General features: G+C 70.9%; 56 protein-coding genes and 3 tRNA genes. 5 read left to right on the top strand and 54 right to left on the bottom strand.

Going from position 1 to position 44,772, the window contains the following annotated elements:
• Window positions 1-141: 141 nt before the first annotated feature.
• Window positions 142-504 (bottom strand): nuclear transport factor 2 family protein, encoded by a 363-nt coding sequence (locus tag HK417_RS21410; RefSeq protein WP_222271447.1) that lies wholly within the window; start codon window positions 502-504, stop codon window positions 142-144.
• Between the two features lie 20 nt (window positions 505-524).
• Window positions 525-1,355, bottom strand: a complete 831-nt coding sequence (gene fdhD, locus HK417_RS21405; protein WP_222271437.1) for a formate dehydrogenase accessory sulfurtransferase FdhD — start codon at window positions 1,353-1,355, stop codon at window positions 525-527.
• 44 nt (window positions 1,356-1,399) lie between these two features.
• Here fdhD and mobA point away from each other — a divergent pair, with 44 nt between their 5' ends.
• Together mobA and HK417_RS21395 are read left to right on the top strand one after the other, a co-directional pair.
• Window positions 1,400-1,984, top strand: coding sequence for a molybdenum cofactor guanylyltransferase (mobA, locus tag HK417_RS21400; protein ID WP_222271435.1), 585 nt, complete (start codon window positions 1,400-1,402; stop codon window positions 1,982-1,984).
• A gap of 32 nt (window positions 1,985-2,016) precedes the next feature.
• Window positions 2,017-2,679 (top strand): NAD(P)-binding oxidoreductase, encoded by a 663-nt coding sequence (locus HK417_RS21395; protein ID WP_222271433.1) that lies wholly within the window; start codon window positions 2,017-2,019, stop codon window positions 2,677-2,679.
• Here the strand turns inward: HK417_RS21395 and truA are convergent.
• The 36 genes from truA to rpsL all read right to left on the bottom strand — a co-directional run bounded on the left by truA (window position 2,676) and on the right by rpsL (window position 25,370).
• The gene (gene truA / locus HK417_RS21390; RefSeq protein ID WP_222271431.1) at window positions 2,676-3,524 is read right to left on the bottom strand and encodes a tRNA pseudouridine(38-40) synthase TruA; all 849 of its coding nucleotides are present in this window, start codon (window positions 3,522-3,524) and stop codon (window positions 2,676-2,678) included. The two genes, HK417_RS21395 and truA, sit on opposite strands and share 4 nt — an antisense overlap.
• A 31-nt stretch (window positions 3,525-3,555) precedes the next feature.
• Complete coding sequence (rplQ, locus tag HK417_RS27315; RefSeq protein ID WP_222271420.1) at window positions 3,556-4,314, bottom strand: 50S ribosomal protein L17; 759 nt, start codon at window positions 4,312-4,314, stop codon at window positions 3,556-3,558.
• A gap of 141 nt (window positions 4,315-4,455) precedes the next feature.
• Window positions 4,456-5,523, bottom strand: coding sequence for a DNA-directed RNA polymerase subunit alpha (locus HK417_RS21380; RefSeq protein WP_222271411.1), 1,068 nt, complete (start codon window positions 5,521-5,523; stop codon window positions 4,456-4,458).
• A gap of 160 nt (window positions 5,524-5,683) precedes the next feature.
• Window positions 5,684-6,310 (bottom strand): 30S ribosomal protein S4, encoded by a 627-nt coding sequence (rpsD, locus tag HK417_RS21375; protein WP_222271409.1) that lies wholly within the window; start codon window positions 6,308-6,310, stop codon window positions 5,684-5,686.
• A gap of 35 nt (window positions 6,311-6,345) precedes the next feature.
• Window positions 6,346-6,753 (bottom strand): 30S ribosomal protein S11, encoded by a 408-nt coding sequence (gene rpsK, locus HK417_RS21370; RefSeq protein WP_026844840.1) that lies wholly within the window; start codon window positions 6,751-6,753, stop codon window positions 6,346-6,348.
• A 93-nt stretch (window positions 6,754-6,846) separates the two neighbouring features.
• On the bottom strand, window positions 6,847-7,227 hold the full coding sequence (gene rpsM, locus HK417_RS21365; RefSeq protein ID WP_222271400.1) for a 30S ribosomal protein S13: 381 nt from the start codon (window positions 7,225-7,227) through the stop codon (window positions 6,847-6,849).
• Window positions 7,228-7,241: 14 nt separating this feature from the next.
• Entirely contained in the window at window positions 7,242-7,355 is a 114-nt protein-coding gene (gene rpmJ / locus HK417_RS21360) for a 50S ribosomal protein L36 (RefSeq protein WP_012950458.1), read from the bottom strand.
• Window positions 7,356-7,419: 64 nt separating this feature from the next.
• Window positions 7,420-7,641, bottom strand: coding sequence for a translation initiation factor IF-1 (gene infA / locus HK417_RS21355; RefSeq protein WP_012950459.1), 222 nt, complete (start codon window positions 7,639-7,641; stop codon window positions 7,420-7,422).
• 210 nt (window positions 7,642-7,851) lie between these two features.
• Entirely contained in the window at window positions 7,852-8,721 is an 870-nt protein-coding gene (gene map, locus HK417_RS21350) for a type I methionyl aminopeptidase (protein ID WP_308123751.1), read from the bottom strand.
• 16 nt (window positions 8,722-8,737) lie between these two features.
• Window positions 8,738-9,337 carry an adenylate kinase gene (locus HK417_RS21345; protein ID WP_222271389.1) on the bottom strand — a complete coding sequence of 200 codons (600 nt, stop codon included), beginning with the start codon at window positions 9,335-9,337 and terminating at the stop codon, window positions 8,738-8,740.
• Window positions 9,337-10,647, bottom strand: coding sequence for a preprotein translocase subunit SecY (secY, locus tag HK417_RS21340; RefSeq protein WP_222271387.1), 1,311 nt, complete (start codon window positions 10,645-10,647; stop codon window positions 9,337-9,339). The genes HK417_RS21345 and secY overlap by 1 nt, the downstream gene beginning before the upstream one ends.
• Window positions 10,648-10,752: 105 nt before the next feature.
• A complete protein-coding gene (rplO, locus tag HK417_RS21335; protein WP_222271385.1) occupies window positions 10,753-11,196 on the bottom strand; it encodes a 50S ribosomal protein L15 in 444 nt (147 codons plus the stop codon).
• Window positions 11,197-11,209: 13 nt separating this feature from the next.
• Window positions 11,210-11,392 (bottom strand): 50S ribosomal protein L30, encoded by a 183-nt coding sequence (gene rpmD / locus HK417_RS21330; protein ID WP_222271382.1) that lies wholly within the window; start codon window positions 11,390-11,392, stop codon window positions 11,210-11,212.
• A gap of 1 nt (window position 11,393) precedes the next feature.
• On the bottom strand, window positions 11,394-12,008 hold the full coding sequence (gene rpsE, locus HK417_RS21325) for a 30S ribosomal protein S5 (RefSeq protein WP_222271380.1): 615 nt from the start codon (window positions 12,006-12,008) through the stop codon (window positions 11,394-11,396).
• Between the two features lie 37 nt (window positions 12,009-12,045).
• Window positions 12,046-12,453 carry a 50S ribosomal protein L18 gene (gene rplR, locus HK417_RS21320; protein WP_261327526.1) on the bottom strand — a complete coding sequence of 136 codons (408 nt, stop codon included), beginning with the start codon at window positions 12,451-12,453 and terminating at the stop codon, window positions 12,046-12,048.
• Complete coding sequence (gene rplF, locus HK417_RS21315) at window positions 12,453-12,992, bottom strand: 50S ribosomal protein L6 (protein ID WP_222271378.1); 540 nt, start codon at window positions 12,990-12,992, stop codon at window positions 12,453-12,455. Before rplF ends, rplR begins: the two co-directional genes overlap by 1 nt.
• Window positions 12,993-13,007: 15 nt before the next feature.
• Window positions 13,008-13,412: a 30S ribosomal protein S8 gene (gene rpsH / locus HK417_RS21310; protein WP_439957939.1), complete on the bottom strand. Its 405-nt coding sequence runs from the start codon at window positions 13,410-13,412 to the stop codon at window positions 13,008-13,010.
• A gap of 175 nt (window positions 13,413-13,587) precedes the next feature.
• Window positions 13,588-13,773 (bottom strand): type Z 30S ribosomal protein S14, encoded by a 186-nt coding sequence (locus HK417_RS21305; protein ID WP_113838243.1) that lies wholly within the window; start codon window positions 13,771-13,773, stop codon window positions 13,588-13,590.
• Between the two features lie 22 nt (window positions 13,774-13,795).
• Window positions 13,796-14,380, bottom strand: a complete 585-nt coding sequence (gene rplE / locus HK417_RS21300; RefSeq protein WP_222271352.1) for a 50S ribosomal protein L5 — start codon at window positions 14,378-14,380, stop codon at window positions 13,796-13,798.
• A 4-nt stretch (window positions 14,381-14,384) separates the two neighbouring features.
• The gene (gene rplX / locus HK417_RS21295) at window positions 14,385-14,732 is read right to left on the bottom strand and encodes a 50S ribosomal protein L24 (RefSeq protein ID WP_439957938.1); all 348 of its coding nucleotides are present in this window, start codon (window positions 14,730-14,732) and stop codon (window positions 14,385-14,387) included.
• Between the two features lie 2 nt (window positions 14,733-14,734).
• Entirely contained in the window at window positions 14,735-15,103 is a 369-nt protein-coding gene (gene rplN / locus HK417_RS21290; RefSeq protein WP_026844850.1) for a 50S ribosomal protein L14, read from the bottom strand.
• 191 nt (window positions 15,104-15,294) lie between these two features.
• Window positions 15,295-15,594: a 30S ribosomal protein S17 gene (gene rpsQ, locus HK417_RS21285; protein WP_222271349.1), complete on the bottom strand. Its 300-nt coding sequence runs from the start codon at window positions 15,592-15,594 to the stop codon at window positions 15,295-15,297.
• A complete protein-coding gene (rpmC, locus tag HK417_RS21280) occupies window positions 15,591-15,824 on the bottom strand; it encodes a 50S ribosomal protein L29 (RefSeq protein WP_014742850.1) in 234 nt (77 codons plus the stop codon). The genes rpsQ and rpmC overlap by 4 nt, the downstream gene beginning before the upstream one ends.
• Entirely contained in the window at window positions 15,824-16,240 is a 417-nt protein-coding gene (gene rplP / locus HK417_RS21275) for a 50S ribosomal protein L16 (RefSeq protein ID WP_222271338.1), read from the bottom strand. Before rplP ends, rpmC begins: the two co-directional genes overlap by 1 nt.
• Window positions 16,241-16,243: 3 nt before the next feature.
• Window positions 16,244-17,197: a 30S ribosomal protein S3 gene (gene rpsC, locus HK417_RS26240; protein WP_222271328.1), complete on the bottom strand. Its 954-nt coding sequence runs from the start codon at window positions 17,195-17,197 to the stop codon at window positions 16,244-16,246.
• Entirely contained in the window at window positions 17,197-17,661 is a 465-nt protein-coding gene (rplV, locus tag HK417_RS21265; protein WP_222271325.1) for a 50S ribosomal protein L22, read from the bottom strand. The genes rpsC and rplV overlap by 1 nt, the downstream gene beginning before the upstream one ends.
• Window positions 17,662-17,686: 25 nt before the next feature.
• A complete protein-coding gene (rpsS, locus tag HK417_RS21260) occupies window positions 17,687-17,968 on the bottom strand; it encodes a 30S ribosomal protein S19 (RefSeq protein ID WP_153359827.1) in 282 nt (93 codons plus the stop codon).
• 22 nt (window positions 17,969-17,990) lie between these two features.
• The gene (gene rplB, locus HK417_RS21255; protein WP_222271323.1) at window positions 17,991-18,824 is read right to left on the bottom strand and encodes a 50S ribosomal protein L2; all 834 of its coding nucleotides are present in this window, start codon (window positions 18,822-18,824) and stop codon (window positions 17,991-17,993) included.
• Between the two features lie 41 nt (window positions 18,825-18,865).
• Window positions 18,866-19,168, bottom strand: coding sequence for a 50S ribosomal protein L23 (gene rplW / locus HK417_RS21250; RefSeq protein WP_091061394.1), 303 nt, complete (start codon window positions 19,166-19,168; stop codon window positions 18,866-18,868).
• Entirely contained in the window at window positions 19,165-19,950 is a 786-nt protein-coding gene (rplD, locus tag HK417_RS21245; protein WP_222271321.1) for a 50S ribosomal protein L4, read from the bottom strand. The genes rplW and rplD overlap by 4 nt, the downstream gene beginning before the upstream one ends.
• A complete protein-coding gene (rplC, locus tag HK417_RS21240) occupies window positions 19,947-20,612 on the bottom strand; it encodes a 50S ribosomal protein L3 (protein ID WP_222271319.1) in 666 nt (221 codons plus the stop codon). Before rplC ends, rplD begins: the two co-directional genes overlap by 4 nt.
• A gap of 14 nt (window positions 20,613-20,626) precedes the next feature.
• Window positions 20,627-20,932: a 30S ribosomal protein S10 gene (gene rpsJ, locus HK417_RS21235; protein WP_014742859.1), complete on the bottom strand. Its 306-nt coding sequence runs from the start codon at window positions 20,930-20,932 to the stop codon at window positions 20,627-20,629.
• Between the two features lie 120 nt (window positions 20,933-21,052).
• Entirely contained in the window at window positions 21,053-22,246 is a 1,194-nt protein-coding gene (tuf, locus tag HK417_RS21230; RefSeq protein WP_222271310.1) for an elongation factor Tu, read from the bottom strand.
• A gap of 90 nt (window positions 22,247-22,336) precedes the next feature.
• Entirely contained in the window at window positions 22,337-24,436 is a 2,100-nt protein-coding gene (fusA, locus tag HK417_RS21225; protein ID WP_222271307.1) for an elongation factor G, read from the bottom strand.
• A gap of 87 nt (window positions 24,437-24,523) precedes the next feature.
• Entirely contained in the window at window positions 24,524-24,994 is a 471-nt protein-coding gene (gene rpsG / locus HK417_RS21220) for a 30S ribosomal protein S7 (RefSeq protein ID WP_222271295.1), read from the bottom strand.
• Window position 24,995: 1 nt separating this feature from the next.
• Window positions 24,996-25,370 carry a 30S ribosomal protein S12 gene (gene rpsL / locus HK417_RS21215; protein WP_012950487.1) on the bottom strand — a complete coding sequence of 125 codons (375 nt, stop codon included), beginning with the start codon at window positions 25,368-25,370 and terminating at the stop codon, window positions 24,996-24,998.
• Between the two features lie 683 nt (window positions 25,371-26,053).
• Between rpsL and HK417_RS21210 the strand changes: the two genes are divergently transcribed.
• The 3 genes from HK417_RS21210 (at window position 26,054) to HK417_RS21200 (ending at window position 28,534) form a co-directional block, all read left to right on the top strand.
• Entirely contained in the window at window positions 26,054-27,070 is a 1,017-nt protein-coding gene (locus tag HK417_RS21210; protein WP_222271284.1) for a S1 family peptidase, read from the top strand.
• 97 nt (window positions 27,071-27,167) lie between these two features.
• Window positions 27,168-27,383, top strand: a complete 216-nt coding sequence (locus HK417_RS21205) for a hypothetical protein (protein ID WP_222271280.1) — start codon at window positions 27,168-27,170, stop codon at window positions 27,381-27,383.
• 101 nt (window positions 27,384-27,484) lie between these two features.
• Complete coding sequence (locus HK417_RS21200; protein ID WP_222271278.1) at window positions 27,485-28,534, top strand: LLM class F420-dependent oxidoreductase; 1,050 nt, start codon at window positions 27,485-27,487, stop codon at window positions 28,532-28,534.
• A 90-nt stretch (window positions 28,535-28,624) separates the two neighbouring features.
• Here HK417_RS21200 and HK417_RS21195 read toward each other — a convergent pair whose 3' ends face one another.
• The 16 genes from HK417_RS21195 to HK417_RS21120 form a co-directional block, all read right to left on the bottom strand.
• Window positions 28,625-32,524 (bottom strand): DNA-directed RNA polymerase subunit beta', encoded by a 3,900-nt coding sequence (locus HK417_RS21195; protein WP_222271276.1) that lies wholly within the window; start codon window positions 32,522-32,524, stop codon window positions 28,625-28,627.
• Window positions 32,525-32,616: 92 nt separating this feature from the next.
• A complete protein-coding gene (gene rpoB / locus HK417_RS21190; RefSeq protein WP_222271266.1) occupies window positions 32,617-36,126 on the bottom strand; it encodes a DNA-directed RNA polymerase subunit beta in 3,510 nt (1,169 codons plus the stop codon).
• A 642-nt stretch (window positions 36,127-36,768) separates the two neighbouring features.
• Window positions 36,769-37,158, bottom strand: a complete 390-nt coding sequence (gene rplL, locus HK417_RS21185; RefSeq protein ID WP_222271263.1) for a 50S ribosomal protein L7/L12 — start codon at window positions 37,156-37,158, stop codon at window positions 36,769-36,771.
• 17 nt (window positions 37,159-37,175) lie between these two features.
• Window positions 37,176-37,772, bottom strand: coding sequence for a 50S ribosomal protein L10 (gene rplJ, locus HK417_RS21180; RefSeq protein WP_222271261.1), 597 nt, complete (start codon window positions 37,770-37,772; stop codon window positions 37,176-37,178).
• A 360-nt stretch (window positions 37,773-38,132) separates the two neighbouring features.
• Window positions 38,133-38,852 carry a 50S ribosomal protein L1 gene (rplA, locus tag HK417_RS21175; RefSeq protein WP_222271259.1) on the bottom strand — a complete coding sequence of 240 codons (720 nt, stop codon included), beginning with the start codon at window positions 38,850-38,852 and terminating at the stop codon, window positions 38,133-38,135.
• Window positions 38,853-38,994: 142 nt separating this feature from the next.
• Window positions 38,995-39,423, bottom strand: a complete 429-nt coding sequence (gene rplK / locus HK417_RS21170) for a 50S ribosomal protein L11 (protein ID WP_222271248.1) — start codon at window positions 39,421-39,423, stop codon at window positions 38,995-38,997.
• 96 nt (window positions 39,424-39,519) lie between these two features.
• Window positions 39,520-40,431, bottom strand: a complete 912-nt coding sequence (gene nusG, locus HK417_RS21165) for a transcription termination/antitermination protein NusG (RefSeq protein ID WP_261327521.1) — start codon at window positions 40,429-40,431, stop codon at window positions 39,520-39,522.
• Between the two features lie 32 nt (window positions 40,432-40,463).
• Window positions 40,464-40,910: a preprotein translocase subunit SecE gene (gene secE / locus HK417_RS26625; RefSeq protein WP_222271246.1), complete on the bottom strand. Its 447-nt coding sequence runs from the start codon at window positions 40,908-40,910 to the stop codon at window positions 40,464-40,466.
• Window positions 40,911-40,950: 40 nt separating this feature from the next.
• Window positions 40,951-41,026 (bottom strand) — tRNA-Trp (locus tag HK417_RS21155).
• 206 nt (window positions 41,027-41,232) lie between these two features.
• A complete protein-coding gene (locus tag HK417_RS21150; RefSeq protein WP_222271244.1) occupies window positions 41,233-42,639 on the bottom strand; it encodes a M1 family aminopeptidase in 1,407 nt (468 codons plus the stop codon).
• Window positions 42,640-42,653: 14 nt separating this feature from the next.
• The gene (locus HK417_RS21145; protein ID WP_222271234.1) at window positions 42,654-43,079 is read right to left on the bottom strand and encodes a MaoC/PaaZ C-terminal domain-containing protein; all 426 of its coding nucleotides are present in this window, start codon (window positions 43,077-43,079) and stop codon (window positions 42,654-42,656) included.
• Window positions 43,076-43,522 (bottom strand): MaoC family dehydratase N-terminal domain-containing protein, encoded by a 447-nt coding sequence (locus tag HK417_RS21140; protein ID WP_222271232.1) that lies wholly within the window; start codon window positions 43,520-43,522, stop codon window positions 43,076-43,078. The genes HK417_RS21145 and HK417_RS21140 overlap by 4 nt, the downstream gene beginning before the upstream one ends.
• Before the next feature lie 40 nt (window positions 43,523-43,562).
• Complete coding sequence (gene rpmG / locus HK417_RS21135) at window positions 43,563-43,727, bottom strand: 50S ribosomal protein L33 (RefSeq protein WP_222271228.1); 165 nt, start codon at window positions 43,725-43,727, stop codon at window positions 43,563-43,565.
• A gap of 109 nt (window positions 43,728-43,836) precedes the next feature.
• Window positions 43,837-43,910 (bottom strand) — tRNA-Met (locus HK417_RS21130).
• A gap of 43 nt (window positions 43,911-43,953) precedes the next feature.
• Window positions 43,954-44,026: transfer RNA gene (locus HK417_RS21125), tRNA-Thr, on the bottom strand.
• Between the two features lie 101 nt (window positions 44,027-44,127).
• Window positions 44,128-44,751, bottom strand: coding sequence for an EAL domain-containing protein (locus HK417_RS21120; protein ID WP_261327520.1), 624 nt, complete (start codon window positions 44,749-44,751; stop codon window positions 44,128-44,130).
• Window positions 44,752-44,772: the final 21 nt, after the last annotated feature.

Below are 44,772 nucleotides of genomic sequence, written 5' to 3'. Positions count from 1 at the left end.
CGCCACCTGACCCCAACCTGATCGCGGTGCCGGACGGGCGGCGGACTTCGTCCGCCCGCGCTGACGCGCGCCTGCAACACACCTATTCACGGGTCTGTGGGCTCCCATCCGGCGGGATGACGCAGCCCGAGGCCGGCGGCCTCAGTCGAGCGCCGGCAGGTACAGCTCGACGGCGTAGGACGTGATCGCGGTGACCATCCCGTCTCGGAACTCGTAGACGTCGCAGGAGCACCCCACGCTGGTCGCGCCGTCGGCGTCGACGTAGCGGCCGACGACGTCCACGGCTGCGGCGTTCTCGTCGGCGACCACGAGGAAGCGGGAGAACTCCACCGTCGTCGTCACCAGCTCAGCGAGCGTGGCCTCGCAGGCGTCGACCACCGCCTGCCGGCCGGTGAGCACCTCCTGGCCGACCTGCGTCCAGCGGACGTCGGGGTGCAGGGAGCCGTAGGCGTCGGGAAAGCGGTGACCGGAGAACGCCTCCGCGACGGCGCGTGGGGTGGGCACGACGGGGTCCTCTCCCGTTGTCACTCGGGCAAGACGATCCGGTCCGGGTGGGTGTAGACGTTGCAGCCGTCGCCGCGGAGGAAGCCGACCAGCGTGATGCCGGCGTCCGCGGCGAGCTCGACCGCCAGCGAGCTGGGCGCGGAGACCGCGGCCAGCACCGGCACCCCGGCCATCGCGGCCTTCTGGGTCAGCTCGAAGGAGGAGCGGCCGCTGACCATCAGGACGTGCCGGGTCAACGGCACCCGACCCTCCCGCACCGCGTCGCCGACGACCTTGTCCACGGCGTTGTGCCGGCCAACGTCCTCGCGCAGGGCGACCAGCTCACCTCCTGCGGTGAACAGCCCCGCGGCGTGCAGGCCACCGGTCCGGTCGAACACCTCCTGCGCGGCGCGCAGCCGGTCCGGCAGGGCGAGCAGCGTCTCCAGCGTCACCCGGACGTCGTCCGCCGCGACGTCGTAGGGCGTCCTGGTCCGGATGGCGTCGATGCTCGCCTTGCCGCAGACGCCGCAGGAGCTGGAGGTGTAGAAGTTCCGGTCCAGCGCGGTGTCGGGCGCCTCGATGCCCGGGGCCAGATCGACGTCGACCACGTTGTAGGTGTTGCGCCCCTCGTCGTCGACCGAGTTGCAGTACCGCAGCCCGGACAGGTCCGCCGACGTGCGGATCACGCCCTCGGTGGCCAGGAAGCCGTGCACCAGGTCGAAGTCGTCCCCGGGCGTGCGCATGGTGACCGCGAGCGGCCGCCCGGCCAGCCGGATCTCCAGCGGCTCCTCGGCCGCCACGGTGTCCGGACGCCGGGTGTGCACCGGCCCGCGGATGCGCAGCACGGGCATCCGGCTGGTGACTCGTCCCACGAGGACTGACGGTACCCACCCGTCGCCCCCTACCGTTCCTCCCCATGACCGCTCTGCCGCCGTTCGGCGCCGTCGTCCTCGCCGGCGGGCGGGCCAAGCGCCTCGGCGGGCAGGCCAAGCCCCAGCTCCAGGTGGGCGGCCGGAGCATGCTCGCCACCGTGCTCGCGGCGGTCGAGGGGGCCAGCCCGCGGGTGGTCGTCGGCCCGCCGCAACCGGTCCCGGACGGAGTGCTCGTCGTGCGGGAGGACCCGCCGGGCGGAGGGCCGGTGCCCGCGCTGGCGGCGGGCCTGGGAGCCGTGGACACCGAGGTGGTCGCCGTCCTGGCCGGTGACCTGCCGTTCGTGACCCCGGCCGTGGTCGCCGAGCTGCGCTCCCGGCTCACCGGGGACGGCGTGCTGGTCGTCGACGACACCGGCACCGACCAGCTGCTCCTCGGCGTGTGGCGCACCGCCGTCCTGCGGAGCGCGCTGGTCGGCGTCCGGCCGCACGCCCCGCTGCGCGCCGTGCTATCCCCGCTCGCCGTCCGCCGGTACCACCCGCCGGTGCCGCCGGGCGCGCCCCCGCCGTGGACCGACTGCGACACCCCCGCCGAGCTGGCCCGCGCCCGCGCCGCCCCCCGCCGCCGCTGACTGCCGGGCGACCCAGCGGGTAGCCCCCGGGCATGCGCGTCGTCATCGCAGGAGCCCACGGTCAGGTCGCCCGTCGTCTCGGCAGGCTGCTCACCGGCGACGGCCACTCGGTCGCCGGCATCATCCGCAACCCCGACCACCGGGCGGACCTGGAGTCCGACGGGGTCGAGCCGGTGGTGGTGGACCTCGAGCAGGCGACGGTCGACGACGTCGCCACCGTCCTGAAGGGCGCCGACGCCGTCGTCTTCGCCGCCGGCGCGGGCCCGGGGAGCGGCGCCGAGCGGAAGTCCACGGTCGACAAGGGCGCCGCCCTCCTGCTCGCCGACGCGGCCGAGCGCGCGGGGGTGCGGCCCTACCTGCTGGTCTCCTCCATGGGCGTGGAGCAGGCCCGGCAGGGCACGCCACGGGGCATGGACCCGGTCTTCGCCGCGTACCTGCAGGCCAAGCTGGCAGCCGAGGACCGGATCCTGCCCCGGCGGGCCCTCGACACCACGATCGTGCGGCCCGGTGGCCTCACCGACGAGCCGGGCACCGGGCGGGTCACCCTCACCCACGGTGTCGCACCCGGGACCGTCCCCCGGGACGACGTCGCGGCCGTGCTCGCCGAGATCCTCGTCGCCGGCAAGTGGAACGAGGTCGTGGAGCTGGTCGGTGGAGACACCCCCATCCCCGAGGCGGTCGCCGCCCTTCCCTAGTCCCGCCGGGCCCGGGTGACGCGGGCCCGCACGGCCAGCTGGTCGTCGTCGGGGTAGTCGACCCGCACGAGGGTGAGCCCGCCCGCCGGGGCCACCGGGACGTCGTTGGCCCGCTCCCGCCGGGACAGTAGGGACCCGGGCCACTCCGGGGGACGGCGGCCCTCGCCGACCGCGGTCAGCCCGCCGACCAGGCTGCGCACCATGGAGTGGCAGAAGGCGTCCGCCGAGGCCGCCACCTCGATCAGGTCGCCGTCGCGGCGCACCCGCAGGTCCAGCAGGGTCCGGACGGTCGTCGCCCCCTCACGCCGCCGGCAGAAGGCGGCGAAGTCGTGCTCACCGAGCAGCAGCCCGGCCGCCAGCCGCATCGCGTCGGCGTCCAGCGTCCGCGGCCAGGCCACCGTGTCCGCGCGGCGCAGCGGCGGGGCGCCCGCGTCGGCGTCGGTGAGCCGGTAGACGTAGTGCCGGGCCAGCGCGGCGAACCGGGCGTCGAAGTCGGGGCTGACCGTCCGGACGGCGGTGACCGCGATGTCCGGCGCCAGCACGCCCCGCAGCCGGCGCAGCAGCCGCGGCTGGTGCTGCGCGAACAGCTCGGCGGGCAGATCGGTGTGCGCGACCTGGCCGGTGGCGTGCACCCCGGCGTCGGTGCGGCCGGCCACGGTCAGGTCGACGTCGTGCCGCAGCACGGTGGCCAGGGCCAGCTCCAGCTCGCCCTGCACGGTGCGCTGGGCGGGCTGGCGAGCCCAGCCGTGCAGCGCCGTCCCGTCGTAGGAGACGTCCAGCCGGACGCGGACGAGCCCGCCACCGGGTGCGGTGGCGGGCTCGTCCGTTGCGTGCAGGTGGTCCATCGATCCCGGCCTCAGCGTGAGGCCGGCCGGATCACTTGGGGTCGACCTCGGGCTCGCCACCCGGGGCGTGGGTGCCGGCGGTGGCGGCGTCGCCGAGCTCAGCGGCCTCCACCTCGGCGGCCGCGGCCTTGGCCACGTCCGGGGACAGCGCCGGGTCGTCGACCACGGCGAGGTTCTCGGCCGTGGGCTGCGGGGTGACGTCGCCGTCGTCCTGGCGCTCGCCGTCCGGGTTGAACACGTCGGCGACGACCTCCTGGGCGTCCTCGACGCCCTCGGCACCGGCGGTGACCGCGGGGCTGGTGTCCCCGCCGGGGCCGGTGGTCTCGACCTCGTCGGCGGTGACCTCACCGGCCGCCGAGGCGGCGCCGGCGCCGGCGGCGAAACGGGTGCCGCGGGCGCGCTCGGCCTCGCCGACCGCCTCCTGGGCGACCGTCAGGCCCTCGACCAGCTCGATGATGGCCATGGGGGCGTTGTCGCCCTTGCGCGGACCGACCTTGACGATGCGGGTGTAGCCACCGGGGCGGTTCGCGTAGCGCGGCCCGATCTCGGCGAACAGGTGGTGGACGACGTCCTTGTCCCGGATCTGCGTCATCACCTGGCGACGGGCGTGCAGGTCACCACGCTTGGCGAAGGTGACCAGCTTCTCGGCGTACGGACGGAGCCGCTTGGCCTTGGTCTCGGTGGTGGTGATCCGCCCGTGCTCGAACAGCGAAGTGGCCAGGTTGGCCAGCATCAGCCGCTCGTGCGACGGCGAACCGCCGAGACGGGGGCCCTTGGTGGGGGTGGGCATGTCGGTCCTTCCTCAGGCTGCCGGGCGGGGGGCTGCCGGCTGCGTCTCCGTACTGCGTTGTGCTGGCCACCCGTGCGGCTGGCCGGGTCGGCCCCGCTGCCCCCGCCGCGAGCGTGCGAGCGGGGGCAGCGGGGTCCTTCTTCAGAGCTGCTCGGTCTCCTGGTAGTTGCCCTCGTCGTACTGGGCCGGGTCGCCGTAGGTGGCGTCGCCCTGGTACGCGTCGGTCTCGTACCCCTCGTCGTAGCTCTCCACCGAGGTGGGGATGAACCCGGGCGGGCTGTCCTTCAGGGCCAGGCCCATGGCGGCGAGCTTCATCTTGACCTCGTCGATCGACTTCGCACCGAAGTTGCGGATGTCGAGCAGGTCGGCCTCGGACCGGGTGACGAGCTCCCCGACCGTGTGGACGCCCTCGCGCTTGAGGCAGTTGTAGGACCGGACGGTGAGGTCCATGTCCTCTATCGGCATCGAGAAGTTCGCGATGTCGGCCGCCTCGGCCGGGCTCGGCCCGACCTCGATGCCCTCGGCGTCGATGTTCAGCTCGCGCAGCAGGCCGAACAGCTCGACCAGGGTGGAGCCCGCGCTGGCGATCGCGTCGCGGGGCTCGAGCGACGGCTTCGTCTCGACGTCGACGACCAGGCGGTCGAAGTCGGTCCGCTGCTCGACGCGCGTGGCCTCGACGGCGTAGGTCACCTTCAGCACCGGCGAGTAGATCGAGTCGACCGGGATGCGGCCGATCTCCTGACCGGGCTGCTTGTTCTGCGTGGCCGGCACGTAGCCGCGGCCGCGCTCGACGACCAGCTCGATCTCCAGCCGGCCCTTGGCGTTGAGCGTCGCGATGTGCAGCTCGGGGTTGTGCACCTCGACCCCGGCCGGCGGCGCGATGTCGGCCGCGGTCACCTCACCGGGACCCTGCTTGCGCAGGTACATGGTCACCGGCTCGTCGGAGTCGGAGCTGACGACCAGGCCCTTGAGGTTCAGGATGATCTCGGTGACGTCCTCCTTGACGCCCGGCACGGTGGTGAACTCGTGCAGGGTGCCCTCGATGCGGATGCTGGTGACAGCAGCGCCGGGGATCGAGGACAGCAGGGTGCGACGCAGGGAGTTGCCGAGGGTGTAGCCGAAGCCCGGCTCCAGCGGCTCGATGACGAACCGCGAACGCTGGGCGTCGATCGTCTCCTCGGTGAGGGTCGGACGCTGTGCGATGAGCATGGTGATCTCCTTCAGGTCCTCCGGCACCCGCCATATGACGCCGAGAGGGATGGTGCCGGCGGGACGGACATCGGTCCGCCCGTCCCGCCGTCGTGCGGCCCCCGTGCAGAGCCCCCGCCGCGCGAAGCGTGGCGTGGGGCGGTGCACGGGGGTCCTTCGACTACTTGGAGTAGAGCTCCACGATCAGCTGCTCCTGCACCGGGGTGTCGATTACCTGGCGCGCCGGGATGCTGTGAACCAGCACCTTCAGCTGCGTGCTGATGACCTCCAGCCACGGCGGGACCGGACGCTGGCCGGCCTTGGCCTGGGCGATCTGGAACGGCACCATCTCGGTGGACTTCGCGGTCACCTCGACGATGTCCTGGGCGCTCACCCGGAAGGACGGGATGTCCACCTTGCGGCCGTTGACCTTGATGTGGCCGTGGCGCACGAGCTGGCGGGCCATGTCACGGGACTCGGCGAAGCCGGCCCGGTACACGACGTTGTCCAGCCGCGACTCCAGGATCTGCAGCAGGACCTCACCGGTCTTACCGGTCTTCTTGTTGGCCTCTTCGTAGTAGCCGCGGAACTGCTTCTCCAGCACGCCGTAGATGCGGCGCGCCTTCTGCTTCTCACGCAGCTGCAGCAGGTACTCGCTGTCCTTGCTGCGGCCCCGGCCGTGCTCGCCCGGCGGGTACGGCCGGATCTCGATCGGGCACTTCGGGGACTCGCACTTGCTGCCCTTGAGGAACAGCTTCATCTTCTCGCGCCGGCACAGGCGGCAGTCGGCTCCGGTGTAACGGGCCACGTCAGGTACTCCTCGTTCTTCTCGTCAGTGACCGGTCAGACCCGGCGGCGCTTCTTGGGGCGGCAGCCGTTGTGCGGCTGCGGCGTCACGTCCTGGATCTGACCCACCTCGAGGCCGGTGGCCTGCAGCGAGCGGATCGCGGTCTCGCGGCCCGAACCCGGGCCCTTGACGAAGACGTCGACCTTGCGCATGCCGTGCTCCTGCGCCTTGCGGGCCGCGTTCTCGGCGGCCATCTGCGCGGCGAAGGGGGTCGACTTGCGGGAGCCCTTGAAACCGACGTGGCCGGCGGAGGCCCAGCTGATCACGTTCCCGGTCGGGTCGGTGATCGACACGATCGTGTTGTTGAACGTGCTCTTGATGTGCGCCGCGCCGTGGGCGACGTTCTTCTTCTCCTTGCGGCGCACCTTCTTGGTGCCGGCTGCCGCGCGGGCCCTGGGAGGCATTCTTCAGCGTGTCCTGTCTGCTCGTGGCCAGATGTCGCAGCAGCGCGCCGTCGCTCCCCCCTGCGGGTGCGCTGCGACGGCGCGCCGAACTGCTTACTTCTTGCCGGCCTTCTTCTTGCCGGCGATGGTCTTGCGCGGGCCCTTGCTGGAGCGCGCATTGGTGCGGGTGCGCTGACCGTGGACCGGGAGGCCGCGGCGGTGCCGCAGGCCCTGGTAGCAGCCGATCTCGATCTTGCGACGGATGTCGGCGGCGACCTCACGGCGGAGGTCACCCTCGACCCGGAAGTGCTCGTCGATGTAGTCGCGCAGCTTCAGCAGGTCCTCGTCCGTGAGGTCCCGGGCGCGCAGGTCCGGGCTGACGCCCGTCGCGGCCAGGGTCTCCTTCGCGGAGGTCTTGCCGATCCCGTAGATGTAGGTGAGCGCGATCTCCATCCGCTTGTCGCGGGGAAGGTCGACGCCAGCCAGTCGTGCCATGTTCAGGTACTCCCTCAGCCCTGGCGCTGCTTGTGCCGGGCGTTGTCGCAGATGACCATGACCCGGCCGTGCCGGCGGATCACCTTGCACTTGTCGCAGATCTTCTTCACCGACGGCTGGACCTTCACCGGTGCCGCCCCTCATTCCTCATGTCGATGTGCCGACGTCGCGCGGTGCGCGCAGCGCCGACGGTCACTTGTAGCGGTAGACGATGCGACCGCGCGTCAGGTCGTAGGGCGAGAGCTCCACGACCACGCGGTCCTCCGGCAGGATGCGGATGTAGTGCTGTCGCATCTTGCCGCTGATGTGGGCGAGCACCCGGTGTCCGTTCTGCAGCTCGACCCGGAACATCGCGTTGGGCAGCGGCTCGACGACGCGACCCTCGACCTCGATGGCCCCGTCCTTCTTCGCCATGCCCTACACGGCCTCCTCGTTCGACTGCGTCGTCCATGCCGGAGCGGCACGGACGTCGTGCTGGATGCGGAACTGCTCTGGATGACGATCTCGCAGAGGGCGTCCGGCGTTCTGCGGCCACAGCAGGACGACGGACGGCGCGAACGCCAACGGCCACTGTACTCCAGCCGCTGACCCCTCACCAACCCGGGGCGGAGTGACGAGGGCCGCCTACTGGCGGGCGGTGATCCCGAAGGGCGCGAGCCCGGACACGCCGCCGTCCTCGGCGGTGAGCACCCAAGGACCCTCGGGGGTGATGGCGACGGTGTGCTCGAAGTGGGCGGCGCGGGAGCCGTCCTTGGTGACGACCGTCCAGCCGTCCTCGAGCTCCTCGGTGGCCGGGTCGCCGACGGTCACCATCGGCTCGATGGCCAGCGCCATGCCGGGGACGAGCCGTGGACCGCGGCCCGCGCGGCCGTAGTTCAGCACGTGCGGGTCCTGGTGCATCTCGGTGCCGATGCCGTGGCCGCCGTAGTGGTCGACGATCCCGTACGGGCGCTCGGCGGAGCGGATCGACTCCTCGACCGCGTGGCTGATGTCGGTGAGCCGGCCGCCGGCCAGCGCCCGGGCCAGCCCGGCCCACATCGAGCGCTCGGTGACGGCGATGAGCGCGGCGTCCTCCGCCGAGGGCTCCCCCACCGTGACGGTGATCGCCGAGTCGCTGTGCCAGCCCTCCAGGATCGCGCCGCAGTCGATGGAGATGTTGTCGCCCTCGGCGAGCACCCGGTCCGGGTTGGGGATCCCGTGCACGACCTCGTCGTTGACCGACGCGCAGATCGTCCCGGTGAACCCGTGGTAGCCGAGGAAGTTCGGCACCGCGCCCTGGGACCTGATGTGGTCCTCGGCGACGGCGTCGAGCTCCTTGGTCGTGACACCTGGGCGGACGGCGGCGCGCACCGCCGCAAGAGCGCCCGCCGTGACGAGCCCGGAGGCGCGCATGAGCTCGATCTCGTGCGCCGTCTTGATCTGGATCATCCGTCCACTCCACTTCACCAGCAGCGGCAGCCGGGCCAGGAGGGCGGCACCGCGGTCGCCGTGCACCTCGCGCCTCGCGCGCTCAGGCCCCGGCCGGGCCGTCGACCGCGCCGAGCGCCCGGAGCGCCCGATCGGTGACCTCGTCGATGCTGCCGATCGCCTGGATCCTGCTCAGCAGCCCGACCTGGTCGTAGTAGCCCGACAGCGGCGCCGTCTGTTCCCGGTACACCCCGAGACGGTGCCGGATGGTCTCCGGCTTGTCGTCGTCGCGTTGCACCCACTCGCCGTCCACGAGCATGCGCCGGCCGGAGAGCCGGCGCACCAGCTCCTCCTCGTCGACGACGAGCTCCAGCACCCGGTTCAGGGAGTACCCCACCTCGTCCAGCGAGGCCTGCAGCTGCTCGGCCTGCGCGATGGTCCGGGGGAACCCGTCGAGCAGAAACCCCGCCTTGGCATCGGGCTCGGCCAGCCGATCGGTGACCATCGCGACGGTGATCTCGTCGGGCACCAGGTCACCCGCGTCCATGTAGACCTTGGCCTTCTGGCCGAGCTTGGTCTGGCCGCTGACGTTCGCGCGGAAGATGTCGCCGGTCGAGATGGCCGGGACGCGCAGGCGTCCGGCGATGATCTGGGCCTGGGTCCCCTTGCCGGCTCCCGGCGGGCCCAGCAGCACGACGCGCACTACCGCAGGAACCCTTCGTAGCTGCGCTGGTTGAGCTGCGTCTCGATCTGCTTCACCGTCTCCAAGCCCACTCCCACCATGATCAGCACGGCCGTCCCGCCGAACGGGAAGTTCTGGTTCTGCCCCTCCTGCGTGATGGAGAGGAACAGGTTGGGCAGCACGGCCACCAGACCGAGGTAGATCGCCCCCGGCAGGGTGATCCGCGAGAGCACGTACTGCAGGTACTCGGCCGTGGGGCGTCCCGGGCGGATGCCGGGGATGAAACCGCCGTAGCGCTTCATGTCGTCGGCCCGCTCCTCCGGGTTGAAGGTGATCGACACGTAGAAGTACGTGAAGAACACGATCAGGCCGAAGTAGACGGCGATGTGCACCGGGCTGCTCTGGTCGATGATGTAGTTCTCGATGAAGCGGCGCACCGGGCCGGTCTCGCTGCCCTGCAGCTGGCTGATCAGCTGCGGCAGGTACAGCAGCGAGGACGCGAAGATCACCGGGATGACGCCGGCCTGGTTGACCTTCAGCGGCAGGTACGTGGAGGTGCCGCCGTACATCCGCCGGCCGACCATCCGCTTGGCGTACTGCACGGGGATCCGCCGCTGCGCCTGCTCGACGTAGACGACCGAGGCGATGATCACCACGGCGAGCACGCAGACGAGCGTGAACACGAAGCCGCCGCGGGTCTGCAGGATCGCGCCGCCCTCGGCCGGGATGCGCGCGGCGATCGAGGTGAAGATCAGCACGGACATGCCGTTGCCGATCCCCTTCTCGGTGAGCAGCTCACCGAGCCACATGATCACGGCGGTGCCGGCGGTCATCGTGACGACCAGGACGACGGTGGTCCACACCGAGTCCGAGGGGATGATGTCCAGCGAGCAGTTGACGAACAGCTGACCGCTGCGGGCCAGGGCGATGATGCCGGTGCTCTGCAGGACGGCGAGCGCGATGGTCAGGTAGCGGGTGTACTGGGTCAGTTTCCCCTGACCCGACTGCCCTTCCTTCTTCAGCTGCTCGAAGCGCGGGATGACGACGACGAGCAGCTGCACGATGATGCTCGCGGTGATGTACGGCATGATGCCGAGCGCGAACACCGACAGGCGCAGCAGCGCGCCACCGGAGAACAGGTTGACCAGCGAGTACAGGTCTCGCTGGTCGGAGGCCTGGGCCTGCTCCAGACAGCTGTTGATCGCTGTGATGGAGACGCCCGGGCCGGGCACGCTGGCGCCCAGCCGGTAGACCGCGATCAACCCGAGGGAGAACAGCAGCTTCCGCCGGAGGTCTGGCGTCCGGAACGCCGCGGCGAACGCCTGCAGCACTGGTCCTCCCCGAGTCGGTCGTGTGAGGTTAGCAATCGGCCCGCCCGGCACGGGTGCCGGGCGGGCCGGAGAAGACCCCCTGCCGGGGGGCAGGAGGGTCCTCGGTCAGATCTGGGTGGTGTTGCCTCCGGCCGCGGCGATCTTCTCCTCGGCGGACTTGGAGAAGGCGTGCGCGTGCACGAAGACCTGGACCCCGCCGAGCTCGCCGGTGCCGAGGACCTTGACCGGCTGACCGCGCCGGACGGCGCCGGCGTCAGCCAGCGTGTCCGGGTTGATCGAGCCGCCCTCCGGGAAGAGGGAGGCGATCCGGTCCAGGTTCACGACCTGGAAGACGACCTTGTTGGGGGCCTTGAAGCCCGAGAGCTTCGGCAGCCGCATGTGCAGCGGGGTCTGGCCACCCTCGAAGCGGGCCGAGACCTGCGTGCGGGCGCCGGAGCCCTTGGTGCCGCGACCCGCGGTCTTGCCCTTGGAGCCCTCACCACGACCCACGCGGGTCTTCTTGGTGTGGGCGCCGGGGGCAGGACGCAGGTGGTGGACCTTGAGAGTCATGGTGTTCCCCTGCTCAGACGATCTCTTCGACGGTGACCAGGTGCGGCACCGTCGCGACCATCCCGCGGATCTCGGGACGGTCCTCCTTGACGACCGAGTCGCTGATGCGCTTCAGCCCGAGCGAACGCAGCGTCTGACGCTGGTTCGGCTTCGTGCCGATGGCCGACTTGATCTGGGTGACCTTCAGCTGAGCCATCTCAGACCCCCTGACCGGCCCGCGCGCGCAGCATGGCGGCCGGGGCGACGTCCTCCAGGGGCAGACCACGGCGGGCCGCGATCTCCTCGGGGCGGACGAGGTCCTTCAGCGCCTGCATGGTCGCGTGGACGATGTTGATTGGGTTCGAGGACCCGAGACTCTTGGAGAGCACGTCGTGGATGCCGGCGCACTCGAGGACGGCGCGCACCGGACCGCCGGCGATGACACCGGTACCCGGGCTGGCCGGCTTCAGCAGCACGACACCGGCCGCCGCCTCACCCTGCACCGGGTGCGGGATGGTGCTGGCGATCCGCGGCACGCGGTAGAAGTGCTTCTTGGCCTCCTCGACGCCCTTGGCGATCGCCGCGGGCACCTCCTTGGCCTTGCCGTAGCCGACGCCCACGGTGCCGTCGCCGTCGCCCACGATCACCAGGGCGGTGAAGCTGAAGCGCCGACCACCCTTGACGACCTTGGACACGCGGTTGATGGCCACCACGCGCTCGATGAAGTTGCTCTTCTCGGCGGGCGCGCCCCCGGGCCCCCGCCCGCCGTCACGGCGGTCCCGGCGGTCGTTGCCGCCGCCGGCGCCGCCGCCGCGTCGCTGTGGTCCTGGCATCAGACGTCCCTCTCGATCTCGATCACGGTGTTGCTCATCAGAAGTCCAGCCCACCCTCACGGGCACCGTCGGCCAGCGCCGCGATGCGGCCGGCGTACCGGTTGCCACCGCGGTCGAAGACGACGGCGGAGATGCCGGCGGCCTTCGCGCGCTCGGCGACGAGCGTGCCCACCCGGCGGGCGAGGGCGGACTTGTCGCCCTCGGCACCCCTCAGGCTGGCGTCCAGGGTCGAGGCACTGACCAGGGTACGGCCGACGGTGTCGTCGACGACCTGGACGTGCATGTGCCGCGAACTGCGGTTGACCACCAGGCGGGGGCGCTCCGGCGTGCCGGAGACCCGCTTGCGCAGCCGGTTGTGGCGACGCAGCCGCGAGACGCGGCGGGCGGTGCTGATGTCGGTGCCGACGGGCTTGTGCACCCGAGCGGTCTTCTCGGTGGTGGCCATCACTTACCCGTCTTCCCGACCTTGCGCTTGACGACCTCGCCCTGGTACCGCACGCCCTTGCCCTTGTACGGGTCGGGCTTGCGGATCTTGCGGATGTTCGCGGCGACCTCGCCCACTCGCTGCTTGTCGATGCCGCTGACCCGCAGGCGGGTCGGGGCCTCGACCGTGAAGGCGATCCCCTCGGGGGCCTTCACGACGACCGGGTGGCTGAAGCCGAGGGCGAACTCGAGGTCCGCGCCGCGGGCCTGCACGCGGTAGCCGACGCCGACGATCTCCAGGGTCTTGTCGTACCCCTGGGTCACCCCGGTGATCATGTTGGCGATGAGCGTGCGGGACAGGCCGTGCAGGGCCCGGCTCTCACGCGCGTCGTCAGGACGCTGCACCAGCAGCGTGCCGTCCTCACCGCGCTCGACGGTGATGGGGGCTGCGACCGTGTGGCTCAGCGCCCCCTTCGGGCCCGAGACGTTGACCGTGCGCCCGTCGATGGCGACGTCCACCCCGCTGGGCACCGGAATCGGGAGTCGTCCGATCCGTGACATGTCTGCTCGCTCCTCTTACCAGACGTAGGCGAGGACTTCCCCACCCACGCCCTTCTTGGTCGCCTGCTTGTCGGTCAGCAGCCCGGTGGAGGTGGAGATGATCGCCACCCCGAGGCCGCCCAGGACCTTGGGCAGGGCGGTCGACTTCGCGTAGACCCGCAGGCCCGGCTTGGACACCCGCCGCACGCCGGCGATGCTCCGCTCACGGTTGGGGCCGTACTTGAGGGTGACCACGAGCTCCTTGCGGATGTGGCCGTCCACCTCGACGTCGTTGACGGTCCACCCGCCGATGTAGCCCTCCTTCTGGAGGATCTCGGCGATGTGCGTCTTCAGCTTCGACGACGGCATGGTCGCTGCGTCGTGGTACGCCTGGTTGGCGTTGCGCAGCCGCGTGAGCATGTCCGCGATCGGGTCGGTCATCGTCATGGGTGTGTGTTGCCTCTCTCGCCGCGGTTCCGCACTGTGGTTTCGGGTGCGGCCTGTCAGCGATCGGTGCTGCTGGGAAAGGTGACGTGCGGTGTTGCCTTGCGCCTGGAACCGGCCCCCTCGCAGGGGCCCTACGACGTGCGAAGCGCGTCGTGGGGGGCGAGGGTGCCTACCAGCTGGACTTGCTCACGCCGGGGAGCTCCCCGGCGTGCGCCATCTCCCGCAGGCAGATCCGGCACAGGCCGAACTTGCGGAAGACGGCGTGCGGCCGCCCGCACCGCTGGCAACGGGTGTAGCCACGGACGGCGAACTTGGGCTTGCGCGCCGCCTTGTTGATCAGAGCCTTCTTGGCCATCTCGGGATCTCCTCGCCCGCGCTCAGCGGGTCGCGTTCACGACGGTCTGGCCGGCGAAGGGGAAGCCGAGCAGCGTGAGCAGCTCGCGGCCCTCCTCGTCGGTGGTGGCGGTGGTCACCAGGGTGATGTCCATGCCGCGGGGCCGGTCGATCTTGTCGACGTCGATCTCGCGGAACATGGACTGCTCGGTCAGACCGAACGTGTAGTTGCCGTTCCCGTCGAACTGCTTCGGGTTCAGGCCGCGGAAGTCGCGGATGCGGGGCAGGGCCAGCGACAGCAGCCGGTCCAGGAACTCCCACATGCGGTCGCCGCGGAGGGTGACCTTCGCGCCGATCGGCATGCCCTCGCGCAGCTTGAACTGCGCGATGGACTTGCGGGCGCGGACGACGGCCGGCTTCTGGCCGGTGATGGCGGTGAGGTCGCGGACCGCGCCGTCCATCAGCTTGGCGTCGCGGGTGGCCTCACCGACGCCCATGTTGACCACGATCTTCACCAGACCGGGGATCTGCATGACGTTGGGGTAGCCGAACTCGTTCTGCAGAGCAGGCGCGATGTCGGCGCGGTAGCGGGCGAGCAGGCGGGGCAGCTCACGGGTGGGTGCGCTCATGGGTTCAGAGGTCCTTACCGGTGCGCCGCGAGACCCGGATGCTGCGGCCTTCCTCGTCCTTGCGGTGACCGACCCGGGTCGGCGTGCCCTCGCTGTCGACGACCATCACGTTGCTCACGTGGATGGCGGCCTCCTGCGTGACGATCCCGCCCTGCTGGGCTCCGCGCTGGCTGGTGCTGATGCGGGTGTGCTTCTTGACCCGGCCGATGCCCTCGACGAGGACCTTCTGGGTCTTGGGGAAGGCGGCGATGACGCGGCCCTTCGCGCCCCGGTCCTTGCCGGCCAGGACGACGACCTCGTCACCCTTCTTGACCTTCATCGACGGGGTCTTCCCGCTGGACTGCTGAGCCATGGTCACAACACCTCCGGAGCGAGCGAGATGATCCGCATGAAGCGCTTGTCGCGCAGCTCCCGGCCGACGGGGCCGAAGATGCGCGTCCCGCGCGGGTCGCCGCTGTCGCGGATGATCACCGCGGCGTTCTCGTCGAAGCGGATGTAGGAGCCGTCGGGACGCCGACGCTCCTTCACCGTGCGGACGATGACGGCCTTGACGACGTCGCCCTTCTTCACGCCGGCGCCGGGCAGCGCGTCCTTCACGGTGGCGACGATGACGTCGCCGATGCCCGCGTAGCGACGCCCCGAGCCACCGAGCACGCGGATGCACAAGATCTCCTTGGCACCGGTGTTGTCGGCGACCCGCAGACGCGACTCCTGCTGGATCACTTCCTGCTCCTCAGTCCTTGATTCGACAGCCGGGCCGGATCGGTGAACCGGCTGTCCGGCACCCACACGCGGACAGCCGGTGGCGTGCGCCACCGGCCGTCCGTGCACGGGTACCGGGATGCGGCGCACCACTCGGGTGCGCCAGTCGTCCAGAGTACCTGGCGCTCAGTCGGCCTGCGCAGCCGACCGGGTCACTTGGCCTTCTCGACGACGGAGACCAGACGCCACCGCTTGGTGGCGGACAGCGGCCGGGTCTCCATGATCTGCACGCGGTCGCCGATGCCGGCGACGTTCTGCTCGTCGTGCGCCTTCAGCTTGCTGGTGCGCCGGATGACCTTGCCGTACAGGCCGTGCTTCACCCGGTCCTCGACCTCGACGACGATGGTCTTCTCCATCTTGTCGCTCACCACGAGGCCCTCGCGGACCTTGCGGTAGCCGCGACCGGCGAGACCCGGGCCGCTGGCGGCCTGCGTCTGCTCGCTCTCGCTCATGCCACACCCTCGTTCGGGGCGACCGAGAGACCCAGCTCGCGCTCACGCATGATCGTGTAGATCCGGGCGATGTCGCGGCGGACGGTCTGCAGTCGCCGGTTGTTGTCCAGCTGGCCGGTGGCCACCTGGAAGCGCAGGTTGAACAGCTCTTCACGCGACTCGCGCAGCCGGGTGGCCAGCTCGTCGGCGGACAGCTCGCGCAGCTCGGGCGCAGTCAGTCCGGCGGCCATCACACTTCTCCTTCACGCGTGATGAAGCGGCACTTCATCGGGAGCTTGTGGATCGCGCGGCGCATGGCCTCGCGGGCGACGGGCTCGGCCACACCGGAGAGCTCGAACATGATCCGGCCCGGCTTGACGTTGGCCACCCACCACTCGGGCGAGCCCTTACCGGAGCCCATGCGGGTCTCGGCGGGCTTCTTGGTCAGCGGACGGTCCGGGTAGATCGAGATCCACACCTTGCCGCCACGCTTGATGTGACGGGTCATGGCGATACGAGCGGACTCGATCTGCCGGTTGGTCACGTACGCCGGCTCCAGGGCCTGGATGGCGAAGTCACCGAAGTTGATCGCCGTGCCGCCCTTGGCCCGGCCGGACCGGTCCGGGTGGTGCTGCTTGCGGTGCTTGACCCGACGGGGGATCAGCATGGCTCAGGCCCCCTGCTCTGACGTGGTGTTCTCGGTGGCAGCCGCCTCGGCGGTCGCGGCACCCTCGGTGCCGGCGGCCGTGGCCAGGGTCTGCTCCACGGCGACGTCACCCGAGCTGGCCGCGACGGTGTCCTCCGCGGGACCGGTCGTGTCCTCGGCGGGACCGGTCGTGTCCTCGGCGGGACCAGTCGTGCCCTCGGCGGCAGCGCGGCCGGCCTCGGTGCCCCCGGCAGTGGTGCCCGAGGAGCCGGACCGACGCGGACGCTGCGGGCGCTCGCGACGAGCCTGACGCTGGGCGAGGGCCTCGAGGGCCTCCCGCTCCGCGCGCGAGCCGCTCACGTCGCCCTTGTAGATCCACACCTTCACGCCGATGCGACCGAAGGTGGTGCGGGCCTCGTAGATGCCGTAGTCGATGTTCGCGCGCAGGGTGTGCAGCGGCACGCGGCCCTCGCGGTAGAACTCCGACCGGCTCATCTCGGTGCCGCCCAGGCGACCGGAGCACTGCACCCGGATGCCCTTGACCTGCGGGCTGCGCTGGGCCGACTGCATGGCCTTGCGCATGGCGCGACGGAAGCTGACCCGGCTGGAGAGCTGCTCGGCGACGCCCTGGGCGACCAGCTGCGCGTCGGCCTCCGGGTTCTTGACCTCGAGGATGTTCAGCTGCACCTGCTTGCCGGTGAGCTTCTCCAGCTCGCCGCGGATCCGGTCGGCCTCGGCGCCGCGACGACCGATGACGATGCCCGGACGGGCGGTGTGGATGTCCACGCGGACGCGGTCACGGGTGCGCTCGATCTCCACCTTCGAGATGCCGGCGCGCTCCATGCCCTTGCCCATGAGCTTGCGGATGGCCACGTCCTCCTTGACGTAGTCCGCGTACAGCTTGTCGGCGTACCACCGGGACTTGTAGTCGGTGGTGATGCCGAGCCGGAACCCGTGCGGGTTGACCTTCTGACCCACTAGCGGGTCCCTCCCCTCGTGTTGCTCTTCTGCTGGGTGGCCGGGCCGGACTGACCGGTGTCCCGACGGGCCTTGCGCGACCGCCGAGCGAGCTCCGCGTCGGTGGTCACCTCGCTCACCTCGATGGTGATGTGGCTGGTGCGCTTGTTGATCCGGAACGCCCGGCCCTGCGCCCGCGGACGGATCCGCTTGAGCGTGGGGCCCTCGTCCACGTACGCCGCGCTGACGACGAGCGCTGCCGGGTCCAGCCGCAGGTTGTGCTCGGCGTTGGCGACGGCGCTGGCGACGACCTTGGCGACCGGCTCGCTGGCGCTCTGCGGCGCGAACCGCAGCAGCGCCAGTGCCTCGTCGGTCGGCAGGTAGCGGACGAGGTCCACCACCCGCCGGGCCTTCATGGGGGTGACGCGGACGAACCGGGCGGTGGCCCGGGCGACCTGCGTCTCCTGTCCCAACTGGGAAGTCATCTGACTCTCTTCTCTACCTGGTCGCTCAGCCGCGCCGCGACCGGCGGTCGTCCTTGACGTGCCCACGGAACGTGCGGGTGGGCGCGAACTCGCCGAGCTTGTGCCCGACCATCGCCTCGGTGACGAACACCGGGACGTGCTTGCGGCCGTCGTGCACGGCGATCGTGTGCCCGAGCATGTCGGGGATGATCGTCGAACGCCGCGACCAGGTGCGGATGACGTTCTTGGTGCCCTTGTCGTTCTGTGCGTCCACCTTCGCGAGCAGGTGGTCGTCGACGAACGGGCCCTTCTTCAGGCTGCGTGGCATGTCTGACGGACTCCTCTCCCGCTCAGCGCTTCTTGTTGGTGCGCCGGCGGCGCACGATCAGGGCGTCACTGGCCTTGCGCTTGCGCGTACGGCCCTCGGGCTTGCCGTTCGGGTTCACCGGGTGGCGACCACCGGAGGTCTTGCCCTCACCACCACCGTGCGGGTGGTCGACCGGGTTCATCGCGACACCGCGGACGGTGGGACGCTTGCCCTTCCACCGCATGCGGCCGGCCTTGCCCCAGTTGATGTTCGACTGCTCGGCGTTGCCCACCTCGCCGACGGTGGCGCGGCAGCGCACGTCGACGTTGCGGATCTCGCCGGAGGGCATGCGCAGCTGCGCGAAGCGGCCCTCACGGGCGACCAGCTGGACGCTGGTGCCGGCCGAACGGGCGATCTTCGCCCCGCCACCGGGCCGCAGCTCGATGGCGTGGATGACGGTGCCGACCGGGATGTTGCGCAGCGGCAGGTTGTTGCCGGGCTTGATGTCGGCCCCGGGGCCGCACTCGACCGTGTCGCCCTGCTTGAGCTTCGCCGGCGCGATGATGTACCGCTTCTCACCGTCGGCGAAGTGCAGCAGCGCGATCCGCGAGGTGCGGTTCGGGTCGTACTCGATGTGCGCGACCTTGGCCGGCACGCCGTCCTTGTCCGCGCGGGTGAAGTCGATCACCCGGTAGGCGCGCTTGTGCCCGCCGCCCTGGTGGCGCGCGGTCACGCGGCCGTGGACGTTGCGCCCGCCGCGACCGTGGAGCGGCCGGACCAGCGACTTCTCGGGGTGGTCGCGGGTGACCTCGGCGAAGTCGGCGACGGACGAGCCGCGGCGGCCCGGCGTCGTCGGCTTGTACTTACGGATGGCCATGGTTCCTCAGAGTCCTCTGGTCCGATCGGTGGGTCCGGGCGTCAGGCGCCCGGCCCCCCGAAGAGCTCGATGCGGTCGCCGGGGGCCACGGAGACGATGGCGCGCTTGGTGTCCTTGCGCTTGCCCATCACAGCGCCCTTGGAGCGCTTCCTCTTCCCCTGACGGTTGATCGTGTTGACCGACAGGACCTTCACGTTGAAGACCTGCTGAACAGCGATCTTGATCTGGGTCTTGTTGGCATCCGGCCGGACGATGAACGTGTACTTGTTCTCGTCCAGGAGGCCGTAGCTCTTCTCCGAGATGACCGGGGACAGCAGTACGTCCCGGGGGTCGCGGACGCTCACGCCTTCTCCTCAGTGGTCTCGTCGGTCGCCGTCTGCGCGGTGGCCGGGGCGATCGACGGCACGACGTCGTCGACCTCGCTGGTGTGCAGGTCGGGGAGCTCGGCCGAGCTGGCCCGGCCCTTGCCGCCCTTGGCGGGACCCGCGACGTACTCGGCGAGGGCGGCCTCGGTGAAGACCACCTCGTCGCTGACCAGCACGTCGTAGGTGTTCAGCTGGCCGGCCTCGATCAGGTGGACCCGGGGCTCGTTGCGCAGGCTGATCCAGTTCAGGACGTCCTCGCGGTCCAGGACGACCAGCACCCGCTTGGCGGCGGTGAGGGCGTCGAGCACCTTGAGAGCGGCCTTGGTGGAGGGGGCGTCGCCCTCGACGAACCCGGAGACCACGTGCACCCGGTTCTCCCGGGCCCGGTCGGAGAGGGCACCGCGCAGGGCGGCGGCCTTCATCTTCTTGGGGGTCTTCTGCTCGTAGTTCCGCGGCTGCGGGCCGTGGACGATGCCACCGCCGGCGAACTGCGGAGCGCGGATCGAGCCCTGCCGCGCGCGGCCGGTGCCCTTCTGGCGGTAGGGCTTGACGCCACCACCCCTGACCTCGCCGCGGGTCTTGGTCGAGTGCGTGCCCTGGCGGGCCGCGGCCAGCTGGGCCACGACGACCTGGTGCAGCAGCGCCACGTTGGCCGGGGCGTCGAACAGCTCACCGGGGAGGGTGACCTGCCCCGAGGTGGTGCCGGCCGGCGTCCGGACGTCGACCTGGCGGTCGGCGCGCTCGCTCGTCGAGGCGGTCACTTGGCGTCACTCCCCACGGGGCCGCCCTTGACCGCGGAGCGGACCAGCAGCAGCCCACCGCGCGGGCCGGGAACGGCACCCTTGATCAGCACGAGGCCCTTGTCGGTGTCGACCTTGTGCACCTTCAGCGAGAGCGTGGTCGTGGTGACCGCGCCCATGCGACCGGCCATGCGCAGGCCCTTGAACACGCGACCCGGGGTGGCGCAGCCACCGATCGAGCCGGGCGAACGGTGCTTGCGCTGGGTGCCGTGGCTCGCGCCCAGGCCCTTGAAGCCGTGCCGCTTCATGACACCAGCGGTGCCCTTGCCCTTGCTGGTGCCGATGACGTCGACCTTGGCGACGTCCGAGAGGACCTCGGCCGTCAGCTCCTGGCCGACCTCGTACTGGCCGGCGTCCTCGGTGCGCAGCTCGACCAGGTGCCGCCGCGGCGTGACGCCCGCCTTCGCGAAGTGGCCGCCCACCGGGCGGTTCACCTTGCGCGGGTCGATCTCGCCGAACCCGAGCTGGACGGCGGAGTAGCCGTCGCGCTCGGGGGTGCGCACCTGGGTGACCACGCAGGGACCCGCTTTGACGACGGTCACCGGCACGATGCGGTTGTTCTCGTCGAAGACCTGGGTCATCCCCAGCTTCTCGCCGAGGAGCCCACGAAATGTGCTCGCCATGTCTGGGACAGCCCTTACTGGATGTTGACGTCGACCGAGGCCGGCAGGTCGATGCGCATGAGCGCGTCGACCGTCTTCGGCGTCGGGTCGAGGATGTCGATGAGGCGCTTGTGCGTACGCATCTCGAAGTGCTCGCGCGAGTCCTTGTACTTGTGCGGCGAGCGGATGACGCAGTACACGTTCTTCTCCGTCGGCAGCGGCACCGGGCCGACGACGCGCGCTCCGGTCTTCGTCACCGTGTCCACGATGCGCCGCGCCGAGGCATCGATGGCCTCGTGGTCGTAGGCCTTCAGCCGGATGCGGATCTTCTGTCCCGCCATCGCCTGTTCTCGCTCCTGCCGATCGGTGTTCGTGTCTGTGGGGTCTGCTGACCCTGGGGGTCGGGTCTGCTGACCCGGCGACGGGCGGCGGCCGTGGGACGGCCGCCGCCCGTCGAGGTGTTACTTGACGATCTTGGTGACCCGGCCGGCGCCGACGGTGCGGCCACCCTCACGGATGGCGAACCGCAGGCCCTCCTCCATGGCGATGGGCTGGATCAGCTCGACGGTCATCTCGGTGTTGTCACCGGGCATGACCATCTCGGTGCCCGAGGGCAGGGTGACCACGCCGGTAACGTCCGTCGTCCGGAAGTAGAACTGGGGACGGTAGTTGTTGAAGAACGGCGTGTGCCGGCCACCCTCGTCCTTCGAGAGGATGTAGACCGAGCCCTCGAAGTTCGTGTGCGGGGTGATGGAACCCGGCTTCACGACGACCTGGCCGCGCTCGACGTCCTCGCGCTTGATGCCACGCAGCAGCAGACCGACGTTGTCACCGGCCTGGCCCTGGTCGAGCAGCTTGCGGAACATCTCGACACCGGTGACGGTGGTCTTGGTCGAGGTCGGGCGGATGCCGACGATCTCGACCTCCTCCGACACCTTGACGATGCCGCGCTCGACGCGACCGGTCACGACGGTGCCACGACCGGTGATGGTGAAGACGTCCTCGACGGGCATGAGGAACGGCTTGTCGATCTCGCGCTCGGGCTCGGGGATCGCCGTGTCGACGGCGGTCATGAGCTCCATGAGCTTGTCGCCCCACTCGGCGTCGCCCTCGAGGGCCTTCAGCGCCGAGACGCGGACCACGGGGACGTCGTCACCCGGGAACTCGTACTCGGACAGCAGCTCGCGGACCTCCAGCTCGACGAGCTCGAGGATCTCTTCGTCGTCGACCATGTCGGCCTTGTTGAGCGCCACGACGATGTAGGGGACGCCGACCTGGCGGGCCAGGAGGACGTGCTCCTTGGTCTGCGGCATCGGGCCGTCGGTCGCCGCGACCACCAGGATCGCGCCGTCCATCTGCGCCGCACCGGTGATCATGTTCTTGATGTAGTCGGCGTGCCCGGGGCAGTCGACGTGCGCGTAGTGCCGGTGCTCCGTCTGGTACTCGACGTGGGCGATCGAGATCGTGATGCCGCGGGCCTTCTCCTCGGGCGCCTTGTCGATCTGGTCGAAGGCCGACGCCTCGTTGAGGTCCGGGTACTTGTCGTGCAGCACCTTGGTGATCGCCGCGGTCAGCGTGGTCTTGCCGTGGTCGATGTGCCCGATGGTGCCGATGTTGACGTGCGGCTTGGTCCGCTCGAACTTGGCCTTGGCCACTGGGTTCCTCTCCTCGTGGTGTCGCGTGGTGCGCGAACTCTGGGGTGGGCTGTGCTCAGGGGGAGGGCGGGAGGGTGACCCGCCCTCCGCTCACTCGCCGGTCGCCTTGGCGATGATCTCCTTGGCGACGTTGGCCGGGACCTCGGCGTACGTGTCGAACACCATGGTGTAGCTCGCCCGTCCCTGGGTGCGGCTGCGCAGGTCACCCACGTAGCCGAACATCTCCGACAGCGGGACCAGCGCCCGGATGACGCGGGCGCCGGAGCGCTCGTCCATCGCCTGGATGGTGCCGCGGCGGGAGTTCAGGTCGCCGATGACGTCGCCCATGTAGTCCTCGGGCGTGACGACCTCGACGGCCATCATCGGCTCGAGCAGGGCCGGGCTGGCCTTGCGGGCGGCCTCCTTGAAGACCATCGAGCCGGCGATCTTGAAGGCCATCTCCGAGGAGTCGACCTCGTGGTACTGGCCGTCGACCAGGGTCGCCTTGACCCCGACCATCGGGTAGCCGGCCAGGATGCCGTACTGCATGGCGTCCTGCATGCCCGCGTCGACCGAGGGGATGTACTCGCGCGGGATGCGGCCACCGGTGACGGCGTTCTCGAACACGTAGGTCGGGCCGTCGGCCGCGACCTCGAGCGGCTCGATCGTCACCTGCACCTTGGCGAACTGGCCGGACCCACCCGTCTGCTTCTTGTGGGTGTAGTCGACCTTCTCGACCCGCTTGCGGATGGTCTCGCGGTAGGCGACCTGCGGCTTGCCGACGTTCGCCTCGACGCGGAACTCCCGCCGCATCCGGTCGACCAGGATCTCCAGGTGGAGCTCGCCCATGCCGGAGATGACGGTCTGGCCGGTCTCCTCGTCCAGGCGGACCTGGAAGGTCGGGTCCTCCTCGGCGAGCTTCTGGATCGCGGTGCCCAGCTTCTCCTGGTCACCCTTGGTCTTCGGCTCGATGGCCACCGAGATGACCGGGGCCGGGAAGGTCATCGACTCCAGGATGACCGGCTTCTGCGGGTCGCAGAGCGTGTCACCGGTGGTGGTCTGCTTCAGGCCGTTCACCGCGACGATCTGACCGGCACCCACGCCATCGCGCTCCTCGCGCTTGTTGGCGTGCATCTGGTAGATCTTGCCGATCCGCTCCTTGCGGTCCTTGGTGCTGTTGAGCACCGGGGACCCGGCGTCGAGCCGGCCCGAGTAGACCCGGACGTAGGTGAGCTTGCCCAGGTGCTGGTCGGTCTGGATCTTGAACGCCAGCGCGGAGAACGGCTCGTCCTCGTCGGCGTGCCGGAGCACCTCGGTCTCACCGTCGAGCGCGGTGCCGACGATGGCCTCGACGTCCAGCGGGCTGGGCAGGTAGTCGACGACCGCGTCGAGCAGCGGCTGGACGCCCTTGTTCTTGAAGGCGGTACCGGTGAGGACCGGGTTGACCTGCGCGGCGATGGTCGCCTTGCGGATCGCGGCCTTCAGCCGCTCGACGGAGATCTCCTCGCCGCCGAGGTAGGCCTCCATGAGCGAGTCGTCGAAGTCCGCGATGTTCTCGAGCAGCTTCTCGCGGTACTCGGCGGCCTGGTCGGCGAGCTCCTCGGGGATCTCCTCGATGGCGTAGTCCTCGCCCATCTTGGTCTCACCGCGCCAGGTGAGGGCCTTCATCTGCACCAGGTCGACGACGCCGATGAAGTCGGCCTCGGCGCCGATCGGCAGCTGCAGCACCAGCGGGTTGGCGGCCAGCCGCTCGATCATCATCTGGACGCAGCGGAAGAAGTCCGCGCCGGTCCGGTCGAGCTTGTTGACGAAGCACATGCGCGGGACGCCGTACTTCTCCGCCTGCCGCCAGACCTGCTCGGTCTGCGGCTCCACGCCGGCGACGCCGTCGTACACGGCGACCGCACCGTCGAGCACCCGCAGCGACCGCTCCACCTCGACGGTGAAGTCGACGTGACCCGGGGTGTCGATGATGTTGATGTCGTGGTCGTTCCAGGTGCACTTGGTCGCGGCGGACGTGATGGTGATGCCGCGCTCCTGCTCCTGCTCCATCCAGTCCATCGTGGCCGCGCCGTCGTGGACCTCACCGATCTTGTAGTTGATACCGGTGTAGAAGAGGATCCGCTCGGTCGTCGTCGTCTTGCCGGCGTCGATGTGCGCCATGATCCCGATGTTGCGGGTCTTGGCGAGGTGGGCCGCATTGCTGGCCATGTCCAGAACTCCTCTTGCGTGTGTGTCCGTGCGCGGGTGCCGGGGATCCCCCGGGGGCCCCGCCGACGGCGGCGCCGGTGTGGCGAGTTACCAGCGGTAGTGCGCGAAGGCCTTGTTCGACTCGGCCATCTTGTGGGTGTCCTCGCGGCGCTTGACCGCGGCCCCCAGGCCGTTGCTGGCGTCGAGCAGCTCGTTCATGAGGCGCTCGGTCATCGTCTTCTCCCGGCGCGCCCTGCTGTACTGGATCAGCCAGCGGAGACCCAGCGTGGTGCTGCGGGAGGCGCGGACCTCGACCGGGACCTGGTAGGTCGCACCACCGACGCGGCGGCTGCGGACCTCGAGGGCCGGCTTGACGTTGTCCAGCGCACGCTTGAGCGTGACGACCGGGTCGGTGTCGTTCTTGGCGCGGCAGCCCTCGAGGGCGCCGTAGACGATCGACTCGGCGACCGAGCGCTTGCCGTCGACGAGCACCTTGTTCACCAGCTGGGTGACCAGCGGCGACTGGTACACCGGGTCGGCGACGAGCGGACGGCGGGGAGCGGGACCCTTGCGGGGCATGTCAGCTCTTCTCCTTCTTCGCGCCGTACCGGCTGCGAGCCTGCTTGCGGTTGCGGACGCCCTGGGTGTCCAGCGAGCCACGGATGATCTTGTAGCGGACGCCGGGCAGGTCCTTCACGCGGCCACCGCGCACGAGCACCATCGAGTGCTCCTGCAGGTTGTGACCCACGCCCGGGATGTAGGCGGTCACCTCGATGCCACTGGTGAGACGAACGCGAGCGACCTTGCGCAGCGCCGAGTTCGGCTTCTTCGGCGTCGTCGTGTAGACGCGCGTGCACACGCCGCGGCGCTGGGGGGAACCCTTCAACGCCGGGGTCTTGGTCTTCTCGACCTTGTCCTCGCGGCCCTTGCGGACCAGCTGGTTGATCGTGGGCATGGGTGGCCTTGATCTCCTACCTGCGCTGGGTCGTGCTCTGGATGGTGGTACATGGTCTGTGCGCCCGGTGTCCCGGCCCCGAGTCTGCACGTGACGTACCGTCCGGCCCCCGCGCTCGGGCGTGTTGCCCTCCGCGTGAACCGGCCAGCTGGTCCGAGCCGGACTCGTCGCCCCTCGCGACTCGGCACCACCACTTCCCCACCAGACGGTGGGCGTGGCCCCCGGCAGCCGGCGGTCGGAAGGACCATCGGACACCCAGGTGCACCGCGAACGGGAGCAGGCCCAAGTCACCTTGGGCACGGCTGACCACGATACCCGGGCATGTCGACCCGGTGCAAACCGGGTCCGGATGCCTGTGCGGGCACCGTGTCGGCCGACTGCCGGGGAGAACGACGGGGTGGCGCGGGCCATTCCTGACCCGCCGTCCCGCCCGTGTGACCGTCATCGCCCGGTGGTCGGCGGCACCGGTGCCCGGTCACCGCGGCGGGGGGCAGCCCGGGTGGGCTGCCGGACGCCTGGACGGTGACCGGCCGGGACCGTTCCGCGGCACTGTAGCGCCCGCCACCGCGCCCTGTCGCCGGCCCTCCCCCGTGTCGCCCACGTCGCTCCTGTCGGTCCTCCGCCCTACCGTCAGTGGCGACCCGATCACCCCGCACTCCGCGGGCCGACACCGGAGGTACGCCGTGCTCCCCGACTCCGCCCGCGAATTGAAGGCACGGCTGTCCCGGCGGCTGTGGCAGGCGTCCGACGGCAGCGTCGAGCCCCGCAAGGTCGGTGAGAAGACGGACTCCGGCGGGACCGTCGCCAGCGGGAGCAGCCGCTGGAGCGGGGTGGCCCTGGGTCTGCGGCCGGTGGGAGCGGGCCAGGTGCACCTGGCCATCCGGGTGATCGACCAGGCCGACGCCGACGTGGTGCTGGCCGGCCTGCCCGACGGCGCCCGTGAGGAGGTCGACGTGCGGGTGATCGGGCAGGTGCACCCGCTGGGCTCTCCCGCTCCCGGCGAGCTGCAGCGGCGGATGCGGCCGCTACGCCCCGGGCTGTCGCTGAGCCACCCCGGCGTGTCCGCCGGGACCCTCGGCGGGTTCGTGCGGCGGCCGGGCCACGACGGGCTGCTGGTGCTGTCCAACAACCACGTGCTCGCCGACGGCAACGCGGCCGCGGAGGGGGACCCGGCCCTGCAGCCGGGAACGGCCGACGGCGGGACGGCGGCCGACCGGATCGGCACGCTGAGCGGCTTCGTCCGGCTGGCCCCCGAGCCGGGGAACCTGGTCGACGCCGCGGTCGCGGCCCTCGACGAGCGGGTCGACGCCGACCCGGCCGGCTACCCCGGTGGTGCGCTGCTGGCCACGGTGGTCTCGCCCGACGAGCTGGACCCCGACGAGCTCGTCGAGAAGGTGGGCCGGACCACCGGTCACACCCGGGGCCGGATCACCGCGGTGGAGGTCGACGGGGTGGGCGTCCGGTACGACGACGGCGTGCACACCTTCGACGACCAGGTGGAGATCGAGGGGCTGGCCGGGGCCTTCAGCGCCGGCGGGGACAGCGGCTCGGTGATCTGGCGGAGCGCCGACCGGGCCCCGCTGGGGCTGCTGTTCGCCGGCTCCGCGACCGGGGGCAGCGCCGGCGGCGGGGTGACGTTCGCCAACCCCCTGGCGACCGTGCTGAGCAGCCTGGGGGTCGAGTGGGTGGCCCACTCCTGACAGCCCCGTGCAGGGTCCCGGCGCGAGCGTGCGAGCGGCGGGGGGCACGGGGGTCCTCTGACTGTTCCCACGGGGCCGGGGAGGGCACCATGGGGTGATGACCGACCGCGCCGCTGCCCGCGCCGTCAAGACGGCGCTGGCCTCCCGCTTCGCCGGGGACCCGGGTGTCGCCGGCGTGGGGCTGGCCCGGCAGGACGCGGAGTACGTGGTCCGGGTGGACCTGACCGAGCCGGGGGCCGGCGCCCGCGTGCCGCGCGCCATCGACGGCGTCCGGGTGGTCACGCACGTGATCGGCCCGGTTCGGCCGCTCTGAGCCCGGCGCCGCCCTCCCCACCCGGCTCCCCCACCGGGCCGCCCCGATAGCGTCCGGCGCAGTGGCCGCGACGGTGGGGCCACCGACGCCGGGGAGGGCGCGTGCGGATCGGGATCCAGGCCGGCTATGCCGGGGACTTCAGGCAGACGGCAGGGGAGGTCCGCGACCTCGAGTCGGCCGGGCTGGACGTCGCGATGGTCGCCGAGGTGTACACCTTCGACGCGGTGAGCCAACTGGGGTACCTGGCCGCGGTGACCGAGCGGGTCGAGCTGATGAGCGGGATCCTGCCGATCTACAGCCGCACACCGGCCCTCATCGCGATGACCGCCGCCGGGCTGGACTTCGTCTCGGACGGGCGGTTCACCCTCGGGCTCGGCGCCTCCGGCCCGCAGGTCGTCGAGGGGTGGCACGGGGTCCCCTACGACGCCCCGCTGCAGCGGACCCGGGAGGTCGTGGAGATCTGCCGCCAGGTGTGGCGCCGCGAGCGGCTCGTCCACGAGGGCCCGAAGTACACCGTGCCGCTGCCGGCGGCCCAGGGCACCGGGTTGGGCAAGCCGCTGAAGCTGATCAACACCCCGGTGCGCGAGCGTGTGCCCGTGCTGCTGGCGGCCCTGGGGCCCAAGAACGTCGAGCTGGCCGCCGAGATCGCGGAGAAGTGGGAGCCGATCTTCTTCCACCCGGAGCGGGCGGCCGAGGTCTGGGGGGCGTCCCTCACGGCCGGGAAGGCCAAGCGGGACCCGGCGCTCGGGGAGCTCGACGTCGTCGTCGGGGTGCCGGTCGCGGTCGGCGAGGACGTCGGTCACCTGGTGGAGGCGGTGCGCCCGGGGATCGCCCTCTACATCGGCGGCATGGGCGCCAAGGGGAAGAACTTCTACAACGACCTGGTCCGCCGGTACGGCTACGGGGCCGAGGCGGAGGCCGTCCAGGAGCTGTACCTGGCCGGGCGCAAGAACGAGGCGGCCGCCGCGGTCCCCGAGGACCTGGTGCGGGCGACGTCCCTCATCGGGCCCGAGTCCTACGTCGCCGAGCGGATCGCCGCCTTCGCCGAGGCCGGCGTCACCACGCTGAACCTCCAGCCGCTCGACGACAGCCGTGAGGGCCGGTTGCGGACGGTCGAGACCATGCGCAGGTTGGCCGACGCCGTGCGGTGAACAGCCCGCGTGCCGTGTTCCGTCACGTGACGCGACGCAGAGCGGCCCCGCACACCGGTGGTGTGCGGGGCCGCTCCGTCACTCAGCGCATCAGCGCCAGTCGTACTCCTCGAGGCGGACGGCCTCGCCCGAGCCCTGACCGAAGACGTCCGGGCTGTAGTACTGCCCGTCGTCGTAGCCGGCCATGGTGTAGACGGCGGCGCGCGCCTCCTCGGTCGGCTCGACCGTGATGTTCCGGTAGCGGCTGATGCCGGTGCCGGCCGGGATCAGCTTCCCGATGATCACGTTCTCCTTGAGGCCGAGCAGGCTGTCGCTCTTGCCCTGGATCGCGGCGTCGGTGAGGACCTTGGTCGTCTCCTGGAAGGAGGCGGCCGACAGCCAGGACTCCGTGGCGAGCGACGCCTTGGTGATCCCCATCAGCACCGGGCGAGCCGAGGCGGGCTCGCCGCCCTCGGCGACGACCCGACGGTTCTCGGTCTCGAACAGCGTCCGCTCGACCAGCGCACCGGGCAGGAACTCCGTCGCGCCCGAGTCGATGATGGTCACCCGCTTCAGCATCTGGCGGATGATCACCTCGATGTGCTTGTCGTGGATCGACACGCCCTGGCTGCGGTAGACCTCCTGGACCTCGCGGACCAGGTGCAGCTGCACCTCGCGCGGGCCCATGATCCGAAGCACCTCGTGCGGGTCCACCGCACCCTCGGTCAGCTGCTCGCCGACCTCGACGTGGCCGCCGTCCTCGACCCGCAGCCGCGAGCGACGCGACAGCTTGTCGTAGACGACCTCGTCGGAGCCGTCGTCCGGGGTGATGGTGAGCTTGCGGAACTGCTCGCCGTCCTCGATCCGGACCGAGCCGGCCAGCTCGGCGATCGGGGCCTTGCCCTTGGGGACGCGGGCCTCGAAGAGCTCGACCACACGCGGCAGACCGTGGGTGATGTCCTCACCCGCGACACCGCCGGTGTGGAAGGTGCGCATCGTCAGCTGGGTGCCGGGCTCACCGATCGACTGGGCGGCGATGATGCCGACCGCCTCGCCGACGTCCACCAGCTTGCCGGTCGCCAGCGACCGGCCGTAGCAGGTGGCGCAGGTGCCCAGCAGCGACTCACAGGTGAGCACGCAGCGGACCTTGACCTCGGAGACACCGGCGTCGACCAGCTGGCCGATCAGCACGTCACCCAGGTCGGACCCGGCCTGCGCGATCAGCGTGCCGTCCGCGGCGACCACGTCGGTGGCCAGCGAACGTGCGTACACGCTGGTCTCGACGTGCGCGTCACGGGTGACGACGCCCTCGTGCACCGTGCCGATCGGCATGATCACGCCGCGCTCGGTGCCGCAGTCCTCCTCGCGGATGATGACGTCCTGCGAGACGTCGACCAGCCGGCGGGTGAGGTACCCGGAGTCCGCGGTCCGCAGCGCGGTGTCCGCGAGCCCCTTGCGGGCGCCGTGCGTGGAGATGAAGTACTCCAGCACCGACAGGCCCTCCCGGAAGTTGGCCTTGATCGGCCGCGGGATGATCTCGCCCTTCGGGTTGGCCACCAGACCACGCATGCCGGCGATCTGGCTGATCTGCATCATGTTGCCTCGGGCGCCCGAGTTGACCATGACCCAGACCGGGTTGGTGGTCGGGAAGTTGTCGACCATCGCCTGGCTGACCTCGGCCCGGGCACGGGTCCAGATCTCGATGAGCTCGGACCGGCGCTCGGCGTCGGTGATGACACCGCGCTCGTACTGACGCTCGATCTTGCGGGCCTCGTCCTCGTGCCGGTCCAAGATCGACTGCTTGACCGGCGGGGTGACGACGTCGTCGATCGCGATCGTCACGCCCGAGCGGGTCGCCCAGCGGAAGCCGGCCGACTTGAGGGCGTCCAGCGTCGCGGCCACCTGGACCTTCGGGTAGCGCTCGGCGAGGTCGTTGACGATCGCGCCCAGCGCCTTCTTCGGCACCTGGTAGTTGACGAAGCGGTAGTCCTCGGGCAGCGCCTCGTTGAACAGCACCCGGCCCAGGCTGGTGGAGACGACGGCCGGCTGGCCGGGCTCCCAGCCCTCGGGGGCCTCCCACGGCTCGTTCGGGCCGCTGTCGACGCCGAACACCTCGTCGAGGCGGATGAGCACCCGCTCCTGCAGGCCCAGCGCGCCCATGTCGAAGGCCATGATCGCCTCGGACGTCGAGCCGAAGGCCTTCGGCCGCTCGCCCTCGGCCACCTCCACCGACCCGCTCAGCGTGGTCAGGTGGTACAGGCCGAGCACCATGTCCTGGGTCGGCGCGGTGATCGGACGACCGTCGGCCGGGCTCAGGATGTTGTTGCTGGACAGCATCAGGATCCGGGCCTCGGCCTGCGCCTCGGCCGACAGCGGCAGGTGCACCGCCATCTGGTCACCGTCGAAGTCCGCGTTGAAGGCGGTGCAGACCAGCGGGTGGATCTGGATGGCCTTGCCCTCGACCAGCTGCGGCTCGAAGGCCTGGATGCCCAGACGGTGCAGGGTGGGCGCACGGTTCAGCAGCACCGGGTGCTCGGTGATGACCTCCTCGAGCACGTCCCACACGACCGGCCGCGCGCGCTCCACCATCCGCTTGGCGGACTTGATGTTCTGCGCGTGGTTGAGGTCGACCAGCCGCTTCATGACGAAGGGCTTGAACAGCTCCAGCGCCATCTGCTTGGGCAGGCCGCACTGGTGCAGCTTCAGCTGCGGGCCGACGACGATGACCGAACGGCCGGAGTAGTCGACGCGCTTGCCGAGCAGGTTCTGGCGGAACCGGCCCTGCTTGCCCTTGAGCAGGTCGGACAGCGACTTCAGCGGGCGGTTGCCCGGGCCGGTGACCGGCCGGCCGCGACGGCCGTTGTCGAACAGCGCGTCCACGGACTCCTGGAGCATCCGCTTCTCGTTGTTGACGATGATCTCCGGAGCGCCCAGGTCGAGCAGTCGCTTGAGCCGGTTGTTCCGGTTGATCACGCGCCGGTACAGGTCGTTCATGTCGCTGGTCGCGAAGCGGCCACCGTCGAGCTGCACCATCGGGCGCAGGTCCGGCGGGATGACCGGCACGCAGTCCAGCACCATGCCCATGGGCGAGTTCTGGGTCTGCTGGAAGGCCGCGACGACCTTCAGCCGCTTGAGCGCCCGCAGCTTCCGCTGGCCCTTGCCGCTGCGGATGGTCTCGCGCAGCGAGACCGCCTCGGCGTCCAGGTCGAAGTCGGCGAGCAGCTTCTGCAGCGCCGCGGCACCCATGCCGCCCTCGAAGTACTCGCCGAAGCGGTCCCGCAGCTCGCGGTACAGCCCCTCGTCGGCGATGAGCTGCTTGACCTCCAGCTTGCGGAAGGTGTCGAGCACCTCCTCGAGGCGGTCGATCTCCCGCTGGGCGCGGTCACGCAGCTGGCGCATCTCGCGCTCACCGCCCTCGCGCACCTTGCGGCGCACGTCGGACTTGGCACCCTCGGCCTCGAGCTCGGCCAGGTCGGCCTCCAGCTTCTGCTGGCGGGCCTCGACGTCGGCGTCGCGACGGGTCTCCAGGTTGTGCTTCTCCGCGCTGATCTCCGCCTCGATGGTCGGGAGGTCGCGGTGGCGGGTCTCGTCGTCGACCGAGGTGATCAGGTAGGCGGCGAAGTAGATGATCTTCTCGAGGTCCTTGGGCGCCAGGTCGAGCAGGTAGCCCAGGCGCGAGGGGACGCCCTTGAAGAACCAGATGTGCGTGACCGGCGCGGCCAGCTCGATGTGGCCCATCCGCTCGCGACGCACCTTGGCGCGGGTCACCTCGACGCCGCAGCGCTCACAGATGATGCCCTTGAAGCGGACGCGCTTGTACTTGCCGCAGTAGCACTCCCAGTCCCGGGTGGGACCGAAGATCTTCTCGCAGAACAGACCGTCCTTCTCCGGACGGAGAGTGCGGTAGTTGATGGTCTCGGGCTTCTTCACCTCACCGTGCGACCACTGACGGATGTCGTCGCCGCTGGCAAGGCCGATGCGGAGCTCGTCGAAGAAGTTGACGTCGAGCACTAGGGGGACCCCTTTCCCGGGGCTAGTTCTTCTTCATTGATGAAGGGGGGCCGCCGGCCGGCCCTGACTGATCAGGGCCGGCCGGCTGCCGATCACACGTCCTCGACGGACGACGGCTCGCGGCGGGACAGGTCGATGCCCAGCTCCTCCGCGGCCCGGAAGACCTCGTCGTCGGTGTCGCGCAACTCGATCGCCTGACCGTCGCCGGAGAGGACCTCCACGTTCAGGCAGAGCGACTGCAGCTCCTTGAGCAACACCTTGAACGACTCGGGGATGCCCGGCTCGGGGATGTTCTCGCCCTTGACGATGGCCTCGTACACCTTGACGCGGCCGAGGATGTCGTCGGACTTGATGGTCAGCAGTTCCTGCAGCGCGTAGGCCGCGCCGTAGGCCTGCATCGCCCAGCACTCCATCTCACCGAAGCGCTGGCCACCGAACTGCGCCTTACCACCCAGCGGCTGCTGCGTGATCATCGAGTACGGGCCGGTCGACCGGGCGTGGATCTTGTCGTCGACCAGGTGCAGCAGCTTCAGGATGTAGACGTAGCCGACCGAGATGGGCTCGGGGAACGGCTCGCCGGAGCGGCCGTCGAACAGCCGCGCCTTGCCGGTCTCCTGGACCATCCGGTCGCCGTCCCGGTTCGGGACGGTCGAGCCGAGCAGCCCGATGAGCTCCTCCTCCTTGGCGCCGTCGAACACCGGGGTCGCGGTGCGGGTGCCCGGGGCCGCCGAACGCGCCGCGGGAGGCAGCTTGGCCGCCCAGTCCGGCGTCCCCTCGACCTCCCAGCCCTGCTTGGCGATCCACCCGAGGTGGGTCTCCAGCACCTGGCCGATGTTCATCCGGCCGGGCACGCCCAGCGGGTTGAGCACGATGTCGACCGGCGTGCCGTCCTCCAGGAAGGGCATGTCCTCGACCGGGAGGATCTTGGAGATGACGCCCTTGTTCCCGTGGCGGCCGGCCAGCTTGTCGCCGTCGCTGATCTTGCGCATCTGGGCCACGTAGACCCGGATGAGCTCGTTGACGCCGGCGGGCAGCTCGTCGCCGTCCTCCCGCGAGAACACGCGGACGCCGATGACCTTGCCGGACTCACCGTGCTTGACCTTGAGGCTGGTGTCGCGCACCTCGCGGGCCTTCTCACCGAAGATCGCGCGCAGCAGGCGCTCCTCGGGGGTCAGCTCGGTCTCGCCCTTGGGCGTGACCTTGCCGACCAGGATGTCGCCGGGGACGACCTCGGCACCGATGCGGATGATGCCGCGCTCGTCGAGGTCGGCGAGGACCTCCTCGGAGACGTTCGGGATGTCCCGGGTGATCTCCTCGGCACCGAGCTTGGTGTCGCGGGCGTCGACCTCGAACTCCTCGATGTGGATCGAGGACAGGACGTCGTCCTGCACGAGGCGCTGCGACAGGATGATCGCGTCCTCGTAGTTGTGGCCCTCCCACGGCATGAAGGCGACAAGCAGGTTCTTGCCCAGCGCCATCTCGCCCTGGTCGGTGCACGGCCCGTCGGCGATGACCTGACCGGCCTCGACCCGCTGGCCCTCCTCGACGACCGGGGTCTGGTTGATCGAGGTGCCCTGGTTCGAGCGGCGGAACTTCAGCAGCCGGTAGGTCTGCCGGGTGCCGTCGTCGGCCATGACGGTGACGTAGTCGGCGGTGGAGTCCTCGACCAGACCGGCCTTCTCGGCCACCACGACGTCGCCGGCGTCCACGGCGGCACGCAGCTCCATGCCGGTGCCGACCAGCGGGGCCTCGCTGCGCAGCAGCGGCACCGCCTGACGCTGCATGTTGGCGCCCATGAGCGCGCGGTTGGCGTCGTCGTGCTCGAGGAACGGGATCATCGCCGTCGCGACCGAGGTCATCTGCCGCGGCGAGACGTCCATGTAGTCGACGTTCTCCGGAACGAGGTAGTCGACCTCACCGCCCTTGGTGCGGACCAGCACGCGGTCCTCGGCGAACCGGCCCTGCGCGTCCAGCGGCGAGTTCGCCTGGGCGACGACGAAGCGGTCCTCCTCGTCGGCGGTCAGGTAGTCGATCTGGTCGGAGACGACACCGTTCTCGACCTTGCGGTACGGCGTCTCGATGAAGCCGAACGGGTTGACCCGGCCGTAGGAGGACAGCGAGCCGATCAGACCGATGTTCGGACCCTCGGGGGTCTCGATCGGGCACATCCGGCCGTAGTGGCTCGGGTGCACGTCGCGGACCTCCATGCCGGCCCGCTCACGGGACAGACCGCCGGGGCCCAGCGCCGACAGGCGGCGCTTGTGGGTCAGGCCCGCGAGGGGGTTGGTCTGGTCCATGAACTGGGACAGCTGGCTCGTGCCGAAGAACTCCTTGATGGAGGCGACGACCGGCCGGATGTTGATCAGGGTCTGCGGCGTGATCGCCTCGACGTCCTGCGTCGTCATCCGCTCGCGGACCACGCGCTCCATGCGGGAGAGGCCGACCCGGATCTGGTTCTGGATCAGCTCACCGACGGTGCGCAGCCGGCGGTTGCCGAAGTGGTCGATGTCGTCGACGCCGTGGTCGGGCTCGCCCGCGTGCAGGCGCACCACGTACTCGATGGTGGCGACGATGTCGTCCTCGGTGAGCGTGGTCGTCGGGGTGGGCAGGTCGACGCCCAGCTTCTTGTTGACCTTGTACCGGCCGACCTTGGCCAGGTCGTAGCGCTTCGGGTTGAAGAACAGGTTCTCCAGCAGCGCCTGCGCCGACTCGCGCGTCGGCGGCTCGCCCGGCCGCAGCTTCCGGTAGATGTCCAGCAGCGCCTCGTCCTGCCCGGCGATGTGGTCCTTCTCCAGGGTGGCCAGCATCGTGGGCGACCACTGGAAGTGCTCGCGGATGCGCTCCTCGGTCCAGCCGAGCGCCTTGAGCAGGACGCTGACCGGCTGACGGCGCTTGCGGTCGATCCGGACGCCGACGGTGTCGCGCTTGTCGACGTCGAACTCCAGCCACGCACCACGGCTGGGGATCACCTTGGCGCTGAAGACGTCCTTGTCCGACGTCTTGTCCAGGGTCTTGTCGAAGTAGACGCCCGGGCTGCGGACCAGCTGCGAGACGACGACGCGCTCGGTCCCGTTGATGACGAACGTGCCCTTGCGCGTCATGATCGGGAAGTCGCCCATGAACACCGTCTGGCTCTTGATCTCGCCGGTGGTGTTGTTCATGAACTCGGCGGTGACGAACAGCGGGGCCGCGTAGGTCATGTCCTTGTCCTTGCACTCCTCGAGGGACGCCTTGACGTCCTCGAAGCGCGGGTTGGAGAAGGACAGCGACATCGAGCCGCTGAAGTCCTCGATCGGGGAGATCTCCTCGAGGATCTCCGCGAGGCCGCCGATGGCGCCGGCCTGCTCGTCGGCCGGGAGGGTGGCCTTCCAGGCGGGGCTGCCGACCAGCCAGTCGAAGGAGGCGGTCTGCAGGGCCAGCAGATCCGGCACCTCGAGGGGCTCGTGGATCTTGGCGAACGAGACGCGGAGCGGGGCGCCGGGGATCTTCTGCAGGTCGGTCTCCGCGGTGCGGGTGCCCGGCTGCGGCTCCTGCGGAGTGGTCTGGGTGGTGCCGGACTCGGTGGTGCCGGGGGTGATGCTGGTGGGGCGAGAGCCTGCCAAGATGCGTCCTTCCAAGGACCTCACGACGTGCGGGCGGTGGGTGCAGTTCGTCCTGGGTCGTCGTCGGTATCGGCGAGGCTGTCCGCGACGGCCGGGGCGCCCACCGGAGGTCTCCACGGGGTCACCCGGGGGTCTCACTCCTGGTCCCGGGCACCCTTGGTGACCCGGCTCGGCGGGGCAGGCAGTCAGAGGGCAGCGCAACAGGAGACCCTACCCCTGATCCACGCCGGTGTCCACGTCGGGTCGGGGCCCCCCGGAGGGAGGCCGACCCCGAGGAGCCACCCACGAGAGGTGTCCGGCGCTCTCCCACCCAGGGGCCCGGGCGCCCCGCGGAGGGGGTCCGGGCCACGGGGGCGGGCGAACCAGGTGCGGTCGCGGCTCGATGATGCCAGTCCGGAGCCCGGAGGAGGGCTGCCACGCCGACGCCTCCGGAACCGGGCGGTGCCGCTGGGCGCCCGGGACGACGGGCGCCGCTGGTGTCCTAGATCACGTGCGGGCACGCCGGCCGACCACCGCTCGGGTGCGGCGGACGCGACAGGGGCCGCCCTCCCGGAGGAGGACGGCCCCTGTGGTGACGCGATGGAACGGCCCCGGCGTAGGGGGACCCGGCCCGAGCGGAGCGGGGGCTGGGGCGCCGGGTCCTTACTTGACGGTGACGGTGGCGCCGGCGCCCTCGAGGGCGGCCTTGGCCTTCTCCGCAGCGTCCTTGGCGACCTTCTCCAGGACCGGCTTCGGCGCGTTGTCGACCAGGTCCTTGGCCTCCTTGAGGCCGAGCGAGGTCAGGCTGCGCACCTCCTTGATGACCTGGATCTTCTTGTCGCCGGCGGCCTCGAGGACGACGTCGAACTCGTCCTGCTCGGCGGGAGCCTCGGCAGCGGCGCCACCAGCGGCGGGGCCAGCAGCGGCGACGGCGACCGGCGCAGCGGCGGTGACGTCGAAGGTGTCCTCGAACAGCTTCACGAAGTCGGACAGCTCGAGGAGCGTCATCTCCTTGAAGGCGTCGAGCAGCTCGTCGTTGGACAGCTTGGCCATGATCTCTCCTTGGGGGGTCAGTCGGCGCTGACCGCGGTGTCCGCGGCAGCGTCGGTCGTCTCGGGGGTGGTGTCAGCAGCAGCGTCGGCGGCGGGAGCGTCGGCGGACTTCTTCTCCTGCAGCGCGGCGGCCAGGCGGGCGACCTGGGACAGCGGGGCCTGGAACAGCCCGGCGGCCTTGGTCGTGGTGCCCTTCAGCGCGCCGGCCAGCTTAGACAGCAGGACCTCGCGCGACTCGACGTCGGCGAGGCGGGTGACCTCAGCGGCGTCGACCGTGCGGCCCTCGACCACGCCGCCCTTGACGACGAGCATCGGGTGGGCGCGCGCGAAGTCACGGATGGCCTTCGCGGCCTCGACCGGGTCGCCCTGGATGAAGGCGATCGCGGTGGGGCCGTTCAGCAGCGGAGCCAGGTCGGAGAAGCCGACCGAGTCCGCCGCCCGCTTCGTCAGGGTGTTCTTGACGACGGCGTAGCTGCTGCCCGCACCGAGGGAACGGCGCAGCTGGGTCAGCTGCGCCACGGTCAGCCCGCGGTACTCGGTGAGCACGGCCGCGCTGGACTCGTTGAACCGCTCGGTGATCTCCTCGATCACCGCGGCCTTGGCCTGCGTGGGCATGGGCTGGGCCTCCTCTCGTCGGTCGGGCGACCACCGGCCGGTGCGCGCACGCGGGCGGTCGGGGGCCCAGACACACGGAACGCCCCGGCGCAGGGCGCACGGGGCGAGGAAGGCCGCAGCCGGCGGGCCGGGACCCGGGGCCGACGACACGTTCGTCGAACCGTCCTCCTGCGCGGGCCGTCCGGGGGTCCGGACCTTCGATCGCACGCGGGCGTGCGACGACCAGCGGTCTTGGGGGGAACAGCAGCAAGAGTACACGCCGCTCAGCGGCACCCGCCGTCGGCCTGGACACATCCTGGAGACGACGAACGGCGCCGCCCCGCGAGGGGCGACGCCGTCGGGCGAGGAGCGGGTCCTCGATCAGGAGGTGGGCTCGTCCACCGTCAGGTTGCGGGTGCGGTTCGGGTCGACCGGGATGCCCGGGCCCATGGTGGTGGAGACGGTGACCTTCTTGACGTACCGGCCCTTGGCCGCGGACGGCTTGGCGCGGAGCACCTCGTCCAGGGCGGCGGCGTAGTTCTCCACCAGCTTGGTCTCCTCGAAGGAGGTCTTGCCGATCACCAGGTGCAGGTTGGCCTGCTTGTCGACGCGGAAGTTGATCTTCCCGCCCTTGATGTCGGTGATGGCCTTGGTGACGTCGGGGGTCACCGTGCCGGTCTTCGGGTTCGGCATCAGGCCACGGGGACCGAGGATGCGGGCGATCCGGCCGACCTTGGCCATCTGGTCGGGGGTCGCGATCGCGGCGTCGAAGTCCAGGAAGCCGCCCTGGATCCGCTCGATCAGGTCCTCCGCGCCGACGACGTCCGCGCCGGCGGCCTCGGCCTCGGCGGCCTTGTCCCCGGTCGCGAACACGATGACGCGGGCGGTCTTGCCGGTGCCGTGCGGCAGGTTGACCGTGCCGCGGACCATCTGGTCGGCCTTGCGCGGGTCGACGCCCAGCCGGATCGCGACCTCGACGGTGGCGTCGTAGCTGGTGGTGGAGGTCCGCTTGGCCAGGCCGGCCGCCTGCAGCGGGCTGTACAGCCTCTCGTGGTCGACCTGCGCGGCCGCCTCGCGGTACTTCTTGCCGTGCTTCGCCATGGTGGTGCTCCTTCCCCCCGGGACGGGGGTCGTGTGGTGAACGGGCCTGGCGAGGCCCTCCCACTCAAGACTGGATGGAACGGCCCCGGTGCAGGGACCCGGCCCGAGCGGAGCGAGGGCTGGGGGCACCGGGGTCCTTCTGCTACTTCACGGTGATGCCCATCGACCGGGCGGTGCCGGCGATGATCTTCTCGGCCTGCTCGAGGTCGTTGGCGTTCAGGTCGGCCATCTTGGTCTGCGCGATCTCGCGGACCTGGTCACGGGTGACCGTGGCGACCTTGGTCTTGTGCGGCTCGCCCGAGCCCTTCTCCACCCCGGCGGCCTTGAGCAGCATGCGGGCTGCCGGCGGCGTCTTGGTGACGAAGGTGAACGAGCGGTCCTCGTAGACCGAGATCTCGACGGGGATGACGTTGCCGCGCTGCGACTCGGTCGCCGCGTTGTACGCCTTGCAGAACTCCATGATGTTCACGCCGTGCTGGCCGAGGGCGGGGCCCACGGGCGGCGCGGGGGTGGCCGCACCGGCGTTGATCTGGAGCTTGATGACCGCGGTCAACCGCTTCCTGGGGGGCATGACTTCCTTCTTCTGACGATGGTGACGTGGTGGGACGGCCCTCTCGCAGGCCCCACTCTCAGCGTGCGAAGGGTGGGGGGCGAGGGGGTCCTTCGACTACAGCTTGGCGACCTGGGTGAACGACAGCTCGACCGGCGTCTCGCGACCGAAGATGGACACGAGCACCTGCAGCTTCTGCTGCTCGGCGTTGATCTGGTTGATCGTGGCCGGCAGGGTGGCGAAGGGCCCGTCCATGACGGTGACCGACTCGCCGATCTCGAAGTCGACGACCGGCGCCGGTCCGGCGGTCGGGGAGGCCGCCTCGGAGGCGACCGCGGCCGGCTTGGCCGGGGTCGCGGGGACCAGCAGGTTGACGACCTCGTCGATGCTCAGCGGGGACGGCCGCGAGGTGGCGCCGACGAACCCGGTGACGCCGGGGGTGTTGCGGACGGCGCCCCACGACTCGTCGTTGAGGTCCATCCGGACGAGCAGGTACCCGGGCAGCTTCTTGCGGTTGACCAGTGTCCGCTTGCCGTTCTTGATCTCGGTGACCTCCTCGGTGGGCACCTCGATCTGGAAGATGTAGTCCTCCATGTCCAGCGACTGGATGCGGGACTCGAGGTTGGTCTTCACCTTGTTCTCGTAGCCCGCGTAGGAGTGGATGACGTACCAGTCGCCGAACTGCTGGCGCAGCGTGGTGCGCAGCGCCTCGCGCGGGTCCTCGTCCGCCTCGGCCGCGGCCTCGAGCGTCTCGGTGACCAGCGGGTCGTGGTCGGGGGCGGGAGCGGCCAGGGGGTCGCCGACCAGGCTGTCCCGGCCGCCGGACTCGACCATGGGGGTCACGTCGGCGACGCCGGTGGCGGTGTCCTGGTCGGTCGTGTCGGACGAGCCCTCGGCGGAGCCGAGCTCGTCGGCGCCGGTCTCGAGGTCGACGCTGCCGCGCACGTCGGACCGGGCGTCGTCGAGGTCGATGCCCTCGATCGCGCTGTCGGTCTCGAAGGGCTCGCGGGGGTCGGTCACGTTCGTCATTCCTCCATGGTGGCGGTGCAGGCGCGGGCGGGTCAGCCGAAGACGGCGAGGACGCCTTGGGCGAAGGCCAGGTCGAGGCCGGCGACGAGGGCGACCATGACGGCGACAAAGATGATCACCACGGTGGTGTAGGTGATCAGCTCCTTGCGGCCCGGCCAGATGACCTTGCGCAGCTCGGCGACGACCTCCCGGAGGAACCGCCCGATGCTCCGCCTCTCCCGCAGCTCCGCGGCCCGTGCCCGCTCGGCGGCGGCCCGGGACCGGGTGCCCTCGCCGGTGCGGGACTCCACCGGCCGGCCCGCGGGACGGTCGGCGGCCCGGGAGCGACGCCGGGTCGGGGTGGCGACGACCTTGTCCTCGTCCGCCGCGGCGTCCTCGGCGACCTCGGCCTCGGCCGCCTCGAGCTCGGCGGCGTCGTCGACACCCGGCGTCTCGGCGTCGAGCCGCTCGCCGGACGGCTCGCGGTCCTTCTCGCTCACAGCGCCTCGCTCTTCTCGGTCGGGTCCAGGTCGTCGGTGGTGGCAGGGGTGACAGGACTTGAACCTGCAGCCTGCGGTTTTGGAGACCGCTGCTCTGCCAATTGAGCTACACCCCTATGGCGCCCCGTCGAACGGGGACCACCGTCTGGGACCGACCGGACCGCACCGCGGCGCATCCCTGTTCCCACGCTCGGCTCCGAGAGGAGCCCCGGGGCACGCCGGTGGCGGGGTCGCACGGCCCCAGGACGACGAGTGTACGGGACCCGTGCGAGCGGCGGCCAACACGGCTGGCACACCCCCGCCCGCCGGGGCGCGCCGTCCCTCAGCGGGGCAGGTCCTCCGGGTCCAGCGCACCCGCCTCCTGGAGCACCGTGAGTGCGGCCGGCAGGTCGGCCAGTGCCGCGCCGACGTCCGCGGGCGTGGCGATGGCCCACGCCTGCGCGTCGGCGTAGCAGCGCAGCGCGGCGTCGAACGCGGCGGCCCCGGCCCGCTCCCGGGCGGTCAGCAGCATCGCCGCGCCCTTGGCGTAGACCGCGGTCACGTACCGGCGGTCGTCGGGGAACTCCGCCATCGACCCGCCGACGTCCCCCTCGGCCGCGAGCGCCCGGGTCACCTGCGGGGCGGGCCGCTCGGCGATGACGGACTCGGCGTAGCTGGCGAACGCCTCGTCCAGCCAGGGATCACGGAACTGCGAGTCCCCGACCATCCCGTAGAACCACATGTGCGCCACCTCGTGCACCAGCACCTGCCCGGACCCGGTGGCGAGCAGGATCGACGACGGGTACTCGATCCCGCCGCCGGCCTCGGGCAGCCACGGGATGGTCAGCGACGCGTAGGGGAAGGGGCCGAAGCGGTCGGCGAGCCGCTCGATCGCCTCGCCCGCCTCCCGGGCCAGCCGCGCCGGGTCCCGCCCGGACCGGGGCAGCACGCCGGTGGTCACCCGGACGCCGGCCACGTCCAGCTCCGCGGTGACGAACTCCCCCACCGCGACACTGACGTCCCGGGCCACCGGCTCGTGCGCCGTCCAGGTGCGCCGGCCCTCGCGCGGCCGGGTGGGCTCGTCCTGCGCCCCGGTCATCAGCACGGTGAGGTCCGCCGGCGCCTCGACGGTGACCGTGGTGTCGGCGACCGGGCTGGCCGCGGTCTCCCCGGCCAGCGGGACGAACGGGTCGCGCGCCCAGCCGACGCCCGGCTCCCAGGCCAGCAACGGCGCCCCGCTCCCCCACCAGGAGACGTCCTCCGCGACGCCCAGCCGCTCGAAGCCGGCGCCGCCGAGCTGCAGGGTGAAGTCCAGTGCCACCTCGGTCGACTCCCCTGCCGCGAGCGGGCTCCGGAGCTGGACGACGTGCAGGCCGCCGGGTTCCTCGGCCTGCGCGCCCTCGTAGCGGCTCCCCGCCACGTCCGGGCCGCGGACGGCGTCGACGGCGAGCCGATTGCCCCGGGCGGTGCTGTCGGGCCCGTTGGGCACGAGCCGGAAGACCAGCTCGGCGGTGGGGAGGTCCGGGGTGAAGACGACGGTCTCGGTGCCGGTCACCGTGCGCCGGTCCTCGGCCAGCGAGAACCGCAGGTCGACGACGGGGCGGTCGGGGTCCGGCGCCGCCCGCTCGGCCGGGCAGCCCCCCGGGCCGGCTGGCGAGGAGCTCGCCGGCGCCGGTGCCGCCGCCGGCTCGGACGCGGTGCACCCGGCGGTGAGGAGGCCGGCCAGGACCAGGCCCAGCACCCGGCGCATGTCCGTCGGGACCGTCAGGCCAGGGCGACGACGGCGCGCGCGAGGGAGAGGACCTTCTCGCCGCCGCTGGTCACCGTCAGGTCGACCCGCACCTGGTCGCCGTCCAGGACGGCGGCGACTCGCCCGCGGACGGTGACCTCGGCGCCGGCGTCGTCGTCGGGGACGACGACCGGCCGGCTGAACCGCACGTGGTAGTCGACCACCGCGCCGGGGTCCCCGGCCCAGGCGGTGACCGCTCGGACGGCGATCCCCGCGGTGAGCATGCCGTGCGCGATGACCCCCGGCAGGCCCACCTCGCGGGCGACCCGCTCGTTCCAGTGGATGACGTTGAGGTCACCGGACGCGCCGGCGTAGCGCACCAGGTCGGCGCGGGTGACCCGGGTGATCTGCTCGGGCAGCTCGGTGCCGACCGCGACGTCGGCCGCGCTCAAGCGGCTCATGCGGCGCCCCGGGCGACCAGCATGGAGCGGGTGGTGCACACCGGTTCGCCGTCCTCGGTGGTGAGGTCGACCCGGGTGGTGAGCATGTCGTTGCCGGCCACCGTCTTCACCGCGTCGATGGTCGCGGTGGCGACCAGCCGGTCACCGGCCCGGACCGGCCGGTGGTGGGTGAACCGCTGCTCGCCGTGCACCACCCGGCTGTAGTCGATCCCGACGTCGGGGTCCTCGATGACGACGTGGCCGGCGCCCAGGCTCAGCACGATCGGGAAGGTCGGCGGCGCGATGACGTCGGGGTGACCGAGCGCGCGGGCCGCGGCCGGGTCGCGGTAGGCCGGGTCGGGGTCACCGAGCGCGGTGGCGAACTCGGCGATCTTCTCCCGCCCGACCTCGTACACGGCAGAGGGCGGGTAGCTGCGCCCGACCAGTCGTGCGTCCAGCGCCATGCTCCCGCCCCCTCGCTCGTGCTGCGACGTCCGCTGCGGGTCAGCGGGTCTCGCGGTGCACCGTGTGCTTGCGGTCCTTCGGGCAGTACTTCTTCAGCTCGATCCGGTCGGGGTCGTTCCGCCGGTTCTTGCGCGTGATGTAGTTGCGGTTCTTGCACTCCTGGCACGCCAGGGTGATCTTCGGACGGACGTCAGTGGCTGCCATGAGCGCATCCTCGCCTTGTTCTGGACGACCGTCCGGAGACGGTCGTGTCGACCGTGCCCGACGGGTGCCGGACACGACGACGGACCCCGGTGCCGGGGTCCGTCATGGGTAGCGGTGACCGGACTTGAACCGGTGACACAGCGATTATGAGCCGCTTGCTCTACCAGGCTGAGCTACACCGCCGGGTGACCCCACGGCCCGGTCTCGCGACAGGATCGGTGGTCAGAGCCCCTTTACGGAATCGAACCGTAGACCTTCTCCTTACCATGGAGACGCTCTGCCGACTGAGCTAAAGGGGCGTGCTCCGAGGAGCTGTCCGAGACTCTACCTGACGCCTTCGGCCTCCCTGGAGGGGGCCCGCCGCGAACCTGCGAGTGGTGGGGGGCAGGGAGATCCTTCCTCAGGTCCGGACGAACAGCCGGCGGTGGACGGCGCCCGGCGCGGCGGTGCGCACCCCGGTGCGGGCGAGCAGCCAGCCCTCCAGCCGGTCCTCCGGCAGCGGTCGGCTGACCAGGAAGCCCTGCACCTTGTCGCAGCCCATGTGGGTCAGCAGGTCGCGGGTGACCTCGTCCTCGACACCCTCCGCGACCACGCGCATGCCGAGGTTGTGCGCCAGCTCCACGATCGACCGGGCGATGAACGACTCGTTCTGGCTGGTGGACATCCCCAGCACGAAGCTCTTGTCGATCTTGAGCTCGTCCAGCGGCAGCTGACGGAGCAGCGACAGCGACGAGTAGCCGGTGCCGAAGTCGTCCATCGACAGCCGCAGCCCCAGCGCGTGCAGGTCGGCGAGCACCGTGCCGTTGCGGACCCGCTCCTCGATGACGCTGCCCTCGGTGAGCTCCAGGGTGAGCAGCTCCCCCGGGACGCCGTGCCGGCGCAGCGCCCGCCGCACCCGGTCGACCAGGTCGGGCTCGGACAGCGACCGGGCGGAGAGGTTGACCGCGACCGACAGCGCGATGTCCTGGTCTAGCTGTTCTGAACACGGACGTTGGTGACGGCGAGCGGCGTGGGTCGATGACATGAGGAAGACCTCCGAGTGAGG

Origin of the sequence: Modestobacter marinus, assembly GCF_019799945.1 — a bacterium.
In the GTDB taxonomy this organism is placed as follows: domain Bacteria; phylum Actinomycetota; class Actinomycetes; order Mycobacteriales; family Geodermatophilaceae; genus Modestobacter; species Modestobacter marinus_B.
This window is presented reverse-complemented; position numbering and strand designations above follow the sequence as displayed.

Coding starts and splice junctions, on each gene's coding strand:
- mobA (WP_222271435.1), top strand. CDS start 1,400: ATGACCGCTCTGCCGCCGTTCGGCGCCGTCGTCCTCGCCGGCGGGCGG.
- HK417_RS21395 (WP_222271433.1), top strand. CDS start 2,017: ATGCGCGTCGTCATCGCAGGAGCCCACGGTCAGGTCGCCCGTCGTCTC.
- truA (WP_222271431.1), bottom strand. CDS start 3,524: ATGGACCACCTGCACGCAACGGACGAGCCCGCCACCGCACCCGGTGGC.
- rplQ (WP_222271420.1), bottom strand. CDS start 4,314: ATGCCCACCCCCACCAAGGGCCCCCGTCTCGGCGGTTCGCCGTCGCAC.
- HK417_RS21380 (WP_222271411.1), bottom strand. CDS start 5,523: ATGCTCATCGCACAGCGTCCGACCCTCACCGAGGAGACGATCGACGCC.
- rpsK (WP_026844840.1), bottom strand. CDS start 6,753: ATGCCTCCCAGGGCCCGCGCGGCAGCCGGCACCAAGAAGGTGCGCCGC.
- rpsM (WP_222271400.1), bottom strand. CDS start 7,227: ATGGCACGACTGGCTGGCGTCGACCTTCCCCGCGACAAGCGGATGGAG.
- infA (WP_012950459.1), bottom strand. CDS start 7,641: ATGGCGAAGAAGGACGGGGCCATCGAGGTCGAGGGTCGCGTCGTCGAG.
- rplO (WP_222271385.1), bottom strand. CDS start 11,196: ATGACTCTCAAGGTCCACCACCTGCGTCCTGCCCCCGGCGCCCACACC.
- rpmD (WP_222271382.1), bottom strand. CDS start 11,392: ATGGCTCAGCTGAAGGTCACCCAGATCAAGTCGGCCATCGGCACGAAG.
- rpsE (WP_222271380.1), bottom strand. CDS start 12,008: ATGCCAGGACCACAGCGACGCGGCGGCGGCGCCGGCGGCGGCAACGAC.
- rplR (WP_261327526.1), bottom strand. CDS start 12,453: ATGGCCACCACCGAGAAGACCGCTCGGGTGCACAAGCCCGTCGGCACC.
- rplF (WP_222271378.1), bottom strand. CDS start 12,992: ATGTCACGGATCGGACGACTCCCGATTCCGGTGCCCAGCGGGGTGGAC.
- rpsH (WP_439957939.1), bottom strand. CDS start 13,412: ATGACCGACCCGATCGCGGACATGCTCACGCGGCTGCGCAACGCCAAC.
- HK417_RS21305 (WP_113838243.1), bottom strand. CDS start 13,773: ATGGCCAAGAAGGCTCTGATCAACAAGGCGGCGCGCAAGCCCAAGTTC.
- rplE (WP_222271352.1), bottom strand. CDS start 14,380: ATGAGCGCACCCACCCGTGAGCTGCCCCGCCTGCTCGCCCGCTACCGC.
- rplX (WP_439957938.1), bottom strand. CDS start 14,732: ATGGCTCAGCAGTCCAGCGGGAAGACCCCGTCGATGAAGGTCAAGAAG.
- rpsQ (WP_222271349.1), bottom strand. CDS start 15,594: ATGAGCGAGAGCGAGCAGACGCAGGCCGCCAGCGGCCCGGGTCTCGCC.
- rpmC (WP_014742850.1), bottom strand. CDS start 15,824: ATGGCCGCCGGACTGACTGCGCCCGAGCTGCGCGAGCTGTCCGCCGAC.
- rplP (WP_222271338.1), bottom strand. CDS start 16,240: ATGCTGATCCCCCGTCGGGTCAAGCACCGCAAGCAGCACCACCCGGAC.
- rplV (WP_222271325.1), bottom strand. CDS start 17,661: ATGACTTCCCAGTTGGGACAGGAGACGCAGGTCGCCCGGGCCACCGCC.
- rpsS (WP_153359827.1), bottom strand. CDS start 17,968: ATGCCACGCAGCCTGAAGAAGGGCCCGTTCGTCGACGACCACCTGCTC.
- rplB (WP_222271323.1), bottom strand. CDS start 18,824: ATGGCCATCCGTAAGTACAAGCCGACGACGCCGGGCCGCCGCGGCTCG.
- rplC (WP_222271319.1), bottom strand. CDS start 20,612: ATGGCGAGCACATTTCGTGGGCTCCTCGGCGAGAAGCTGGGGATGACC.
- rpsJ (WP_014742859.1), bottom strand. CDS start 20,932: ATGGCGGGACAGAAGATCCGCATCCGGCTGAAGGCCTACGACCACGAG.
- fusA (WP_222271307.1), bottom strand. CDS start 24,436: ATGGCCAGCAATGCGGCCCACCTCGCCAAGACCCGCAACATCGGGATC.
- rpsG (WP_222271295.1), bottom strand. CDS start 24,994: ATGCCCCGCAAGGGTCCCGCTCCCCGCCGTCCGCTCGTCGCCGACCCG.
- rpsL (WP_012950487.1), bottom strand. CDS start 25,370: ATGCCCACGATCAACCAGCTGGTCCGCAAGGGCCGCGAGGACAAGGTC.
- HK417_RS21205 (WP_222271280.1), top strand. CDS start 27,168: ATGACCGACCGCGCCGCTGCCCGCGCCGTCAAGACGGCGCTGGCCTCC.
- rplL (WP_222271263.1), bottom strand. CDS start 37,158: ATGGCCAAGCTGTCCAACGACGAGCTGCTCGACGCCTTCAAGGAGATG.
- rplJ (WP_222271261.1), bottom strand. CDS start 37,772: ATGCCCACGCAGGCCAAGGCCGCGGTGATCGAGGAGATCACCGAGCGG.
- rplA (WP_222271259.1), bottom strand. CDS start 38,852: ATGGCGAAGCACGGCAAGAAGTACCGCGAGGCGGCCGCGCAGGTCGAC.
- rplK (WP_222271248.1), bottom strand. CDS start 39,423: ATGCCCCCCAGGAAGCGGTTGACCGCGGTCATCAAGCTCCAGATCAAC.
- nusG (WP_261327521.1), bottom strand. CDS start 40,431: ATGACGAACGTGACCGACCCCCGCGAGCCCTTCGAGACCGACAGCGCG.
- HK417_RS21150 (WP_222271244.1), bottom strand. CDS start 42,639: ATGCGCCGGGTGCTGGGCCTGGTCCTGGCCGGCCTCCTCACCGCCGGG.
- HK417_RS21145 (WP_222271234.1), bottom strand. CDS start 43,079: ATGAGCCGCTTGAGCGCGGCCGACGTCGCGGTCGGCACCGAGCTGCCC.
- HK417_RS21140 (WP_222271232.1), bottom strand. CDS start 43,522: ATGGCGCTGGACGCACGACTGGTCGGGCGCAGCTACCCGCCCTCTGCC.
- rpmG (WP_222271228.1), bottom strand. CDS start 43,727: ATGGCAGCCACTGACGTCCGTCCGAAGATCACCCTGGCGTGCCAGGAG.
- HK417_RS21120 (WP_261327520.1), bottom strand. CDS start 44,751: ATGTCATCGACCCACGCCGCTCGCCGTCACCAACGTCCGTGTTCAGAA.